This is a genomic window from Flagellimonas baculiformis (assembly GCF_033441575.1).
GTDB lineage: Bacteria > Bacteroidota > Bacteroidia > Flavobacteriales > Flavobacteriaceae > Flagellimonas > Flagellimonas baculiformis.
Window position 1 is genome coordinate 115,343 of record NZ_JAUZVW010000008.1, and the last position, 57,671, is coordinate 173,013.

General features: G+C 45.2%; 47 protein-coding genes (2 of these 47 running past the window's edge). 30 read left to right on the forward strand and 17 right to left on the reverse strand.

Going from position 1 to position 57,671, the window contains the following annotated elements; genetic code table 11:
• A protein-coding gene (locus SD450_RS12580) for a hypothetical protein (protein ID WP_318344801.1) crosses the window boundary here: on the forward strand, positions 1 to 652 show its 3' portion. The gene continues 272 nt to the left of window position 1, outside the view; 652 of the gene's 924 nt are visible here — the last part of the coding sequence; its start codon lies beyond the left edge, outside the window; its stop codon occupies positions 650 to 652.
• Between the two features lie 25 nt (positions 653 to 677).
• Here the strand turns inward: SD450_RS12580 and SD450_RS12585 are convergent, their stop codons facing one another.
• A complete protein-coding gene (locus tag SD450_RS12585; protein WP_318344802.1) occupies positions 678 to 1,322 on the reverse strand; it encodes an alpha/beta hydrolase in 645 nt (214 codons plus the stop codon).
• A 60-nt stretch (positions 1,323 to 1,382) separates the two neighbouring features.
• On the opposite strand from SD450_RS12585, the gene SD450_RS12590 reads away from it, so the two are divergent.
• The 15 genes from SD450_RS12590 (at position 1,383) to SD450_RS12660 (ending at position 18,259) form a co-directional block, all read left to right on the forward strand.
• The gene (locus tag SD450_RS12590; RefSeq protein ID WP_318344803.1) at positions 1,383 to 1,805 is read left to right on the forward strand and encodes a PaaI family thioesterase; all 423 of its coding nucleotides are present in this window, start codon (positions 1,383 to 1,385) and stop codon (positions 1,803 to 1,805) included.
• Positions 1,786 to 2,844 carry a chorismate-binding protein gene (locus SD450_RS12595; protein WP_318344804.1) on the forward strand — a complete coding sequence of 353 codons (1,059 nt, stop codon included), beginning with the start codon at positions 1,786 to 1,788 and terminating at the stop codon, positions 2,842 to 2,844. The genes SD450_RS12590 and SD450_RS12595 overlap by 20 nt, the downstream gene beginning before the upstream one ends.
• A 54-nt stretch (positions 2,845 to 2,898) precedes the next feature.
• Positions 2,899 to 4,635 (forward strand): 2-succinyl-5-enolpyruvyl-6-hydroxy-3-cyclohexene-1-carboxylic-acid synthase, encoded by a 1,737-nt coding sequence (gene menD / locus SD450_RS12600; RefSeq protein WP_318344805.1) that lies wholly within the window; start codon positions 2,899 to 2,901, stop codon positions 4,633 to 4,635.
• Between the two features lie 36 nt (positions 4,636 to 4,671).
• The gene (locus SD450_RS12605; protein ID WP_318344806.1) at positions 4,672 to 5,013 is read left to right on the forward strand and encodes a DUF2853 family protein; all 342 of its coding nucleotides are present in this window, start codon (positions 4,672 to 4,674) and stop codon (positions 5,011 to 5,013) included.
• Between the two features lie 195 nt (positions 5,014 to 5,208).
• Positions 5,209 to 5,664, forward strand: coding sequence for a hypothetical protein (locus tag SD450_RS12610; protein WP_318344807.1), 456 nt, complete (start codon positions 5,209 to 5,211; stop codon positions 5,662 to 5,664).
• A 51-nt stretch (positions 5,665 to 5,715) separates the two neighbouring features.
• A complete protein-coding gene (locus SD450_RS12615) occupies positions 5,716 to 6,546 on the forward strand; it encodes a CvfB family protein (RefSeq protein WP_318344808.1) in 831 nt (276 codons plus the stop codon).
• A gap of 158 nt (positions 6,547 to 6,704) precedes the next feature.
• Positions 6,705 to 7,304: an SPOR domain-containing protein gene (locus SD450_RS12620; RefSeq protein ID WP_318344809.1), complete on the forward strand. Its 600-nt coding sequence runs from the start codon at positions 6,705 to 6,707 to the stop codon at positions 7,302 to 7,304.
• A gap of 2 nt (positions 7,305 to 7,306) precedes the next feature.
• Positions 7,307 to 8,215: a 1,4-dihydroxy-2-naphthoate octaprenyltransferase gene (menA, locus tag SD450_RS12625; RefSeq protein WP_318344810.1), complete on the forward strand. Its 909-nt coding sequence runs from the start codon at positions 7,307 to 7,309 to the stop codon at positions 8,213 to 8,215.
• A gap of 33 nt (positions 8,216 to 8,248) precedes the next feature.
• On the forward strand, positions 8,249 to 9,001 hold the full coding sequence (locus SD450_RS12630) for a LytR/AlgR family response regulator transcription factor (protein ID WP_318344811.1): 753 nt from the start codon (positions 8,249 to 8,251) through the stop codon (positions 8,999 to 9,001).
• Positions 9,002 to 9,547: 546 nt separating this feature from the next.
• Complete coding sequence (locus tag SD450_RS12635; RefSeq protein WP_318344812.1) at positions 9,548 to 11,509, forward strand: sensor histidine kinase; 1,962 nt, start codon at positions 9,548 to 9,550, stop codon at positions 11,507 to 11,509.
• 81 nt (positions 11,510 to 11,590) lie between these two features.
• Positions 11,591 to 12,643 carry an o-succinylbenzoate synthase gene (locus tag SD450_RS12640; protein ID WP_318344813.1) on the forward strand — a complete coding sequence of 351 codons (1,053 nt, stop codon included), beginning with the start codon at positions 11,591 to 11,593 and terminating at the stop codon, positions 12,641 to 12,643.
• On the forward strand, positions 12,634 to 13,572 hold the full coding sequence (locus SD450_RS12645) for a CPBP family intramembrane glutamic endopeptidase (protein WP_318344814.1): 939 nt from the start codon (positions 12,634 to 12,636) through the stop codon (positions 13,570 to 13,572). Before SD450_RS12640 ends, SD450_RS12645 begins: the two co-directional genes overlap by 10 nt.
• Positions 13,550 to 14,632, forward strand: coding sequence for an AMP-binding protein (locus SD450_RS12650; protein WP_318344815.1), 1,083 nt, complete (start codon positions 13,550 to 13,552; stop codon positions 14,630 to 14,632). Before SD450_RS12645 ends, SD450_RS12650 begins: the two co-directional genes overlap by 23 nt.
• A 111-nt stretch (positions 14,633 to 14,743) precedes the next feature.
• The gene (locus SD450_RS12655) at positions 14,744 to 16,849 is read left to right on the forward strand and encodes a YfbK domain-containing protein (protein WP_318344816.1); all 2,106 of its coding nucleotides are present in this window, start codon (positions 14,744 to 14,746) and stop codon (positions 16,847 to 16,849) included.
• Positions 16,850 to 16,912: 63 nt separating this feature from the next.
• Positions 16,913 to 18,259, forward strand: a complete 1,347-nt coding sequence (locus SD450_RS12660; RefSeq protein WP_318344817.1) for a M24 family metallopeptidase — start codon at positions 16,913 to 16,915, stop codon at positions 18,257 to 18,259.
• Positions 18,260 to 18,266: 7 nt separating this feature from the next.
• Here SD450_RS12660 and SD450_RS12665 read toward each other — a convergent pair whose 3' ends face one another.
• Positions 18,267 to 19,895 carry an acyl-CoA carboxylase subunit beta gene (locus SD450_RS12665; protein ID WP_318344818.1) on the reverse strand — a complete coding sequence of 543 codons (1,629 nt, stop codon included), beginning with the start codon at positions 19,893 to 19,895 and terminating at the stop codon, positions 18,267 to 18,269.
• Positions 19,896 to 20,167: 272 nt separating this feature from the next.
• On the opposite strand from SD450_RS12665, the gene SD450_RS12670 reads away from it, so the two are divergent.
• From SD450_RS12670 to ettA, 3 genes are all read left to right on the forward strand, one after another.
• The gene (locus tag SD450_RS12670; protein WP_318344819.1) at positions 20,168 to 21,151 is read left to right on the forward strand and encodes a Gfo/Idh/MocA family protein; all 984 of its coding nucleotides are present in this window, start codon (positions 20,168 to 20,170) and stop codon (positions 21,149 to 21,151) included.
• A gap of 75 nt (positions 21,152 to 21,226) precedes the next feature.
• A complete protein-coding gene (locus SD450_RS12675) occupies positions 21,227 to 21,403 on the forward strand; it encodes a CAL67264 family membrane protein (protein ID WP_164731607.1) in 177 nt (58 codons plus the stop codon).
• 34 nt (positions 21,404 to 21,437) lie between these two features.
• Positions 21,438 to 23,129, forward strand: a complete 1,692-nt coding sequence (gene ettA / locus SD450_RS12680) for an energy-dependent translational throttle protein EttA (RefSeq protein WP_318344820.1) — start codon at positions 21,438 to 21,440, stop codon at positions 23,127 to 23,129.
• 9 nt (positions 23,130 to 23,138) lie between these two features.
• Here ettA and SD450_RS12685 read toward each other — a convergent pair whose 3' ends face one another.
• Both SD450_RS12685 and SD450_RS12690 read right to left on the reverse strand, forming a co-directional pair.
• Entirely contained in the window at positions 23,139 to 23,807 is a 669-nt protein-coding gene (locus SD450_RS12685) for a hypothetical protein (protein WP_318344821.1), read from the reverse strand.
• Between the two features lie 69 nt (positions 23,808 to 23,876).
• Positions 23,877 to 24,680, reverse strand: a complete 804-nt coding sequence (locus tag SD450_RS12690; protein WP_318344822.1) for an MBL fold metallo-hydrolase — start codon at positions 24,678 to 24,680, stop codon at positions 23,877 to 23,879.
• Positions 24,681 to 24,846: 166 nt separating this feature from the next.
• Between SD450_RS12690 and SD450_RS12695 the strand changes: the two genes are divergently transcribed.
• Positions 24,847 to 25,734 (forward strand): hypothetical protein, encoded by an 888-nt coding sequence (locus tag SD450_RS12695; RefSeq protein ID WP_318344823.1) that lies wholly within the window; start codon positions 24,847 to 24,849, stop codon positions 25,732 to 25,734.
• 255 nt (positions 25,735 to 25,989) lie between these two features.
• Here the strand turns inward: SD450_RS12695 and fumC are convergent, their stop codons facing one another.
• From fumC to prfB, 5 genes are all read right to left on the reverse strand, one after another.
• Entirely contained in the window at positions 25,990 to 27,387 is a 1,398-nt protein-coding gene (fumC, locus tag SD450_RS12700; RefSeq protein WP_318344824.1) for a class II fumarate hydratase, read from the reverse strand.
• Between the two features lie 368 nt (positions 27,388 to 27,755).
• On the reverse strand, positions 27,756 to 30,239 hold the full coding sequence (locus tag SD450_RS12705) for an outer membrane beta-barrel family protein (RefSeq protein ID WP_318344825.1): 2,484 nt from the start codon (positions 30,237 to 30,239) through the stop codon (positions 27,756 to 27,758).
• A 100-nt stretch (positions 30,240 to 30,339) separates the two neighbouring features.
• The gene (locus SD450_RS12710; RefSeq protein WP_318344826.1) at positions 30,340 to 30,813 is read right to left on the reverse strand and encodes a hypothetical protein; all 474 of its coding nucleotides are present in this window, start codon (positions 30,811 to 30,813) and stop codon (positions 30,340 to 30,342) included.
• Between the two features lie 69 nt (positions 30,814 to 30,882).
• A complete protein-coding gene (arsC, locus tag SD450_RS12715) occupies positions 30,883 to 31,224 on the reverse strand; it encodes an arsenate reductase (glutaredoxin) (protein ID WP_318344827.1) in 342 nt (113 codons plus the stop codon).
• Between the two features lie 2 nt (positions 31,225 to 31,226).
• Positions 31,227 to 32,322, reverse strand: a protein-coding gene (gene prfB / locus SD450_RS12720; RefSeq protein ID WP_318344828.1) for a peptide chain release factor 2 whose coding sequence is annotated in 2 segments (ribosomal slippage) — positions 31,227 to 32,258 and positions 32,260 to 32,322 — 1,095 coding nt in all. Because the reading frame shifts where the segments join, the coding sequence is not laid out codon by codon here.
• A 392-nt stretch (positions 32,323 to 32,714) separates the two neighbouring features.
• On the opposite strand from prfB, the gene SD450_RS12725 reads away from it, so the two are divergent.
• The 3 genes from SD450_RS12725 to SD450_RS12735 are packed head-to-tail and all read left to right on the forward strand — an operon-like array spanning position 32,715 to position 36,499.
• Positions 32,715 to 35,114, forward strand: coding sequence for a zinc-dependent metalloprotease (locus SD450_RS12725; RefSeq protein WP_318344829.1), 2,400 nt, complete (start codon positions 32,715 to 32,717; stop codon positions 35,112 to 35,114).
• A 26-nt stretch (positions 35,115 to 35,140) separates the two neighbouring features.
• A complete protein-coding gene (locus SD450_RS12730) occupies positions 35,141 to 35,467 on the forward strand; it encodes an EF-Tu C-terminal domain-related protein (RefSeq protein WP_318344830.1) in 327 nt (108 codons plus the stop codon).
• 6 nt (positions 35,468 to 35,473) lie between these two features.
• A complete protein-coding gene (locus SD450_RS12735) occupies positions 35,474 to 36,499 on the forward strand; it encodes a threonine aldolase family protein (RefSeq protein ID WP_318344831.1) in 1,026 nt (341 codons plus the stop codon).
• 89 nt (positions 36,500 to 36,588) lie between these two features.
• Here SD450_RS12735 and SD450_RS12740 read toward each other — a convergent pair whose 3' ends face one another.
• On the reverse strand, positions 36,589 to 36,915 hold the full coding sequence (locus SD450_RS12740) for a YbaB/EbfC family nucleoid-associated protein (protein ID WP_072879281.1): 327 nt from the start codon (positions 36,913 to 36,915) through the stop codon (positions 36,589 to 36,591).
• A gap of 59 nt (positions 36,916 to 36,974) precedes the next feature.
• Between SD450_RS12740 and SD450_RS12745 the strand changes: the two genes are divergently transcribed.
• From SD450_RS12745 to SD450_RS12755, 3 genes are all read left to right on the forward strand, one after another.
• Positions 36,975 to 39,113 (forward strand): S9 family peptidase, encoded by a 2,139-nt coding sequence (locus SD450_RS12745; RefSeq protein ID WP_318344832.1) that lies wholly within the window; start codon positions 36,975 to 36,977, stop codon positions 39,111 to 39,113.
• Between the two features lie 71 nt (positions 39,114 to 39,184).
• Entirely contained in the window at positions 39,185 to 40,225 is a 1,041-nt protein-coding gene (locus SD450_RS12750; RefSeq protein ID WP_318344833.1) for a PLP-dependent cysteine synthase family protein, read from the forward strand.
• A gap of 125 nt (positions 40,226 to 40,350) precedes the next feature.
• Positions 40,351 to 41,610: an aminotransferase class I/II-fold pyridoxal phosphate-dependent enzyme gene (locus SD450_RS12755; RefSeq protein ID WP_318344834.1), complete on the forward strand. Its 1,260-nt coding sequence runs from the start codon at positions 40,351 to 40,353 to the stop codon at positions 41,608 to 41,610.
• Between the two features lie 129 nt (positions 41,611 to 41,739).
• On the opposite strand, the gene SD450_RS12760 is transcribed toward SD450_RS12755, so the two are convergent.
• From SD450_RS12760 to SD450_RS12770, 3 genes are all read right to left on the reverse strand, one after another.
• Positions 41,740 to 42,159 carry a DoxX family protein gene (locus tag SD450_RS12760; protein WP_318344835.1) on the reverse strand — a complete coding sequence of 140 codons (420 nt, stop codon included), beginning with the start codon at positions 42,157 to 42,159 and terminating at the stop codon, positions 41,740 to 41,742.
• Between the two features lie 12 nt (positions 42,160 to 42,171).
• Entirely contained in the window at positions 42,172 to 43,290 is a 1,119-nt protein-coding gene (locus SD450_RS12765; RefSeq protein WP_318344836.1) for a GTP cyclohydrolase, read from the reverse strand.
• A 249-nt stretch (positions 43,291 to 43,539) separates the two neighbouring features.
• Complete coding sequence (locus tag SD450_RS12770) at positions 43,540 to 44,523, reverse strand: transporter (RefSeq protein ID WP_318344837.1); 984 nt, start codon at positions 44,521 to 44,523, stop codon at positions 43,540 to 43,542.
• Between the two features lie 85 nt (positions 44,524 to 44,608).
• Between SD450_RS12770 and SD450_RS19545 the strand changes: the two genes are divergently transcribed.
• Genes SD450_RS19545 through SD450_RS12790 form a run of 4 tightly spaced genes read left to right on the forward strand, consistent with a single transcriptional unit; the run spans position 44,609 to position 50,063 of the window.
• Positions 44,609 to 44,869: a DUF4834 family protein gene (locus SD450_RS19545; protein ID WP_404828246.1), complete on the forward strand. Its 261-nt coding sequence runs from the start codon at positions 44,609 to 44,611 to the stop codon at positions 44,867 to 44,869.
• Between the two features lie 24 nt (positions 44,870 to 44,893).
• Positions 44,894 to 47,329: a YfhO family protein gene (locus tag SD450_RS12780; protein WP_318344839.1), complete on the forward strand. Its 2,436-nt coding sequence runs from the start codon at positions 44,894 to 44,896 to the stop codon at positions 47,327 to 47,329.
• The gene (locus SD450_RS12785) at positions 47,329 to 48,597 is read left to right on the forward strand and encodes a glycosyltransferase family 4 protein (RefSeq protein ID WP_318344840.1); all 1,269 of its coding nucleotides are present in this window, start codon (positions 47,329 to 47,331) and stop codon (positions 48,595 to 48,597) included. Before SD450_RS12780 ends, SD450_RS12785 begins: the two co-directional genes overlap by 1 nt.
• Positions 48,597 to 50,063 carry an oligosaccharide flippase family protein gene (locus SD450_RS12790; RefSeq protein WP_318344841.1) on the forward strand — a complete coding sequence of 489 codons (1,467 nt, stop codon included), beginning with the start codon at positions 48,597 to 48,599 and terminating at the stop codon, positions 50,061 to 50,063. Before SD450_RS12785 ends, SD450_RS12790 begins: the two co-directional genes overlap by 1 nt.
• A 43-nt stretch (positions 50,064 to 50,106) precedes the next feature.
• On the opposite strand, the gene SD450_RS12795 is transcribed toward SD450_RS12790, so the two are convergent.
• The 4 genes from SD450_RS12795 to SD450_RS12810 form a co-directional block, all read right to left on the reverse strand.
• Positions 50,107 to 51,285, reverse strand: a complete 1,179-nt coding sequence (locus tag SD450_RS12795) for a hypothetical protein (protein WP_318344842.1) — start codon at positions 51,283 to 51,285, stop codon at positions 50,107 to 50,109.
• 128 nt (positions 51,286 to 51,413) lie between these two features.
• Positions 51,414 to 53,354 (reverse strand): OmpA family protein, encoded by a 1,941-nt coding sequence (locus SD450_RS12800; protein ID WP_318344843.1) that lies wholly within the window; start codon positions 53,352 to 53,354, stop codon positions 51,414 to 51,416.
• A 13-nt stretch (positions 53,355 to 53,367) separates the two neighbouring features.
• Positions 53,368 to 54,321: a PorP/SprF family type IX secretion system membrane protein gene (locus SD450_RS12805; RefSeq protein ID WP_318344844.1), complete on the reverse strand. Its 954-nt coding sequence runs from the start codon at positions 54,319 to 54,321 to the stop codon at positions 53,368 to 53,370.
• A 50-nt stretch (positions 54,322 to 54,371) separates the two neighbouring features.
• Positions 54,372 to 57,671 carry the 3' portion of a gliding motility-associated C-terminal domain-containing protein gene (locus SD450_RS12810; RefSeq protein ID WP_318344845.1) on the reverse strand. Its footprint extends 762 nt past the window's final position, so the window shows 3,300 of its 4,062 coding nt (coding positions 763-4,062); its start codon lies off the right edge, out of view; its stop codon occupies positions 54,372 to 54,374.

Consider the following 57,671-nt stretch of genomic DNA (forward strand, 5'->3'; position numbering starts at 1 on the left):
CAAGAACAACGTTTTGGACGAATCCACTTCCATGGCGAATTTCTATACCATAGACACGGTCCCGAACAGGAAAGTGGTGGAAAAGATCGTTTCCTATGACAAGCAGTTCTTGGAACAACAGGTATATCTCTATGGTGAAGAGGGCAAATTGCAGAAGATGGTCTCCTCCAATATAGATGGAGTGGACGAAACTACTTTTGAATATACGCCATCCAAGGACGAGGTCACTGTGAGCACTTACACCAATGGCATTTTGGAGAAATCGGTCAGGACCTCGGAGCGAAAAGGACCCAAGGGAACCCAAAAATCCGTGCTCACCAAGGAATACATTGATGGTGAACCCAACCGCGCGACCGAAGAGGTCTATAATGATAAAGGAAAACTCGTCACCAGCGAAGATTTTCTATACAGTGCGGAAGAAAAGGAATTTATTTCCCAGAAAAAACAGTTCTATCACTACAAGGAAGGCGTGCTGGACAGGGTGGTCACCAAGACCTTGACGACGGAATCCACCAACAACTACATTTTTCAGTTCGACAGCCATACGCCAAAAAACTGGGTGAAGCAGATTGTGACCCCGAACAATACCTATACCACAAGGGTCATCAAATACTATCCCGAAGAAGCCGAAAAGACCGATGTCAACCGATAGATACTTTGTATCTAAGGCTTGAAATCTATACCAATTTTTTGATGATTTCGGGCTTCACCTCATGTCCGCCTGCAAAGGTGATGATTTCTGCCTTTCCTCTAAATAACATATCAATTTTGACCTTTTCGGCCTTCAATCGGTCTGGGGTCAAAAATTCATCCGTATCCCCATAAATGATCTTGACGCTGGTCATATCGAAATCCAGGAAATTAAAATCTTTCTCCGTCAATTCGTTGGGAATGCCCCCGGCATAAAGTGCTACCGTTTTGCAGACAATTTTTTTATGGGCCAACCAACGCATGGCGATGGAAACTCCTTGCGAAAAGCCAAAGAGGATAAAGTTCATGTCTTTTGGCAGGTTCTCCGCCTGTAGCACCGCATCGATATAGTTGAGCACGTTGCCAATTTCCATCTGGGTGTTCTCCTTGGTGAGCCAACTCGCACCCACGTATTTGTACTCGTTCCCCAGATAATATTTGGAAGGGGCCTGTGGCACAATGATGTAGTTGGTCTCCGGGTCCAGTGTATTGAAATATTTTACAAAGTAACGGCTCAAGTACCCAATGCCATGGAACACCAACCAAACATTCTTGGTATTGGGCGTGATAGTGTTTTGGGTCAGATAGGAATTTTCGGTGGTGTAGGCGACCGTTTTTTCATTATGGGGCATAATCATGGAGTTTGATTCGATATTGCCATCGCTTTGTGTAATTTTACAAAAAATAAGAGGATGAACGAGCACAAAGAGAAAATTCTGGCGGTCTGCAACGAAATCTGTAAGGGAACTTTAATGGAAACATTGGATATAAGCTATATCGATGTGGGCGAGAATTTCCTTTTGGCGCGCATGCCCGTTACACCGAGGGTCTATCAGCCCGATGGGGTTCTGCACGGCGGGGCATCGGTGGCCTTGGCCGAGAGTGTGGGCAGTGCCGCCTCCTATATTTTCTTGGATGGAAAGGAGTTTTTTGTGCGTGGGATAGAGATTGCCGCAAACCATGTGAAATCCGTGAAAGAAGGTTATGTGTATGCACGGGCATCCATCCTCCACAAGGGCCGGACCACCCAACTTTGGGAAATCAAGATCACCAATGAGGAAGGCGATCTCATTTCCAACTGTAAATTGACTACCATTGCATTACCCAGAAAATAAAGAGCTTCAATACCTATTCGACAAAGTCGAAAACCAGCTAAAAAATGACCTTCCCTTTGCCATCTATCGAAAACCGCAACAGGAAGAACTTGTCGGTGTTTTTCAATGGGACAATGAACTCCGCTTGACCAATTTTCAGGACAAGGGATTTGTTTTTGCGCCGTTCGATCTTGGAAAAGGTGTCGTCCTGATTCGACCTGATGAAATTGTAACGCAAAACTATTCCATCCAAAAAAAAATGGAAAGGGTAAAAGTCACTCTTTCCGAAGAAGGAAAGAAGGACCATTTGACGCTAGTTGAAAAGGGTATCCAAGAAATTGGGAAAGGGAATCTGAAAAAAGTGGTCCTGTCAAGAAAAATGGAGGTGGCCTTGACCAAAAGTCCCCTTGCCATTTTTGATGATCTATTGCAACAGTACCCCGACGCATGTTGTTACCTGTTCCACCATCCCGAAGTAGGCACTTGGTGTGGGGCAACACCCGAAACTTTGGTAAAGGTCAAGGGAGATAAGTTGTGGACCATGTCCTTGGCCGCGACCTTGCCCTTCGAAGGCAACGAAGACCCGCAATGGGGCAGTAAGGAGATCGAGGAGCAGAACATGGTGTCCGATTACATTCGGGAAAAACTGTATCCTGCCCTGGAACGGCTGGAAATTGATGAAGCAAAGTCCATCAGGGCGGGCAACCTTTGGCATTTGAGGTCCGAGGTAAGGGGAAGGATGAGGCCTGAAACAGACATTCAAAAAGTGATCACCACATTGCACCCAACTCCTGCTGTGTGCGGCATACCCACCCAAGATGCCATGGATTTCATCATGCGGAACGAAAATTACCAGCGCACCTTTTACACCGGTTTTTTGGGAGAGCTCAATCTTTTCGGTCCAAATGATATTTCGTTGTTCGTGAACCTCAGGTGTATGGAACTGAACGGGGACAAGGCTTCCATTTTTGTGGGCGGCGGCATCACTTCGGCCTCCAATCCGCTCGACGAATGGATTGAGACCCAGAACAAAAGCAAGACCATGCTGGGCATCCTATAATTTGCTGCCCCGGATTTTAGGGGAATCCCATTTTCAAGCGTATTTTTGTACTCCATGATGTACTCCAATATTCCCGCCGCACAAACATTGGTTCTGTATTTTAAGTCCAAGGGAATCAAACATATAGTGATTTCGCCAGGTTCAAGGAACGCACCGTTGACCATCGGTTTTACCAAGCATCCTTTTTTTACCTGTTATAGTGTTGTGGACGAGCGCTGTGCCGCTTTTTTTGCCCTTGGCATGGCCCAGCAATTGCAGGAACCCGTTGCGGTGGTCTGCACATCGGGGAGTGCCCTGCTCAATTACTATCCGGCAGTGGCCGAGGCTTTTTACAGTGACATTCCCTTGGTTGTGGTTTCGGCAGATAGGCCAAGTTACCGAATCGATATTGGGGACGGCCAGACCATCAGGCAGGCGAATGTACTGGAAAAGCACATCGGATATGCTGCCAATCTGAAGCAGGATGTCTCCCATGCACCAGGTACTGTGTCCGCACTGGGCAAAAACCTTTTGGCGGATAGGCAGGAAGAGGTCCAGGCATACAACGAGAACGAATTGGCCAAGGCACTTCGGGTAGCATTTGTGGAGAAATCGCCAGTCCACATCAATATCCCGTTTGAAGAACCGCTATACGGTGTGTTGGACGAGCCCAAGGTGCAGCTATCTTTGCCCGAAGAAGACACCAAAGAAGCATCCGAAGGGGTGGAATATCACAAGTTTGCCTCTATTTGGAACAGCAGTCCCCGAAAAATGGTCTTGGTAGGGGTGGACCAGCCCGATACCATAGATCAAGAGGTGTTGGAGGCTTTGGCAAAGGACGGCCAAACCTTGGTGTTCACCGAAACGACCTCCAATCTGCACCATCCCGAGTTTTTCCCCAGCATTGACAGTATCATCGCCCCGATTGAAAAATCATCGGACAGGGAGGCACTTTTCAAAGCGCTCCAGCCCGATGTACTGCTTACTTTTGGCGGGATGATCGTTTCCAAAAAGATCAAGGCGTTTCTGCGCAAGTTCCAACCCAAAGTCCATTGGCACATCGACCCCAAAACCGCATACGATACGTTCTTTTGCCTCACGGAGCATGTGAGGGAACAACCCAATACCTTCCTAAAACACATTCTTATCCCTTCGGAAACGGAAAGTGCCTATAAAAGGAAATGGAAACAGGCCAAAGCGGCCTACGAAAAGGGAAGGGCCACTTATTTGGAGCAGATTCCCTTCTCGGATTTCATGGTTTTTGATGAAGTGATGAAGCAAATACCCAAAGGGTATCAGGTGCATTTGGCGAACAGTTCCACGGTACGGTATGCCCAATTGTTCCCCATGCACCCATCCTTGAAAGTGTTTTGCAACAGGGGCACCAGTGGCATAGATGGGAGCACATCCACTGCCGTAGGGGCCTCCGTGCACAGTGAGAGTCCTACTTTGCTGATCACCGGGGATTTGAGCTTTCTGTATGACAGCAATGCCCTTTGGAACAACCATATCCGTTCCGATTTTAGGATCATCATCGTGAACAATGGGGGAGGGGGCATTTTTAGGATCCTTCCGGGGAAAGAGGACACCAATGAGTTCAATACTTTTTTTGAGACCCAGCACCGACTCAATGCGGAACATTTGGCAAAGATGTTCGGTTTTGAATACCATCAAGTTTCGGACAAAAAAGAATTGATGGACGGCCTTGAACATTTTTATGTGGAATCTGATAAACCGAAGATTCTGGAAATCAATACGCCACGGGAGCTGAACAATAAAATTTTGCTCGACTATTTCGATTTTATATCTTAGGCCATAACTATAAATCCACAAAGAAACTGACCGATTATGAGCAGACGAGACGAACTCATCGAAAAATATGCAGACGACATCAAGACCAAGTTTGGGGAAACCCCGGACATGGATTTGTTGACCAAGGTGACCGTAGGCCTGGGCCCGGCCATATATAATTTGGATGCATCCAAAGTTTCCGGGTCGAATGACAAGGAACTGGAAACCGTAAAGAACAACTTTTTGATCAAAAAATTGGGTCTTGCCGATAGTCCTGCTCTTATGGAAGCCATCAAAAAGGTGATCGATACTTATGGCCAATCAGAGAAAAACAAGCAACGTGCCGTCATTTATTATATGTTGGCGAAGCATTTTGGAAAGCAATCCGCTTATAATTAGACGGATACACAGATAAATTACGTTTGGCTGCTCTTTTGGGGCAGCTTTTTTTATACCCACAAATTCCATCTACCTTTGTCCTATTATAAAACTGGGAAACCATAACACCCTAAAAGTGCTCCGTAGCACGAGTGTGGGCCTTTTTTTGGGTGATGATGAAGGGACACTGATTTAGTAACCGAAAAATTGTATCAAGTGAACGGCTTGCTAAAGAAAATCACTCTAAAAAAAGAATTCTTGTTTGATGGTTCAATAGAGGAATTAAATGAAAAGTTGCGCATACAGAACAATCAAAAATTTCGTGTAAAATGGATTGACTATAAATCATTTAAATTTTTGGCAAAATTTTCAATTGGCACATTGATTTTCCGATATACACCTTCTATTATTGAGGGAATAAAAGGATATGCCGATTTGGATGAAATGGAAACTGGAAAAGTAAAAGTCACTTTATCGACTAAAGTTCGAATCGAGTTGTATATATTTCTAGTAATAATTATTGTTGGGTTTATTGCGGCATTATTTGTCAATAAAAATATTCCAATAGGACTTTCTTTATTTACCCCAATCGTATTGATTTGGTTTTGGTTTGTTTATAGAGTGCAAGAGAAAATATTATTTAAGAAGGTTGAAACATATTTGTGCCAATAAGTTGTTTTGGTGATTTACTTCATCAATCTTTACACTTTGATTTAATATTGAATGATACGGCTAGGAGATTACAATACTTTAAAAATACTGAGGTCAACGAGTGTGGGCCTTTTTTTGGGCGACGATGAAGGGACCGAGATCCTTTTGCCGAACAAATACGTGCCCGAAGACTTCGAGATCGACATGGAACTGGAGGTGTTCTGCTATTTGGACAATAGCGAGCGACCCGTGGCCACTACGCTGAAACCCTACGTTACCCGAAATGGCTTTGCCTTTTTGAAGGTTGCGGAAGTCGGTTCGTATGGTGCCTTCTTGGATTGGGGGCTGGAAAAACATTTGCTTGTTCCCTTTAGGGAACAGACCCAACGCATGGAAGCCGGAAAGAAGTATGTGGTACATTGCTACATGGATGAAGAGAGCATGCGGCTCACCGGTTCCGGTCGCGTAGAAAAGTTTTTGTCCAACCAAGGGGCAGAATATGAGACCAACGCCGAGGTAGATCTGTTGGTGTACCGAAAAACCCCTTTGGGTTGGGAAGTGATCGTGGACCACAAACACAAAGGACTTATTTTTGATAGTGACATCTTCAAACCGATTTCTGTGGGGGACCGTTTGAGGGGGTTTGTGAAAAATGTGCGAGACGACCACAAGATAGATATTTCCCTACAGCCCATCGGTGCCAAAATGTTGGAACCCACCGCAAAGATCATCCATGACAAGTTGCAGGAAAACAATGGCTTTTTGCCACTCCATGATAAATCTTCGCCCGAAGAAATCCAAAAAACGCTCCACTTGAGCAAAAAGGCGTTCAAAAAAGGAGTAGGCATTCTGTATAGGCAACGCAAGATCAATATTCAGGACGATGGTATCTATCTGCTGTAAAAAAGGATAGGACAATTGACATTTATCTCTTTTTGACATTAATTTCATACCGCTAAGTTTTTTTCTTTCCCTAAAAATTTTACATTTGTAGTTATACCGATTAACTTATTGACAACTACGTTATTAGCATTGCTGATAATTTATAACCCCTTGACAATATGCCTTTTATTGAAGAAAGCGATTTGTTGGATCTACACAAGGACATTGATAAGGCCCAGATCATCAATGAAAGATTGCTGGACCAGATAAAATATAAGAACAAAGACCTGCGAAAACTGAAGTTGCAGCGGAATATCCTTTTGGGCTTTGTGGGGCTGTTTGTCATTGGTACTCTGGCCATTACGTCGTTCACGGCGGGCCTTAGCACCAAGCAGTCCTTTGAGAACCAGAACAACCTTTTGGTATCGATAGACAGTTTGGACGCCATAAAGAACAGGATAGACAATCTGAAGGTGCAGAACGAGGAGCTCAGTCTGGTGAAGGAGTTTTACTTGGCCAAGGAATTCCTCAACAAGGAAAAGATCTATTCCGTTCAGGTAAAATCGTTCGTGGACAACAATGTCACTTTGGCTTCTGAGGCACTTACCAACACCCTTTTTGTGAAGACCAATCCTTTTTATGCCTATTCCCTCGGGACTTTTGAGACCCTTTCCGAAGCACAGTCCTTCAGGGCGCAATTGGTGCAGATGGGTTTCAAGGATGCCTTTGTGGCATCGTACAAGGATGGAAAAAGGATTAAGATAGAAGAACCTTTTTAGTATTGGGAAAAACAAAGACTTGGGTGCGGGCCGCCAGACTGCGGACCCTTCCCCTTTCCCTCTCGGGAATTATCGTGGGCACTGCCATGGCAGCCAGACAAGGTTTTTTTGAACTGGATATTTTTCTGCTCGCCCTGTTGACCACCGTAGGTTTTCAGGTCACCTCCAATTTTGCCAATGATTATGGCGATGGGGTAAAGGGAACCGATAGCGAGGACAGGATAGGCCCACAAAGGGTCCTACAAAGCGGTCTTCTTTCCAGAGCGGCACTCAAAAAGGGGATCATTGTTTCGATAGCCATATCCATGCTTTTGGCCATTGTGCTGATCTATAGAGCATTTGGCGTGGAAAACTTGGCCTATATCACCATTTTTTTCATTTTGGGGGCCCTGAGTATCTGGGCGGCCATCAAATATACCATGGGTTCCAATCCTTATGGCTACAGGGGCTTGGGAGACCTTTACGTCTTCCTGTTTTTTGGCTTGCTAGGTGTTTTGGGCAGTATGTTCCTCTACACAAAAACCTTGGATTGGCCCTCCGTTCTTCCTGCAATAGGTTTGGGGCTGTTGTGCGTGGGGGTGCTCAACCTGAACAATCTCAGGGACGTAGTGTCCGATAAGAAACATGGGAAGATCACTTTAGTGGTGAAAATGGGATTTGATAAGGGAAAGCGATACCATTTTCTGCTAATGGGCACCGCTTTTTTGTGCTTTATATTGTACATTGTAATAGCGGAGATCGGCTGGAGGCAAGGGTATTTCATGTTGGCCTTTATACCCATTTTCATACACCTGCTAAAAGTGATGAAAACACACGATCCGGGACTGCTCGACGGGGAACTTAAGAAATTGGCACTCAGTTCTTTTCTGCTTGCCACACTCTTCTTCCCTGCAATTAATATTTTTTTGTAAATTTGATATACAACCAGATAAACTTTAGGGAACTTGGAACATCCAATTAAAATTTTGATCGTAGAGGATAATGTCATCATTGCCGATGACATGCAGTCCATGCTTGAGGAAATCGGCTATGAGATCGTGGACAATGTCATTGTCTATGAGCAGGCCGTTGAGGTATTGAAGAACAACCATGTGGACCTGGTGTTGATCGATATTATTTTGGCATCGGATAAGACGGGGATAGACCTGGGCAAGCACATCAGGGAATCATACAACATCCCGTTCATATTCGTTACCTCCAACTCGGATAGGGCCACAGTGGAAAACGCGAAGACGGTGAAGCCGGATGGATATTTGGTAAAACCCTTTGAGCAGCAGGACCTTTATACCTCCATTGAAATTGCCTTGTCCAATTTCAACTACAACAAAAAGGACTCGAACAGGGACATTGATGATGTGGGGGAGAGTTTTACCTCCAATTCCGTGCTGAAGGATTCCATCTTCGTTAAAAAGCAGCACCTGTACTATAGGATCCAGTTCAGTGATATCCAGTTCATCAAAGCGGACAATGTATATCTAGAGGTGAACACGGCCGACAAGAAATTCCTGGTACGTTCCCCATTGAAGGATTACCTGGAAAAACTGCCGGGCAACAAGTTCTACAGGGCCCATAAGTCCTACATTGTGAACGTGGACCACATCGATGCCATCAATTCCAAGGACGTGGTGATCAACAATAACCTGATTCCCATTTCCAAGGACTTCAAGGAGTTTATCCTTTCATCAATGAACAGCTAGTTCATTTCCCATTAGAGAACACACAACAAGATACCGTGCCCCTTTTGGGGCATTTTTTTATGCCGTCCATCCAATTCCAACAGATGACCACAACTTTTGGGACCTTCACAACAATGTTTTTGGTCTTGGGGATGTCGTCTGTACTTTAGCAGTGTAATAATTCAGAAAGTAATTTTTTCATTTTCATATAGTGTTCTCGTAAAAGGGTCTTGTGGTAAAAAGCAAGGCCTTTTTTGATTTTATAGGTATTGATTTTGCTCATCGATTCCATGAAATGCACAAAACATCGGTAAAATGCCACTTCGCATACACAAGGTGTCTTTTCACAACAGAAAATGACTATTTCACAACAATACTGGGCAAGTCTTTTGGTTTGGATTTAATTTTGGAGCCAAACTAGCGTTCTCTATATACCCCATACTTGGTTTTTCGGCCATGCTTTCCGCATTTCTGAAATCACTTTGTTTTTAAGGGGAAAAGAGATAAAAAAGGGCACAAAATTATCGGACCGTGGATGCATCCATGGTTTCCGTATCAGTTAAATTAATGGGACGTTACGTAAGATTCTTATTCACCGCTATATATTTTGTCTTTCTTTTCAGTGCTTCGGCCCAGAGTCCCAATGATGGGGAGCGAAGTGTACTGAAGGAATTTGAGAATGTCAGCAGCCCATCACAAAGGTTCGATGTTTTCTTCAATTCGGTCAATAGGTACAATGTGAATTCGGCCTATGATTGGCTGGATACTGTCAAAATATACCTCGCCAATTCCCAAAAGACCAACGATACTGTCGCCACACGGCTCTACAAAGTGATGGAGGCCCAGTTGTACAATGATCTGGGCGAATATGACAAGAGCATTGCACTGGCAAAGGAACTGCATGAGGACAAGGACTCTTTGGACATGGACCTCCACAAGATAGTCCTGGACGTGTTGGACAACAACTACGCCAACCTACAGATGTACGACAAGCAGATAGAGGTCCGCAAGGAAAAACGTGAACTGGGAATCACCGAGAACGTGTCTTTCTACGATATATACAGTAATCTGGGGCTCTACAGAAAGGCAAGGGACCAATACATCATGGAGGTAAAGCCCACCATTGCGGACAACGAAACCTACAAACTGGCCCAATACCATAGCAAAGTGGGCAATTATTTGCGATTGGACGATTCGGCACCCACCGCACTGAGCGAACTGAAAAAGGCTAAGGCGTACTTGGATGTGTACCTGAACGATATCTCCACCCAAAAGAGTGAGCAGGATATTTTTGAGAGCGAACTTCTCAAAGCCGAAATAGAGGGAAACATTGCCAAATGCCATGTGATGATGGGTGAATATGAAACAGCCATCCCCCTTCTTGAGGAAAGCATAGAAGCTCTTGAGACATCTTCAAAGAACGGCCACAAAAGCGAGGTCATCGACAATACTTTGTATTTGGCCAAGGCCAATCTTCAATTGGAGCGCTTCAACGCGGCAAAAAAATACCTCGACATTGATTTTGAGAACATCAACATCTTTCAGACCATTGAACGAAACAGTTTGTTGGCCGCTTTTTATGATAAGGTGGAGAACTTCAAAAATGCCACTATTTACTATAAGCGAAACGAGCGGATAAAGGATTCGCTGGCACAAAAGCAATCGGCACTCATCAAGCAGCAACTGGTCACCATTGTGGCCAATGAGGACCTTCAAAATTCTCAAAGACTCATCGATGAGCAAAAACGGATAAACGAGCAGGTGCGAAGTGATATGAAGGCCAAGGATGAACGCATCAACCTAGTGTTCATATCATTGATATTCACTTTGTTGGGTTTTGCAGGATTGGTCTATGCCTATCTAAAAAGTATCAAGAACCAGCGTCTCATTTCCGAGCAAAAACACATCATCGAAAATGCGTTGGTGGAGAAGGATTCCCTTTTGAAGGAAATCCACCATAGGGTGAAGAACAACCTGCAAATGGTTTCCAGTTTGTTGAGCCTACAGACCAAGAATACCCGAAGCAAGGCTGCCATCGAGGCCTTGGAAGAAGGAAAGAGCCGGGTGAAGGCCATGGCACTGATCCACCAAAAACTGTATCAGAACGACGACCTTTCCGTCATAGAGATGCAGGGGTACATCGAGAGTTTGATCAACAGTGTCCAATCGGTCTATAAAAAAGGAGGGCACAACATCAGCATCACCATTGATGCCGAAGGCACAGAATTGGATATCGATCGTGCCATACCCTTCGGATTGATCTTGAACGAACTCGTCTCCAATTCCTTCAAATACGCTTTCCCGGATAATGATGATAATGGAAAGATCTACATCCATTTGCGCAAAAATGGGGACCAAGGCTATTTTGAATACACGGACAATGGGGTGGGACTTCCCGAAGATGCCGAGGAGCGGGCCCATTCTTCCATGGGAATCCGTTTGATGAACCGTTTGGTGAACCAATTGCAATCCAAACTGAACATTGATCGGGACAGCGAAGGGGTACGCTTCTGGTTCAATTTCAGCTAAAGATTTTCAGCGATTCAACACATTACTGCATCCAGTGATTGTCGCTAAGACCCAAAATATGGTTACATTTGGGACCATTCCATGGAAGCAAGCTACAAGAAGTACACCCTTGATTTTAAAGTGCCAAGCGGTACCTCCCGCGGCATATTGACCCAGAAGGAAACCTGGTTTTTGGTGCTTCGGGACCATGGACGCTTTGGAATAGGGGAGTGCGGCATTCTACGCGGACTGAGCGTTGACGATATGCCAGATTACGAGGAAAAACTGGCATGGACCTGCAAGAACATCCATTTGGGTCTGGAACCATTGCTAAACAGATTGATGGAATACCCTTCGATCCAATTTGGTCTGGAGCAGGTTTTTCTTTCGGTGGCGGCCAATGACCCTTTTGAACTTTTTCCATCAGATTTTACCCAAAAACAAGCACCCATTCCCATAAATGGGCTCATTTGGATGGGTAACGAGGCATACATGCTCCAACAACTGGAACAGAAGCTCAAGGAAGGTTTCCTGTGTATCAAAATGAAGATTGGGGCCATTGAGTTTGAAAAGGAACTTTCCATCTTGAGATCCATCCGAAACAACTTTTCCCCAGATGAGATTGAACTAAGGGTAGATGCCAACGGGGCTTTTTCTGTGGAGGAAGCTATGGAAAAACTTGAGCGATTATCAGCGTTCAGCATCCATTCCATTGAACAGCCCATACGGCAAGGACAGTGGGATGCCATGGCAGAGCTTTGTGAAGACACCCCTTTGCCCATCGCTTTGGATGAAGAATTGATTGGCATTTTTTCTGTAACACAAAAACAGAAATTGCTACAAACCATACAACCACAATATATGATATTGAAGCCGAGTTTGGTGGGCGGTTTCGCAGGGAGCCAGCAATGGATAGAACTGGCGGAAAAGCAACAAATAGGGTGGTGGATCACCAGTGCCTTGGAAAGCAATATAGGCCTGAACGCCATAGCGCAATGGACATTCACCCAAAACAACAATATGCCCCAAGGATTGGGAACGGGGAGTTTGTACACCAACAACATAGAAAGCCCATTGCAGGTGGTTGGCGGAAAACTGGTGTATGGAAACACCAAGGAATGGAATGTGGATTTAATCAAAAAAATATGTACATAGAACAAGTGTATAAAGGAAACGAAGGTCTTTGGAAGTATTTGGTGCTCCCACTGGGCTTTATTGGTTTTATGGTGTACAATTATATTGTCACTGTCAATTCGAACATTGATATTGAGGTGATGATGCAGAAGTTAATTGAGCGGGTAGGCTCGAATATGGTACTGATTATTCTTTTGGCACCTTTGGTGGCCGGTTTTTTTGTGGTCTTGGGATGGACAGTATTTGTCCATCAGCAGTCGATAACGGCATTGACGACTTCGAGAAAGCGAATTGACTGGAAGCGGATTTTTTTCGCATTTGGATTATGGAGCGTGATCACGATTGTGCTTACAGGCATCGATATCTATTCTTCTCCCGAGGATTATGTACTGAATTTCGATTTGATGAAGTTCATTCCCTTGGCCATCATTGCCATCCTTTTGATTCCGTTGCAGACGAGTTTTGAGGAATACTTGTTCCGTGGACATATGATGCAGGGGTTGGGGCTGGCGGTCAGAAACCGGTGGTTGCCCTTGGTGGTCACATCCACTTTATTTGGATTGATGCACATTGCCAATCCGGAAGTGGAAAAATTGGGGTACAGTCTGCTCATCTACTATATTGGAACGGGATTCTTTTTGGGCATTTTGACCCTTATGGACGAGGGTTTGGAGCTGGCCCTGGGCTTTCATGCCGCCAATAACCTCATCACTGCCCTTTTGGTCACTGCCGATTGGACCGCATTTCAGACCAATTCCATTTATAAGGACATTTCGGAGCCTGAATTGGGGTGGGATGCTATCATGCCCGTATTTGTTGTCTTTCCCATATTGCTGTTCATTTTTTCCAAAGTATATAAATGGAAAAACTGGAAGGACAGGCTTTTCGGAAGAGTGTTGAGCAAGGAAGAATTTGTGGCCCTTAGCGATGGAGAATCCAATTTGGCATAACATCCATCCTGATTTTAGGTTCAATGGGTTTTCCTTGGTTCTGGGGGACCTGTCCGAGATGGGCTACAGTTTGACAAAGGAAGGGGCTCCATTCGAGGTCCCATTGGGCGAGTTTTTAGTGGACTGGGCATCGGATGCATCTACTTTGGAAGTCAGTACTTCGGGTTCTACAGGGAAACCCAAAAAAATCACCCTCAACAAGGAGCAGATGGTCAATTCAGCCTTGGCCACAGCGACCTATTTTCAATTGAAACCCAAACAGAAGGCTCTTTTATGCCTTCCATCCACTGGCATTGCCGGAAAGATGATGCTTGTCAGGGCCATGGTCCTAGGATTGCATCTGGATGTTGTGGAACCTTCGTCCACACCTTTGGTCTTCAACGGAAAAGCTTATGATTTTGTGGCGATGGTGCCTATGCAGGCCCAAAAGTCGTTGGACCAATTGCATCGGGTGAGTACTTTGATCGTTGGGGGCGCCCCAGTTGATGCCACGCTGAAGAACCAATTGGGATTGCTCTCCACCAAAGTTTATGAAACATATGGGATGACGGAGACCATCACCCATATCGCTGTCAAAGAAATTGCTCCTGAGCCACAGGATTATTTTGAAACCCTGTCAGACATCAGCGTCACTACGGACGAGAGAGGGTGCTTGGTCATCGATGCTCCCAAGATTTCCGAGGAGAAAGTCATCACCAATGATTTGGTGGAGCTGGTGGGTCAGAATCATTTCAAATGGTTGGGTCGATTCGATGCGATCATCAATTCCGGGGGCGTCAAGCTGGTTCCCGAAGTCATTGAGGACAAGTTGGCCGCCATCTTGAAAACCCGCTTTTTTGTTGCCGGAATACCGGACGAAACCTTGGGTCGGCAATTGGTGCTGGTCGTGGAAGCCGACCCTGAACCTTTTGATGAAAAGACACTAATGAACCAAATCAAAGGATTGAAAAGTCTCTCCAAATACGAGATGCCCAAGAAAGTTTTCGTAGTAAGGACTTTTTCTGAGACATCCACGAAAAAGATAGATCGTTCCAAAACGCTGGCAACGATTATTCGCTAAACTCACCCAAAAGTTGCGTTCACTTCATCACTGCTCGGGATAACTCATTCCGAATTTTCCTTTTTGGTTTTTCATGATAGGTTAGGGGTAAATCTAAAAACCGTGTCAATTATGAAAAATCAAGTTTTACTTTTTCTGCTGGCGTTTTGCCTACAGGTTACCGCACAAGAGCATCTGGTTTCGGGTGTGGTGACGGATGCTACCAACACCCCGATTCCTGGAGTGAATGTGATCGTGAAAGGGACCTCGAAAGGAACCCAGACCAATTTTGATGGTCAGTACAGTATTGTGGCCCAAAAAGGCCAGACATTGGTTTTTTCCTTCATTGGCTTCAAAACATTGGAAGTAAAGATTGGGGAGAGCAAAACAGTCAATGTACAAATGGAGGAGGATGCCCAAAAGTTGGATGAAATTGTAGTGGTTGGCTACGGCATAAAAAGGGAGAAAAAGGCTTTAGGATATGCCGTCACATCTGTGCAGTCACCTGCTCAAATAGAACGTCAAAAGCAAAGATCATATCACCAATCCATAGCACAGGTATTGCAAGGGACGGTGCCCGGGAAAAATATAGTTTCAAATAGTGCCACTCCCAACATTAAAATCAGGGGTGCTGCAGCCATCAAAAAAACGGAAGTGCCCTTATATATTGTTGACGGCGTCCCCATTCAGAAAATGAACAACGAAGTAATACAAAAGTTAGATCCATCAACCATTGATAAAATAAACATTTATAAAGGCGCAAAAGCACGACAACTTTTTGGTTCATCTGCAAAAGATGGCTGTATTGTGATTACCACCAAAAAAGGAAACTATCAAATCGTAAATGATGAAAATTATGCGCAAATAACCGAGAACAATTTTGAGCATGTATCATTGAACCCCTTGTCTACCTTTTCGATAGATGTGGACAAAGCTTCCTATAGCAATATCAGGAGAATGATCAACAATGGTCAGGATATCCCTGTTGATGCTGTAAAAATTGAAGAAATGGTCAACTATTTTACGTATCAATACCCTCAACCAACGGAACATCCATTTTCAATCAATACAGAAGTCGTACGTACGCCTTGGAACAAAGACACCAAATTGGTCAGGATAGGGCTTCAGGGGAAGACCTATTTAGATGAAGAACTTCCTCCTTCAAACCTTACTTTTTTAATTGATGTTTCAGGTTCCATGGGCAGTGCCAATAAGTTACCATTGCTGAAATCAGCCTTCAAGCTGTTGGTCAATCAGTTGAGGGAAAAAGACAAGGTGTCCATTGTCGTGTATGCCGGAGCTGCCGGTGAGGTTTTGAAACCTACACGAGGAGATAAAAAAGAAGAAATCATAAATGCCATTGATAACTTGGAATCGGGAGGTTCAACGGCTGGCGGGGCAGGAATAGAATTAGCTTATAGTCTAGCTGAAAGGAACTTCATCAAAAATGGGAACAACAGGGTAATCTTGGCAACTGATGGAGATTTCAACGTGGGCCCCTCAAGTGACAAGGATATGGAAAAACTGATTGAAGAAAAGCGTAAAACAGGTGTTTTCTTATCTGTACTTGGTTTTGGAATGGGGAATTACAAAGATTCCAAAATGGAGAAGCTGGCAGATAAAGGAAATGGGAACCACGCTTATATAGACACTATGCAAGAGGCACAAAAAGTTTTTGGACAAGAGTTTGGAGGCACTTTATATACCATTGCCAAAGATGTAAAAATACAAGTCGAGTTTAATCCTGCGATTGTCAAAGGGTATCGTTTGATCGGGTATGAGAATAGAATGCTAGAAGACGAAGACTTTATTGATGATACCAAGGATGCAGGAGAATTGGGAAGCGGTCATACCGTAACTGCTCTCTATGAAATTATACCCATTGGAGTGGATAGTCCCTACATGAAGCCAGTTCACGATTTAAAATATTCCAAGAACGGAAGTTCTGGAGTGTCCAATGAATTGTTGACCGTAAAGTTTAGATATAAGAAGCCCGACGGGGACAAGAGCATTGAGATTTCACACAGTGTTGACAATGAGCTAAATGAGATTTCGTCTGATTCTAGTTTTGCAGCAGCAGTCGCCTTATTTGGGCTACATCTTAGAAAATCGCAATATACCAATGGCAGTAACTTGGAGGATGTTATTTCCCTTGCGGAGAAAGGGCTGAAGTTTGACAAGGATGGTTATAGGGCTGAGTTTGTCCGGCTGGTCAAATTATATCCAAATAGTCTCTAAAAAGTGCCTTAGGGCACTTTTTTTATTTCTGCCAAAAGCTGTATTTTCAGCTAAAAATCAACCATGCGAAAAACCATTCAACTCATTCTGTTTGTATTGCCCACTATCATGTTCTCCCAACAAATTCTCCCCGAAGTGGAGCGGGCCAAGGTAGTGGACGAAATCTTGGAGGAACGTTTCAATCATTTGCTTCCAGATCTGATGGACAAGACCGGTATTGATATGTGGATTGTCATTTCCAGGGAATACAATGAAGACCCTGTCATACGCACCATGCTGCCCGCCACATGGTTGAACGCCAGACGGAGGACCATCCTTCTTTTTTACCGTAACACGGCAAAGAATACCATTGATAAGTTGGCGGTGGCCCGCTATGATGTCGGCAAGAGCATCCGTTCAGCTTGGGACAAGGATAAGGAACCTGACCAATGGAAAAGGTTGATGGAACTCATTTCGGAACGGAATCCGAATAAGATTGGGCTCAATTTTTCAAAGGACCACAATATTGCGGACGGATTGGACAAGACCGATTATGACGAATTCATGGCCAATCTGCCCAAAAAATACCATTCCAAGGTTGTATCTGCCGAACAATTGGCAGTGCGTTGGATCGAGACCCGTACCCCGAGGGAAATGGTCATTTATAACCAATTGGTGGACATTACCCATGACATCATTGCCGAAGCCTTCTCTGAAAAGGTCATCACACCCGGGATTACGACCACGACTGAGGTGGAATGGTGGATGCGTCAAAAAGTGACCAATCTGGGCCTGGAAACCTGGTTCCATCCCACAGTGGACATCCAAAGGACAAGTGAGGAATTGGTCAGCCATCTCTATTCATTTTCAGGGAGACCGGACAATATGGTGATACAACCGGGAGACTTGCTCCATTGTGATTTTGGAATTACTTACCTACGGCTCAACACCGATTGTCAAGAGTTGGCCTATGTGTTGAAGCCAGAGGAAAAAACACCTCCTTCATTTTTGGTGGAGGCCTTGAACGACGGCAATCGTGTGCAGGACTTTTTGACCCAGAACATGGTCGAGGGGAAAGTCGGGAACGCTATTTTGGCCAAAGCACTGCAAGAAGCAAAGGATGCGGGGCTACGTCCCTCCATTTATACCCATCCATTGGGCACGTATGGGCATTCTGCGGGCACCACTATCGGTATGTGGGATGCACAAGGAGGCGTCATGAAGGATGATGGCGAGAACTATCCGCTCAACCCGAACACCGTCTATGCCATTGAACTCAATACCACGGTCCATATCCCGGAATGGAAGCGCGACATCCGCATCATGCTGGAAGAAGCAGGTTTCTTCGGTGAGGAGGGATTCCGATACGTAAATGGACGACAGACCGAGTTGCTATTGATTCCTAGGCCCAAGCCACAATTGGGAAATTAGGGTTAGGTCACACCTGCAACACGCCTAGGTTGAACTGTTTCTCAATAGGGGCATGGTTGGCCGCCTCGATTCCCATGGAGATCCATTTTCGGGTGTCCATAGGGTCTATAATGGCATCTGTCCACAATCGGGCAGCGGCATGATAGGGTGAAATTTGGTCATCATACCGTTTCTTGATCTTGTCAAAAAGCGCTTTTTCCTTTTCTGGATCTAAAGGCTCCCCATTTTTTTCCAAACTGGCCTTCTCTATCTGCATCAGTACTTTTGCTGCTGAATTTCCACTCATTACGGCAAGTTCCGCACTGGGCCAAGCCACGATCAATCTCGGATCATATGCTTTTCCGCACATGGCATAGTTCCCGGCACCATAACTGTTGCCAATCACAATCGTGAATTTGGGCACGACGGAATTACTCACGGCATTCACCATTTTTGCACCATCTTTGATGATGCCTCCATGTTCACTTTTACTGCCCACCATAAAACCGGTGACATCCTGAAGAAACACGAGCGGGATTTTCTTTTGGTTGCAATTGGCAATGAAACGGGTGGCCTTGTCCGCAGAATCGGAATAGATGACCCCGCCAAACTGCATTTCGCCCTGTTTTGTCTTTACTACCTTGCGTTGGTTGGCCACAATGCCCACGGCCCAACCATCGATACGGGCATAACCGGTCAAAATGGTCTTGCCATAGCCTTCCTTATATTGTTCAAATTCGGAATCGTCCACCAAACGTTTGATGATTTCCAGCATATCGTATTGGTCACTACGCGAAGAAGGGAGGATGCCATAAATGTCTTCTGGGTTTTCCGTAGGTTTTTTGGCTTCCATACGATTGAAACCGGCCTTTTCAAAATCCCCGATCTTGCTGACGATGTTCTTGATCTTATCCAAGGCATCCTTATCGTCCTTGGCCTTATAATCGGTGACCCCGCTGATCTCGGAATGTGTTGTGGCACCGCCCAGCGTTTCGTTGTCAATACTTTCCCCGATGGCCGCCTTCACCAAATAACTTCCTGCCAAGAAAATACTTCCCGTTTTATCCACGATCAAGGCTTCGTCGCTCATAATGGGTAAGTAGGCCCCACCGGCCACACAACTTCCCATGACCGCAGAAATTTGGGTAATGCCCATGCTGCTCATCACCGCATTGTTCCTAAAAATGCGCCCAAAATGTTCCTTATCTGGAAATATTTCATCCTGCATGGGCAGGTAAACCCCAGCACTGTCCACCAAATAGATGATGGGCAACCTGTTCTCAATGGAAATTTCCTGTGCCCTGAGGTTTTTCTTTCCCGTGATGGGGAACCATGCCCCGGCTTTCACAGTGGCATCATTAGCGACAATTATGCATTGTTTTCCCTGCACATAACCAATTTTCACGACTACACCACCTGATGGGCAACCACCGTGTTCCTCGTACATTCCTTCCCCTGCAAAAGCACCGATTTCAATGGAAGGTGCATCCTTGTCCAACAAATAATCGATACGCTCCCTGGCCGTCATCTTGCCTTTGGCATGATGGTTCTCGATGCGCTTTTTGCCTCCCCCCAATTTCACTTGTGCCAATCTTCGCCTAAGGTCCGATAGCATTAGTTTATTATGGTCTTCGTTTTTGTTGAAATTGATGTCCATGGTTCCACAAATTCGTTTAGTCGGCTAAAGATAAGGAGTTATAGGAATTAACCTTTATTGCTTTTTGGGATATATTGTTGGAGCGAGTTGTCAGTTCGAGTTTTTTCACTTGTGAAAAAGTATCGAGAACTAGGGTATATATAGGAAAATGAACATTCTCGATACCTGCCTTTGCCGGCAGGCAGGCAATTTTTCTCGCAATCGCTCCAAAAATCACTCGAATTGACTTGCACGTCTGAAAGCATGTTGGGAATCATTACTTTTGATGTTATATGGACAACAAGATCAAATGGGGCATTGTGGGCCCGGGAAAGATAGCCACAAAATTCATTGAAGACTTAAAACTGGTGCAGGATGCGGAAATCACTGCCGTAGCGTCCAGGTCTTTGGAAAGGGCACAAAGTTTTGCATCAACCTTCAATATCGCCCACGTATTTGGCAATTATGATGAACTTTTCGACTCGGATGTAGTGGATGTACTGTACATCGCCACTCCTCACAATTTCCATAAGGAATTGGCCATAAAGGCCATGGAAAAGGGTAAACATGTGCTCTGCGAAAAACCTTTGGGCGTCAACAGAAAGGAGGTGGTTGAGATTGTGGAAGCTGCAAAAAAGAACAAGGTGTTCATGATGGAGGCCCTTTGGTCCAGGTTCAATCCTACCATACAAAAAGTAAAGGAACTCGTGGAAGATGGCACCCTGGGGGAGATCACATACCTTCATGCCGATTTTGCGTTTTATGCCCTGGATAGGGGTATGGATTCCCGCTTGCTCAACCCAAACCTAGCTTCTGGATCGTTGTTGGATATTGGTATCTATCCGATCTTCTTGGCGTACTTTGTCTTGGGAATGCCGGAAAGAGTGGAGGCAGTATCCACTTTCCATGAAAACGGTACCGAATTGCAGACCTCAATGATTTTTTATTATCCTAGTGCACAAGCCCTCTTGTATAGTGGTTTTAGCGGAAGGTCCAAAATGGAGGCCGAGATTTCCGGAACCCAAGGAGAGGTGTATCTTCGCCCCAGATGGCATGAAGCCAATGGATTCTCTTTGGTGAAAAACGGAGTGATGGAAGAGTTCGATCTTCCGCTCCAGGGCACGGGATATTTCTATGAAATAAATGAGGTGAACCAATGCATCAGGGCGGGCAAGACAGAAAGTGGACTATGGTCACATCAAAATAGTCTGGATATAGCGGAATTGCTTGATAGGGTTCGTAGGAAATGTGGGATAAGGTTTCCTTTCGAGCTATAAAAACCTTTGATCTAGCATTTGCATTATTCCATTTTTTCCGATATTTGGGCTTCTTCAGAACAATTAACAATGGGAATGAACAAGAACACGGTGCTCGCTTGGGCCACATGGATCATGATTTTTGTAGGACTGGGAATGATTGCACTGGGTGCCTTCAAATATGATGAAGTAGCTGGATATGGTTTCGGAGCGGTAGGTATCGGTTTTTTTGCTATTGCTTGGGTATTCAATGCCCTCAAGGGTCGTGTGTGACCTTTCTTTTCACTAATAATTAAAAACACAACCAATGTCAGACGATAAAAAGGTCATTTTTTCAATGTCCGGGGTCACCAAGACCTATAAAACGGCCAATACTCCCGTACTCAAAAATATCTACCTGAGCTTTTTCTATGGAGCCAAAATTGGGATCTTGGGTCTCAATGGTTCCGGTAAATCCACTTTGCTCAAGATCATTGCCGGGGTGGACAAAAACTATCAGGGTGATGTGGTCTTCTCCCCGGGATATACTGTTGGCTATTTGGAACAAGAGCCACAACTGGACGAAGAAAAGACCGTTCTCGAAGTGGTCCGCGAAGGAGTGGCCGATACTGTGGCCATTTTGGACGAATACAATAAGATCAACGATATGTTCGGTCTGCCCGAGGTCTATGAGGACCCGGACAAAATGCAAAAGTTGATGGACAAGCAGGCCGCGCTCCAAGATCAGATCGATGCTTCCAACGCTTGGGAACTCGACACCAAGTTGGAAATAGCGATGGATGCGCTCCGTACTCCCGAATCCGACAAGAAAATTGGGGTTCTGTCCGGTGGGGAAAGAAGAAGGGTGGCCCTGTGCCGTTTATTGCTGCAGGAACCCGATGTGCTACTGTTGGATGAGCCTACCAACCACTTGGATGCAGAATCCGTGCATTGGTTGGAGCACCATTTGGCACAATATAAAGGAACGGTGATCGCCGTTACCCACGACCGTTACTTTTTGGACAATGTGGCCGGTTGGATCTTGGAGTTGGACAGGGGAGAAGGCATTCCATGGAAAGGAAACTATTCGGGCTGGTTGGATCAAAAGGCCAAGCGTTTGGCCCAGGAGAGCAAGCAGGCCTCCAAACGTCAAAAGACCTTGGAACGAGAACTGGAATGGGTGCGACAAGGAGCCAAGGGAAGACAGGCCAAGCAAAAGGCCCGTTTGAGCAACTATGACAAATTGCTCAGCCAAGACCAAAAACAGGTAGAGGAGAAGTTGGAGATCTATATCCCCAATGGACCACGATTGGGCACCAATGTGATCGAAGCCAAGGGAGTAAGCAAAGCTTATGGTGATAAATTGCTCTATGAAGACCTGAACTTTAAGCTGCCCCAAGCGGGTATTGTGGGAATCATTGGCCCGAACGGTGCCGGTAAGACCACCATTTTTAGGATGATCATGGGCGAGGAAACACCTGATAAAGGAGAGTTCGTTGTAGGTGACACGGCCAAGTTGGCCTATGTGGACCAGAGCCACTCCAACATCGACCCTGAAAAATCCATCTGGGAAAATTTCAGCGATGGACAGGAATTGGTGATGATGGGAGGGAAGCAAGTAAATTCCAGGGCCTATCTCAGCCGTTTCAATTTTTCTGGAAGCGAACAGAACAAGAAGGTGAACATGCTTTCAGGAGGGGAGCGAAACCGACTCCATTTGGCGATGACCCTAAAAGAAGAAGGAAACGTGTTGCTTTTGGATGAGCCAACCAATGACCTGGACGTGAACACCCTTCGGGCTTTGGAAGAAGGTCTGGAGAATTTTGCAGGCTGTGCGGTCATCATCTCCCACGATAGGTGGTTCTTGGATAGGATATGTACGCATATCCTTGCCTTTGAAGGGGATTCGCAGGTATATTTCTTTGAAGGATCCTTCTCTGACTACGAGGAAAACAAAAAGAAACGCTTGGGCGCGGATATTATGCCCAAGCGTATCAAATATAAAAAACTGACGAGGTAGGGAAGTAATTTATTCTCCACCCATATTTTTCAATCCGGTCTCCAAGAGTTTTTTTGCCTTTTCCAGATAAGCTTTTTGATGGGCTGAAAGACTATTGGGGTCATTGTTCCCATCAACAGGGACTGTTCCTATGGTCTTGGACAGTTCCACCAGATTTTGGATGGCCTGTTCAGCGGATTGTAACTTATCGCTGGCATGCTTCTCAAAAACTTTGATCATTTCGAGTTCCATGGAATTGGCACTGCCCGTTTCCTGCACTACACTAGGGGTAGACTCATTTACGACCATTGTACTAGTTGTCGATGTGCCCAAAGTACATTGGTCGATGAAGGTGATGAGCTCGTTGATCTCGGCCATACCCTTCTTGGTGAAGAAACGACCAGCTTCCCAGTCGGCAGGCTCAATGGCCTTGTCCAAGGTTTCCATCGCATCGATGGTTTTGTCCTCGGTCTTGGCACAATCACATTCATCCATATAGGATTTGGCGTTTTCCAATGCCTCCCAGGCCCTTTCGGCATAGTACATCTGATGCTCGAAATTGGTGGCCGTCATTGCTTTTTTGCAATGGTTGAGGGCATAGGTTACCTTGGAATAAAAATTGTCACATTGGTTGGGGTAAGTAGCCTGTATGGCCAAAAAGAAGGCCAATGCTACTAGAACACGGGATTTGGGAGCCATGGTCAAGTATTAGATTTGGTTAATAAGTTTGTAATGTAAACGGTAAAATGTTGTGATTATTTCGTGGTGTCAAAAATCATCGTTGGGATACCAATCCAATTGCACCACTTTGATATCAGGATTTCCTTGGTTGACGATTTGTTTGAACTTTGCCACATCACTGACATCGGGCCTGCCCCTAAAATGATAGGGATATACCTCTTTGGGCTTGAACTCGAGTACTGCATCCGCAGCACTTTCCACGGTCATAGTGTAGGGTAGGTTCATGCACACAAAGGCCTTGTCAATGTTTTCAAGGGCACGCATTTCAGGAATGTCCTCCGTATCCCCGGAAAAATAGAGGCGCTCATCACCAAAGGTAATCACATAACCGTTGCCTCTGCCTTTGACATGGAAATCCTTGGCTTCCTCCCTTAGGTTGTACATAGGGATGGCCTCTATGCCAATGCCTGAAAGCTCCCTTGTCTCTCCATTGCCCATTATTTCCAGCTTCAAACCTGAATCCTCAGGAATTTGGTCGGCCACGGCTTGAGGCAGCACGATCGTGGCATTCTCTGTGTCCAGTTCTTGGAGGGTCTCCAAGCTGAAGTGGTCGCCATGGATATCGGTGATCAAAATCAGGTCAGGGGATTTTTGGCCTTCAAAAACCGATTTGCCACCAACCGGGTCTATATATAAGGTAACATCTCCCAATTCCAAAACCGCAGTGGCATGTTCGATTGGAATTATTTCAGCGGCAGGGGGATTATCCTCAACCACCGCAACTTCATCTTCGGAAGCTACCGAAGCTTCTTCCTGCTTTTTCTCCTTTTCCTTGCACGAAACAGAGAATATCAACAGAGCGCTGGCAATAAAAAGTATATTTTTTTTCATAGTGGCATCTTTTTTAAATCCTTTTAAAATTAAGGTATAAGTATTTCAATGAATATTTTTTGATGTTTTTTTTTCTTTAATAATCCAAATTTTGATCTAAAGCGTATATAATCCAAATGCGATTGATTAAAAACCTTAAACGAGAAATCAATTAACACAAAAAGTTATGACTGAAACAAAGAATAACAACGGATTGAAGGTAATAGCAGGATTGTTGGGTGTGGTTCTTTTGGGCACCATCATCTATACCGTGAGTCTTTACCAGGATAAGAAGAAAACTACAGACGCTCTTACCCAAGAGAAGGAATTGGTTGTTGCCGACTTGAACAACTTGAAGTCTGAGTATGACAAGGCCATTTTGGAGAGCAATGCCACCAATGAGGAATTGGTCGCTGCGCGTGACAACATTGCAAAGTACATCGACTCTGTACAAGGAATGAAAGCTGATATCGCTTCTTTGTCTCGTTACAGAAGACAAGTGGATGTCCTAAAAGCTGAAAGGGAAAAATTATTGAAGCAAGTGGATTCCTTGACACAATCCAACAGCTTGTTGGCCATGCAACGTGACAGCACGTTTACCGAATTGGAGAAGCAAACAGTGTTCAACGATTCCCTAGTGGTACAGAACACCCAATTGGCCGATGCCGTGGAAAGAGGTTCTGCACTTAGCCTTTCCAGCTTTACTGTGGATGCAGTTAGGGAAAGAAACAGTGGAAAATTGGTATCCACTTCCAGAGCTAGGGCTACTGACAAATTCAAAGTATGCTTTACTGTGGCCGATAACGTAATCGCCGAGGCCGGTGACAGAGAATTCTATATTGAAGTTCTTGATCCACAAGGAAACGTTTTGGGAGATAGTTACACCAAATCCACCGAGGAAGGTGCCAACATCACCTATAGCAAAGGAACCAATTTCTACTATGAGAACAGCACCTTGGATGTTTGTGACTACATCAACAAACCTGGTGATGAGTTCCCTAAAGGAAATTACATGGTAAATGTATATGACAACAAATTGAAGTTGTTGGGTACTTCCAAGTTCGAGTTGAAATAATTACACACTATCCATAAATGCCAAAAAGCCCGTCCAATTTAGGACGGGCTTTTTTTGAATATATTTTTGCACAAATGATCCGTTGGGTATTTTGACTGAAATTTGTCAGTTCGAGTGATTTTTCGGAAGAAAAATTTTATCGAGAACCAAATTTTCAGTCTAAAAACCGATTCTCGATACAAAATTCCTTTTGGAATTTCACTCGAATTGACGGTTTTGACATAAGAAACCTTTCAAAATGCAAGCGTGCACAAACTATTTAAGGCTGCCCACCATATCCTCAGGGCGCACCCATTCGTCATACTCTTCCGGGGTCACGTATCCTAAATTGACGGCTTCTTCACGCAACGTGGTCCCGTTCTTATGGGCCGTATTGGCAATCTCCGCCGCCTTGTAGTAACCAATTTTGGTGTTCAAGGCCGTTACCAGCATCAACGAATTGTTCAATAAAGTTTTGATGACCTCATGGTTGGGCTCTATGCCCACTGCACAGTTCTCATCAAAGCTGACACAGGCGTCCCCAAGCAACTCTGCAGATTGTAGGATGTTGGCCGCCATCATAGGTTTGAACACGTTCAACTCATAATGTCCTTGCGTACCACCCACGGCTATGGCCACATCATTGCCCATCACCTGGGCGCATACCATAGTCAAGGCCTCGCATTGGGTGGGGTTCACTTTTCCGGGCATGATGGAACTCCCCGGTTCATTGGCTGGGATAATGATCTCACCGATTCCCGATCTAGGGCCGGAAGCCATCATCCGTATATCGTTCGCAATTTTATTCAAGGAAACTGCCAATTGTTTCAAGGCGCCGTGGCTCTCCACAATGGCATCGTGGGCGGCAAGCGCCTCGAATTTATTTTCAGCAGTGACAAAAGGCAGTCCGGTAAACTCGGCAATATATTTGGCCACGAGCACATCATATCCTTCGGGGGTGTTCAGACCTGTACCTACGGCCGTTCCGCCAAGGGCAAGTTCCGCCAAATGTGGCAAGGTGTTCTTTAGGGCCTTGATCCCATGTTGCAATTGGGAAACATAGCCCGAAAACTCCTGTCCCAAGGTCAGGGGAGTGGCGTCCATAAGGTGGGTACGCCCTATTTTGACCACATTTTTGAACTCCTTGGACTTTTTCTCCAAAGTATTCTTGAGTTGTTCCACACCGGGAATGGTCACTTCCACAATCTTTTTATAGGCCGCAATGTGCATGCCGGTCGGGAAGGTGTCGTTGGAGGATTGGCTTTTGTTCACATCGTCGTTGGGCTGTATTGTTTTTTCACCCTCACCGATTTTTTTGCCTGCAATCTCATGGGCCCTGTTGGCAATGACCTCGTTCACGTTCATGTTGCTCTGCGTGCCGGAACCCGTTTGCCAGATCACCAAGGGAAATTGGTCGTCATGCTTGCCCGTAAGGATTTCATCACATACCTGTGCAATAAGGTCCCTTTTTTCTTGGCCCAATACGCCCAGGTCATGATTCGCATAGGCTGCCGCCTTTTTCAGATAGGCAAAGCCATACACAATATCCAAGGGCATGGATGCCGATGGGCCGATTTTAAAATTGTTTCGGGAACGCTCGGTCTGTGCTCCCCAATACTTGTCCGCGGGCACTTTGACCTCGCCCATGGTATCCTTTTCAATCCTAAAACTCATTTTTTCAAAATTTATACCCACAAAGGTAGTGGATAGGGCTTTTATTTGGTAGGGGATTGGGGGAAATGCACTTTTTTTTGGCCCGTGATTTGCTTTTTTTGAGGAGAACGAGGTATCTTTGTTTCAACTAAAGGAAGAAAAATGTTTGAATTTGACCAATATTTAGGTTTTTTAGCTTTTTTGACGATTTTGACCATCGGGTTTTGGTTGATGATTTTCTTGTTGACCTTTGTGGTCCCTTACTGGTTGATCGGCAACCTACGGGAAATGTATAAAGAACGAAAAGAGGCCAAACGGGCCCAATTGAATAAATAAAAAAAGAAGCCAATTTGGCTTCTTTTTTTGTCTTGGATGGTTGGTCTTTCTCTTTAAAACTGTCCTTCACCTTCCTCATAATCCCCTTGTCTTTCTTGATTCTGACGGTTGCGTTCCTTGGATTGGTTAAACCTATAGATCAGGGAAAGGTTCACCTGTCGTTGTCTCCATTGGAACTCACTGTCCGAAGTAAAGGTAGGTGTTTGTGTAAAAGATCTACGTTTCCTGGAATTGAAAACATCGCTCACGTTCAATGAAAGAGTGGCCTTGTCCTTGAAGAGATCCTTGCTCATGGCGAGGTTCAAGGAGAACATGGCCTTGTCCTTGGTCTGTGCATTCTGCCGTGGACCCATGTAGAACGAATTGGCTTGCAGATCTATCTTGGCAGGAAGGGTAAATTTGGAACTCAACCTAGCGAACCAACTGGAATTTTCGGTACCATAATCCACTCCGTTGAAAAATCCATCGGTCTTGAACGTAAAAAAGTTGAAGCTACTGTTCAATCGCAACCACTTCACAGGACTATAGATCATTCCTGCTTCCGCACCGATACGCTCATTGGTGGAAAGGTTGATGGGTATGGATCGTATGATCTGGATGCCATCAGAGGTCACTTCGCCCGTTTCCTCCTGGATGCGCTCGAAGGAATTGGTCTCTCTTTGATAATAAACCGATGAAGTGAAGGTAAGCTCTTTCCATCGTTTCAAGTATCCAATATCAAACGCGTTGGCGTAAGCGGGGTCCAAATCGGGGTTCCCTTGAAAAACATTGGTCCTACTGGATCGGGAAGGGAAAGGGTTGATGAACCAGCCCCTGGGCCTGTTGATCCTTCGGTTATAGCCAACGGAAACATTGGCGGTTTCAGAAATTTCATAAATAAGGTTGACGGTAGGGAACAGTCCAAGATAGTTCTTGTCAAAATTCAAGTCCACATCCTCACCCAAAATCTCTTCCAATGCCTCACTGTCAATTTCAGAATCCACGCTACCCTTCATCTGGGTGTTTTCCAAACGGAGACCCAAGAGCATGGAAAACTTACCATATTTGTTGCCGTACTGGGTATAGAGGGCATTCACGTTTTCATGATAGGTGAACACGTTGGTGAGGTCCAAATTGGTCTCAAAATTTCCAGTTCCCTGGTTCAGGGTGTCCAATTGGTAATCGTTGATCTCTTTTTCAAACGTCCCCCGGTAACCTGCCTCAAATTGGGCTTCGCCCATGGGCAGCACATAGTCTATCTGCGCTAAAATGTCGTCTTGGGTCTGGATTTCATTGATGTTTTCCAATGCCAACAAATTTTGGTTGGGGACCACATTGTTTTCCTGGATCTCGGTGAACACGGATTCATCATCATAGGAATATTGGAAATCCGCGGTCAGTTTGTGCCCATCATCATTGAAATTATTGGTATAGTTCAAGGAGACTTGGTAACTGTTGTCGTTTTCGTTTTGGTCCTCGCTCCTGAACGTACGGCTGTCGAGGTTTCCGTCAGCAAAACGTTGGTTGTCGTTTTCGGTCAGGTCATTTTCGTCCGACCATCGATAGAAAAAACTACCGGTAACCGATGATTTCTCCGTGAGGAAATATTCCATACCAATGTTCACGTTGAAGCCCTCATTGTTTCTGGTAATGTCCCTGTCCTCAAAGATCCTGTCAAATTCGCTGGCATCACTGAGGTAAGTATTGTCAAAACGGCCACCTCCAGGGGATTCTCCACGGAAATATCCCAAGGTGTTGAAAATATTGAATTTGTCCGTTCTCAGGTTGAAGTTGGTCGTGGTCCTGGCATTGAAGGGCACTCCCACAGTGGCATTCACAGAACCGTTGATGCCCAAGGTCTTTTCTTTTTTAAGGACGATGTTGAGGATACCCGCCGTTCCTTCCGCATCATATCGGGCAGAGGGACTGGTGATCACTTCCACTTTTTCAATGGCATCCGCGGGCAATTGCTGCAGCACATCGGTGGAACCAAAACCGGCTAGGGCAGAGGGTTTTCCATTGATCAAGATTCGGACGTTGTCGTTCCCCCGAAGACTGATGCCCCCTTCCACATCCACCGAAACCGATGGGATATTATTGAGTGCATCGCTGACATTTCCACCACTGGTCGTGATATCTTTTCCAATGTTATAGATTTTTTTGTCCAAACGCACCTCGACGGTAGTTTTTTCCCCGATCACTTCCACTTCTTGTAACTGTGCCACATCGGGTGACAATCTTATGGAGCCGAGATCTATGGAAGAGTTGTAGGTCTGCCCATCTCGGGCATAGGTCTTATAGGAAATGTATTCCACACGGATATTATAGGTGCCGGGTGCTGTTTCAATTTCAAAAGCACCACTGGGGTCGGTGATCCCACCGGTGACTTGGCTGGGGTCGTCGGCTTTTTGCAGTACAAAAGTGGCGTATTCCAAAGGTTGTCCACTGTCGGAATCCAATATTTTACCTGAAATGGTGATGGATTTTTGGTTTTGCTGGGCTTGCCCTGTGAATGGAATAAGGGCCAACAGCAACAACGGGATAATAATCCTGCGCATAGTTCGATTTTAGGTGGCAAAATTGGGTGGAAAAAAAGAGGTGAAGAAATTATTGTCTCCCAACAACGGATTTGGGCCTGTGAATGACCTTAAAGATTTGTTAATCCTTTTTCTTTTTCTTCTTCTTGGCTTTTTTGGCGTTGAACCTGTTTTCCTGAAGATCTAGGAATGCGTTGTATTTATCCTCGGGCAGTCCGGCCTTTAATTCTTCGTTCTGCCGCTTTTCTATTTTCTCCATTTCCTCCTTCATTTTCAAAGGTTCCAATTGCAAGATCTGCAATTCTATCCGTTGCTGCACGGATTGCACCAATGAAGTCCTGACCACGGCCTGTTCAAACGGGTCCAGACCCAGTGCCTCGGTGATGGAGGGCATCTGTTCGTCCACAATTTCTTCAGCGGTGGGCGGGGTCTCGTCTTTTTTGGATTCGGTGGGCCCTGCCTGTGGGACCATACTACGCTGTCTTCCATATCTGCTTCCATAAGGAGAGCCATAGCCATATTGGGCCGCTACTTCGTTTATGGAAAAGATTCCCAATAAAAAGGCAAGAAAAAGTAGGGTCTGTGTTCGTTTCATATTCTTAAAGATATGATTTTGTTTGGACTTGCAAGATGCTACATGATGAATTCTCGCTGAAATTCAATGCTATAACAATTTTTTTATGTTCTCGGGCGGCCTTCCTATGACTGCTTTGCTTCCCTTCACCACGATGGGCCGTTCAATGAGTTTGGGATGTTCTGCCAGGGCCCGAATGATCTGGTCGTCCGACAGTTCTTTTCCCTTATAGTTTTCCTTCCAAATGGTTTCATTTTTCCGGACCAGGTCGAGGGGGGCAATGCCAAGATGACCGATCAATGATCTGAGTTCTTCGGCGGAGGGAACATCTTCCAGGTATTTGACGATCTCAAAATCCTTTCCCGATTTCTCCAAGATTTCCAACCCTTCCCTTGATTTTGCACATCTGGGATTGTGATATATTTTCAACATTTCTATTCTTCTTTTTGTCCCATCATCATCAGATAGGCCTTTAAAAATGGATTGATTTCACCGTCCATCACGGCATCCACGTTTCCGGTTTCCTCACCGGTCCGAACGTCTTTTACCAATTTGTAGGGATGCATCACATAGTTCCGGATCTGCGAACCCCATTCGATCTTCATCTTGGAGGATTCAATTTCCGCACGTGCCTCCTGCTTTTTCCGCAGTTCTATCTCGTACAACTGGGATTTCAGCATTTTAAGGGCAGTTGCCCTGTTATCGTGCTGGGAACGGGAGTCGGAGCAGGAAATCTGTATGCCCGTAGGCTTGTGGTACAATTGCACCTTGGTCTCCACCTTGTTCACGTTCTGTCCACCCGCGCCACTGGAGCGTGCGGTGGTGATCTCGATATCCGAAGGATTGATCTCTATTTCAATGGTGTCGTCCACCAGAGGATATACATACACAGAGGCGAACGAAGTATGCCTTTTGGCATTGCTGTCAAAAGGGGAGATGCGCACCAACCGGTGCACGCCATTTTCACCCTTGAGCCATCCAAAGGCATATTCCCCATCAATCTCCAAGGTCACGGTCTTTATGCCCGCCACATCACCTTCCTGATAGTTAAGCTCTTTTACGGTATAGCCACTTTTTTCGGCCCACATGAGGTACATCCGCATGAGCATGGATGCCCAATCACAACTTTCCGTACCTCCGGCACCAGCGGTTATCTGAAGCACAGCAGTGAGTTCGTCACCTTCATCGGAGAGCATGTTCTTGAATTCCAGGTTCTCGATGGCCTCCTTTGCTTTTTTGAACTGAAGGGCCACTTCGTCCCCGGAAACTTCGCCGGCCTGTTGGAACTCCACCAGAACCTCGAGGTCCCCGACCAAGGTTTTGGCCTCTTCATAGTCCTCCACCCATTTTTTCTTGAACTTGAGGGACTGCATTTGTTTTTGGGCCTCTTGTGGATTGTCCCAAAAACTTGGAGCGAGGGTCTTTTCTTCCTCGTTCTCTATTTCAATAAGTTTGGCATCGATGTCAAAGATACCTCCTTAACGCACCAAGGCGCTCAATAAGATCTTTCTGCTGATCTGTAGTTACCATGTAATCTATTTTCGGCAAAAATAGGTTTCTTTTGGCACATAGCCTTAAAAATAACCAAAGAGTCAAGTCCCAGCATCAAGTGTCGAACACCTAATCCTAAAACTCCAGTTCATATAACCCAATGACCAACTTCGGATATCAAGCACAAGTTCAAGTATCAAGTTCCAGGTTTCAAGTCCCAGGTTTCAAGTCCCAATTGCTGAATAAATTAGTATGAAGTGTATGCAGTTAGAGGGAATAACCTAATAATAAATAACCCGATAACCGACTTCGGACTTCCAACATCAAGTTCAAGTGTCAAGTTCCAGGTTCCAATAACTTAATAACTCAATAACAGAGTAACTCAATGTAAAATCATTTACATATTTTTAAGGACAATTTTCAACCACATTATGAAGAACACCACCAAACTCATTGCGCTATGCTTTTTTATGGGACATGCCCTCAGCGCCCAAACCTTTGAAAAGACCAAGGATTTCCAAAAGTTCACCGGTTATTTTGATTTCTATTACGATGATGGTTCGGACAAGATCTATTTGCAAGTGGATGATCTGAACAAAGAGTTTTTGTATGTCTATTCCTTGAGCAGTGGCATCGGAAGTAACGATATCGGTCTGGACAGGGGCCAGTTGGGCAACGAACAGGTCGTTTTCTTTAAAAAGGCTGGGAACAAATTGCTTTTGGTGCAGCCCAACCTCACTTTCAGGGCCATTACCGATAACGAACTGGAAAGAAAATCGGTGGAACAGGCCTTCGCCAAATCCGTTTTGCACGGATTCAAGATCGAGGAGGAGTCCAAAGGCAGTTATCTCATCGATTTTACCGACTTTTTGATGCGTGATGCGCATGGTGTTACTGATCGATTGAAAAGGAGCAAGCAAGGTTCATATAGCCTGGACGCGAGTAAAAGTGCCTTGGCTTTTGACCGCACCAAGGCATTTCCCAAGAATGTGGAGTTTGATGTCACTTTGACCTTCAAGGGCAATCCCGAAGGGGCGTGGATCCGATCGGTGACCCCGGACCCCAGTTTGGTGACCGTGGCCCAGCACCATTCATTGATCGAGCTACCGGATGATAAATACAAAAAAAGGGCCTTTGATCCACGCAGCGGATCGTACCCTTTTTCATATTACGATTATGCCACACCCGTCCAGGAACCTATCTTGAAACAATTTGTACGGAGACATCGGTTACAGAAGAAAAATCCATCCGCAGCGGTCAGTGAAGCAGTGGAGCCCATCATCTATTACTTGGACAACGGCACGCCGGAACCCATCCGTTCCGCACTGTTGGAAGGCGGAAAATGGTGGAACCAGGCCTTTGAGGCCATCGGGTACAAGGATGCTTTCCAAGTAAAGATTTTACCGGACGATGCTGACCCCATGGATGTCCGTTATAATGTGATCCAATGGGTGCACCGTTCCACGAGGGGATGGAGCTACGGAGCCAGTGTCATCGACCCACGAACAGGGGAAATCATCAAAGGGCATGTGAGTTTGGGAAGTTTGCGGATCCGTCAGGACTTCATGATTGCCCAAGCGCTCATGAACAAGCCTTTTGCGGAGCGGGACGATAATTATCAGCCCATGTTGGACTTAGCCTTGGCCCGCATCCGTCAATTGTCCGCCCACGAAATCGGGCACACCCTTGGTTTTGCCCACAACTTTGCTGCAAGCCCGAACAACAGGGCTTCTGTCATGGACTATCCGCACCCACAATTTGAATTGGACGGAAACACCATCAGTTTTGCCAATGCCTATGACACGGGCATTGGGGAATGGGACAAAGTGATCGTGGCCTATTCGTATACCGATTTCCCTTCGGGAGCCAACGAACGGGATGCCCTGAACGGTATCTTGAAAAAGGCCCAGGACGATGGTCTGCGTTATATTTCGGACCAAGATGCCCGCGCAACAGGCGGAGCCCATTTGCTGGCTCATTTATGGGACAACGGGAAGAGTCCCAGTCAAGAACTGGAAAGCATGTTGAAGATCAGGGAAAAGGCCATCGCCCAATTTTCCATTGACAATATTAGAAGTGGAGAGGCATATTCCACCTTGGAAGATGTTTTTGTACCCATATATTTTTTCCATAGGTACCAGACAGAGGCCGTATCGAAGGTGATAGGAGGTCTGGATTACAATTATGCGGTAAAAGGGGATGGACAGACCCCTGTTAAACCCGTGAACGAAGCCGTTCAAGAAAAAGCATTGGAATCCATAATGAAAACATTGGACGCTAAAACCATTGCCATCCCTAAGGATAAATTGGACCTTTTTCCCCCTCGGGCCATTGGTTTTTCCCGATCCAGGGAATCCTTCAAAGGGAGGACCGGAGTGAGTTTTGATGCACTTTCCGTGGCCGAAACAGCCGCTGATATGACCTTGGGATTATTGTTGCACCCAGAACGCGCTTCCCGATTGATCCAACAGAAAAGTCTGGACAAAAACCAATTGGGCCTTCAGGAAGTGTTGGACGAGACCATCAAAAATACTTTTGACCTTTCCCAAAGGGATGCGTATGAGGAAGAAGTGCAGAACACTATCAATTTTAGAGTGCTGTACCACATGATGAACTTGGCGGCACACGATGGCGTACATCCGCAAGTGAACGCCCTGGCGAACGAGACCCTTAAAAGTTTGAAGACACAGTTGCTGGGCAATGGGAAGAGTGCCATTTCCGCAGAAATGGTGAAGCGCATCGACAATTTTATGGAAGAACCTTCGGAGTTCAAACTGATTCCGGTCCCAGATATTCCGGATGGCTCACCCATTGGAATGGATTGTAATTAAATTTGCTAAAAGTCTATAGTAAACACATGATTCCTCGGATTGATTTTATAGCCAAAGTTAAATTTAGGACAGCCAAAGAAGGAGGCAGAAAGTCACCAGCGGTGGAAGGTTATAGACCTGATTTAAAGTTTGAATTTTCTGAGTCTATGTTTATGGCACATCAAAGCTGGATAGAAAAGGACATTGTCTATCCAGGAGATGAAATTCATACTAGAGTAACTTTAGCATCGCCGCATTTGTTAGCAAATAAACTCGCAATAGGCACTGATTTCACACTTAATGAGGGCATATACATAGTTGGGCATGGTCAGATTGAAGAAATTACTAATCCCGATTTAATAAAAAAAGTATAAACAATTGTGGAGATTAACTTAATCAGCGACACGGTCACCAGACCCACCCAGGGTATGTTGGAGGCCATGATGGCCGCAAAAGTTGGTGACGATGTTTTTAAGAACGACCCCACCGTAAATCAACTGGAAGCCAAAGTGGCCGACTATTTTGGGATGGAAGCCGCGCTATTTTTTCCTAGCGGTACCATGACCAACCAAACGGCCATCAAGATACACACACAACCCGGAGATCAGCTGATCTGCGATAAATATGCGCATATCTATAACTATGAAGGTGGTGGGGTGAGCTTCAACAGCGGTGTGTCCTGTAGATTGGTGGATGGCGATAGGGGCATGATGACCGCCAAGCAGGTAGAAGAATCCATCAATCCCCCTGATTTTTACCACAGCCCACTGACCACGTTGGTCTGTATCGAAAACACGACGAACAAAGGGGGAGGGGCCTGTTGGGATTTTACAGAGCTCCAAAAAATAAGGAAAGTCTGTGATGAGCATCATTTAAAATACCATTTGGATGGCGCCCGATTGTGGAATGCCTTGGTGAAAAAAGGGGAAGATCCAAAAGCATACGGAACCCTTTTTGATACCATAAGTGTCTGTTTGAGCAAGGGCATGGGATGTCCCGTAGGTTCTGTTTTGGTCGGGTCAAAGGAACATATAGACAAGGCGCTGCGCATCCGTAAGGTGTTCGGTGGGGGCATGCGCCAATCCGGATATTTGGCCGCTGCAGGCATTTACGCCATGGACCATCATATTGACCGATTGGCCGATGACCATACAAAAGCGGCAGAAATAGGCGATACGCTTTCCGGATTGGACTTTATCAAAAAAGTGGAGCCCATCGAGACCAATATTATCATTTTTGAGATTGATGAGTCCAAAATGACCTCCAAGCGATTTCTGGACCAATTGACGGAAAACCAAGTTTCCATTATTGGCATGGGGCAGGGAAAATTGCGTATCGTGACCCATTTGGACTATACCGATGAGATGCACCTGCATTTTTTGAATGTCCTGAAAAGCATAGGATAATTATTGCCTCGACCACGTTCGACTTGACAAGTTCAAAAAATGTCCCCTTGAGGCCTGCCTGCCGCAGGCAGGGGACTTTAGGGGTGTAGCTACTTCATAAAAGCATCCATCCCCGGGATGTTGGGCATGCCTTCCTTGGCCACGGCCGCCAATTCAGCCTCGTTTACCTTGGTCGCCTTTTCAATGGCCTTGTTCAGTGTTAGTATAAGGTAGTCCTCCAGTTGCTCCTTGTCCGCAAGCAGGGAATCGTCAATGGAAATCGATTTGATCTGCCGATTGGCCGTGAGGGTCACTTTCAATGCCCCGTCCGATGATTGCTCATCGATCATCACGGTGTTCAATCGCTCCTTGGTAGCCTCTACTTTCTTCTGGGTTTCTTTCAGTTTTCCCATCATTCCCATCAAATCTCCAAACATAGGTACAAATTTAATCATGTGTAAGGGCAAAAGTAGTAAATTGGCGAAAATCAAAACGGATGGCACAGTCTATTTCAAAAATTTGTATTCTGGTTTTATGCCTTACTTTTGCATGCTCTTGCAAAAACAGTAAAGAAGAATCGATGAGCATAGTTCCACCAGTGGCGCCCAAACATCCAACAAAGTTGGAAAAGCATGGAGATGTACGTATAGATGATTACTATTGGATGAACAATAGGGAGGACCAGCAGGTCCTTGACTATTTGAATGCCGAGAACGAGTATTATCAAAAAATGACGGCCCACACGGTCAAGTTCCAGGAAGATCTATTTCAGGAAATGAAGGGACGTATCAAGGAAGACGATTCTTCCGTGCCCTATAAACTGGATGGGTATTGGTACATCACCCGTTATGAGGAAGGCAAGGAATACCCCATCTATACCCGAAAGAAGGAAACTTTGGAAGCTGAGGAGGAGCTTATGTTCGACTGTAACCAAATGGCCGAAGGGTTTGAATATTTCAATCTACGGGGCGTTTCCATTAGTCCAGACAATACACTGGCTGCTTTTGCCACGGATACGGTATCCAGAAGACAGTACAACATTCAGGTAAAAAATCTCCAAACCGGGGAAATCTATCCTGATATCGTTGAAAATACCACGGGGAGTTCTGTTTGGGCCAATGATGGAAAAACCTTGTTCTACACCAAGAAGGACCCGGTCACCCTACGTTCCGATAAGATTTTCAAGCATGTTTTGGGCAAACCTTCCACAGAAGATGAATTGGTTTTCCACGAGAAGGATTCCACCTACAATACCTTTGTCTATAAGACCAAGTCCAGAAAATTCATCGTCATAGGTTCCGCCAGTACACTTACTTCGGAATACCGCTTCTTGGACGCCAATGATCCCAACGGGGAGTTCAAGATATTTTCCCCGCGCGAAAAAGGGGTGGAGTATTCCATTTCGCATTACGATGGCAACTTTTATGTGCTGACCAACAAGGATAAAGCCACTAATTTCAAGTTGATGACGACCAGTGAAGACCGTACGTCATCAGACCATTGGAAAGAATTTATACCGCATCGGGAAGATGTGTTGTTGGAAGATGTGGAAATTTTCAAGGACTACTATGTGCTTTCCGAGCGTGAAAATGGGTTGAACCAGATGAAAATATCCCGCTGGGACGGTTCAGACAGCTATTACTTGCCCTTTGATAGTGAAACCTATGTGGCCGGGCCTTCGGTGAATTTGGATTTTGACACCAAGGAGCTCCGATATTACTATAATGAAATGGGTGCGCCTTACGCCATTATTGACTTCAATATGGAGACCAAGACCAAAAAGGTCTTGAAGGAGCAGGAAGTGCTTGGCGGCAAGTTCGATAAGAACAACTATAAAACGGAACGGCTTTGGGCCACCGCCCGCGATGGGGTGAAAGTGCCCATTTCCTTGGTGTACCATAAGGACACGCCCTTGGATGGGACCAGCCCCTTGTTGCAATATGGTTATGGATCATACGGGGCCACCATCGACCCTTATTTCTCATCGGTCAGGTTGAGTTTGTTGGATCGGGGGTTCATCTATGCCATAGCACATATCCGTGGTGGGGAATATTTGGGAAGACCGTGGTATGAAGATGGAAAATTGCTCCGAAAAAAGAACACTTTCACTGATTTCATCGATGTTTCCAAATTCCTTATTGAGCAAAAATATACCAGTGCCAATCATTTGTATGCCATGGGTGGCTCTGCAGGAGGATTGTTGATGGGAGCCGTCATCAATATGGAGCCGGAATTGTACAAAGGTGTGATTGCGGCGGTACCTTTTGTGGATGTGATCACGACCATGCTGGACGATACCATTCCGCTCACGACAGGGGAGTATGACGAATGGGGCAATCCGAATGACAAGGAGTATTACGATTACATCAAATCCTATTCCCCGTACGATAACGTGGAAAGGAAAGCCTACCCCCATATGTATGTGTCCACCGGCTTGCACGATTCCCAAGTACAGTACTGGGAGCCGGCCAAATGGGTGGCCAAACTGAGGGAATATAAAACGGACGATAACCTACTGTTCCTGGACACCAATATGGAAGCCGGACATGGTGGGGCCTCTGGGCGTTTTGAGGCTTTGAAGGAGACGGCGAAGGAATATGCTTTCATTTTAGATCTGGAAGGAAAAGCCCATTAAAAATAAAATGTTACTTTTGCATGGATCATGTCCCCATTTTTTGTGGATTTGGTCCTTACCTAATACCAGTTATGAAGAAACAGATAAATGCGCATAGCAGTATCCTAGACTTAATTGGAAGTACCCCCTTAGTCAAGCTAAACAGAATAGCGGCCCCCCTTACCGGAAACTTCTACGCCAAGTTGGAATCCTTCAATCCAGGGCATTCCTCAAAGGACAGAATTGCAGTCCATATCATTGAAGAAGCGGAACGTCAAGGTATTTTGAAGCCGGGAAGCACCATCATTGAGACCACATCGGGCAATACAGGCTTCAGTCTGGCCATGGTAAGCATCATAAAGGGCTACAAGTGCATCTTGGCCGTGAGTTCCAAATCCTCACCGGACAAAATCGACATGCTTCGCTCCATGGGCGCTAAGGTATATGTTTGTCCTGCCCACGTGAGTGCGGACGATCCACGTTCGTACTACGAAGTGGCCAAGACCTTGCACAGCGAAACACCAAACTCCATCTACATCAACCAATATTTCAACGAACTGAACATCGAGGCCCATTACAAGAGTACCGGCCCCGAAATTTGGGAGCAGACCAATGGACAGATCACCCACTTGGTGGCCTGTAGTGGAACAGGAGGGACCATTTCAGGAATTGCCCGTTATTTGAAAGAGCAGAATCCGGACGTGAAAGTGTTGGGGGTTGATGCCTATGGTTCTGTATTGAAAAAATACCACGAGACCGGGGAATTTGACCACAATGAGGTGTATCCCTATCGTATAGAAGGTTTGGGAAAAAATCTTATCCCAGCGGCCACAGATTTCAATAGTATTGACCGTTACGTGAAGGTAACCGATGGGGAAAGTGCCCATATGGCCCGTAAATTGGCCCATACCGAAGGCATTTTTGCCGGCTACACCAGTGGAGCTGCCATGCAGGCACTCTATCAACTGGACACCGAAGGGGAATTTACCGCGGACAGCAATGTCGTGGTGGTGTTCCCCGATCATGGATCAAGGTACATGAGCAAGGTGTACAGCAACGAATGGATGGAAAACCAAGGGTTTTTCGATATCCAAAATGCCGAAGTACCAGAGAAAATAGAATACATTAAGTAAAATGTATACATAGAAATTGGAAGAAACGGCAATGCAAAACATTGTCGTTTTTTTGTACAAAAATTTCGTTGTGTGAGCTACATAAAAATATATACTTTTGCACTTGAATCAAATTTTAAAGGTAGATGAGAGATTTATTTGATAGAATCATTGAGAACAAAGGACCCTTGGGAAAATGGGCCTCACAGGCCGAAGGATATTTCGTGTTCCCGAAACTGGAAGGTCCCATATCCAACAGAATGAAATTCCAAGGAAAGGATGTCATAACGTGGAGTATCAATGACTATCTGGGTCTCGCCAATCGACCGGAAATCAAAAAAGTGGACGGTGAAGCCGCCATGGAACATGGTGCAGCCTACCCAATGGGTGCCCGTATGATGAGCGGACACACTGATTATCACGAACAATTGGAACGTGAGCTCGCCGAATTTGTCCACAAGAAAGCCTCTTATTTGTTGAACTTCGGGTATCAAGGGTTCATGTCCGTGATTGACGCCTTGGTATCCAAAGATGATATTATTGTATATGATGTGGATTGTCATGCCTGTATCATTGATGGGGTGCGATTGCATATGGGGAAACGCTTTACCTTCAAGCACAACGATCCCGAGAGCCTTGAGAAGAACCTGGAACGTGCCACTAAAATGGCCAATGAGACTGGTGGTGGCATTTTGGTCATCTCCGAAGGAGTCTTTGGAATGCGGGGCGAACAAGGCATCCTCAAAGAGATCGTGGAACTGAAGAAAAAATTCAAGTTCAGGTTCTTGGTGGACGATGCCCACGGTTTTGGTACATTGGGTAAAACAGGTGCCGGAGCAGGTGAGGAGCAAGGTGTACAGGACGGCATTGATGTCTATTTGGCCACTTTTGCGAAATCCATGGCAGGTATCGGGGCCTTTGTTGCCGCAGACAAAGAAATCATCGAGTATTTGAAATATAATCTCCGTTCGCAGATGTTTGCCAAATCTTTGCCGATGGTCTATGTGAAAGGCGCATTGAAAAGATTGGACATGTTGCGTACCATGCCCGAACTAAAGGCAAAACTTTGGGAAAACGTGGACGCGTTGCAAAATGGTCTTCGGGAGCGTGGTTTTGATCTTGGAACAACTTCAAGCTGTGTAACCCCCGTTTATTTGAACGGTAGTATCCCCGAAGCCATGGCCTTGGTAAAAGACCTTCGTGAAAACCATGGAATTTTCTGTTCCATTGTGGTATATCCGGTAATTCCTAAAGGATTGATCCTATTGCGTTTGATCCCTACGGCCACCCACACCATGGAAGATATTGCCGAAACTCTGGATGCTTTCTCATCGATTAGGGAAAGACTGGAAAACGGTACCTACAAGCGACTTTCTGCTGCCGTTGCGGCCGCGATGGGGGAATAAATTATAAACTTAACAAATCAATATAGGCACAGGTTCGCTTCGCTCGGACACTGTGCCTATATTTTATAATAGTGATTTAGATCGAAAAAGGCTTGGCTCCCTCGTATTGATTTTTTTATATCTACCTCGCTAAAGATAACTGTCCACTTCCAGATATTTTTCCTTTAGGGTGCTTAAGGCAAAAGCTGCAGCAGAAGCGGTATAAACAGAAAAGTCCAATGCACCTTTTATTCCCGTGGAAAAGGTCATGGAAAGTGCAAAAAGTAATAGAAGGAATCCGCTCAATTTGGCGAACAGTTCAGTTTTAAACCCGATGAGGATAAAAAGGGCAAAAATAATCTCAGCTCCGGTAGCGATTGCCCCAAGTATAGGGATAAGAGACTCTGGAACCCATGGGTTGATAACCTGCGTATAGTCCAAAAAATTTTCCCAATTTCCCCATACCGAAACCTCTTTGGCCCACATACCAAATCTATCGGCCACAGCAGATAAAAAACTGATTGAGAGGCCAAGACGTAAAAAGAGCTTAATGGCGGTGATTTTGTTCATGGTGGATTGTTTTTATAGGTCCTTGCGATATGTACGTCTCCGTTTGTGCGTCACAGGGTCAAAATGCTTCCACATCTGCCGTATGGCCACATTGTCCTCCAGTTCCGGTGTGCGGATACAGTTCACGATGCCCTTTTTCTTGAAGGTATGGTAGAATTCATTGAAGATAATGGCCGTTACCCCTTTGTTCTGATAATCGGGATGGATACCGATCAGGTAAAAGATGACATCCTTGCTGTTCTTTCTGGCGTTCAATAAATGAAAGATGCCCGTGGGAAATAGTTTACCGTTCGCCTTTTGCAATGCTCTGGAAAAAGAAGGCATCACAATGGCAAAAGCTACAAGATTATCCTCGGAATCCACCACAAATTTGATATACTCCGGATTGATGAAACTGATATATTTTTTCTTGAAATACTCCTTTTGAACGTCCGTGATCCGTACAAAGGAAGACAGTTTGGAATAGGTTTCATTGAATAGGTCGAACATCTTGTCCACCCAAGGCATGATGTCCGCGCTCTTCTCAAAATTCATTTCCTTCAGGCCGTATCGTTTTTTTACCAACAAGTTGGCCTTGTAGAACAGTTTCGGATCGGCTTTTTCCGCCAAAAACTTGTTTTCCAGATATTCTTTTTCCTTTACAAAGCCATGTTGCTCGTAGTGTGATTGATAGTACGGATGGTTGTACCACGTGATCATGGTCCCGATATGGTCAAAACCTTCAATGAGCACCCCCACTTTGTCCAAATTGGAGAAGCCCACTGGCCCTTCCATATATTCCAATTGGTGTTGTTGGCCAATTTCCTTCACCTTGTCCAGCAATGCCTTGGAAACTTCAAGATCATCCACAAAATCGAACCAACCAAAGCGCATTTTCCTGAGGTTTTGGTCGTTCACCTCCAACCAATTGATGATGGCAGCGATGCGGCCAACCAATTTGTTGTCCTTATAGGCCAGAAAAAAAGAAGCTTCGGCATTTTTGAACACGGGATTGATATCCTTGTCAAAGGAATCCATCTCATCTTTGATGATGGGGGGCACCCAATAAGGGGAACCTTTATAGAGCGAGAACGGGAATTTGACAAACTGCTTTAGGTCTGCTTTGGACTGGACCTGTTTTATGGTGACCATACATCAATTTTTGCAAGGCCAATAATAGGGAATATTGGTTATAGTAAAAAATCTAAACCACTATCTATTTGAAAAGTAATAGAACTGATAACTGTTATCAGGTTACTCAGTTATTTAGATGGCAAACATAAATAATAACCCAATGATCTATAACACAATCAACTCTTATGATAACGGTTTCATTCAAAGAGAAGATTTCATTGTAAATGACAAAAAATCAATCAAATAGAAAAATAAAGTAGTCCAAATTTAGAAATCGATGTCATCTTTTGCCCTCTTTCTGTCCTTTTTGGACTTTCGTTTGTTGGCGTTCTTTTTGATGCTGCCGTTTTGGCCAGGTTGCTGCTCGTCTATCGCCTTCACTTGATCTTTGTGGAAGTCCAGACGGTAGGAAAAGCCCAGAACGGCAAAAATACGGGAGGGTGAGTTTTTGAAACCCGATCCGAGGTGAAAATCGGCCTGAAAGTCAGGGTTGATGAGGCGGGCCACCCCGGCCCTAAGGATGATATCGGAATAGCGGTCCCCCGAAATGCCTTGACCTTCCACAAATATGCTCCACCTGGGATCTCTGAAGGCATGGGTCACAGAAAGGGCGTAGCGCCATTCGGGAAAATCCGTCCCAATCCGGTCATAGGCGATGTTGGAAATCAGCACGACCCTCGGCGACAGTCTACTTTGGGTATTCACACCCCCTCTGTACGAAAGGCTGGGATCTCCCGGATAAAAGGGATTGTCACCAAACAGGAAGTTGGCACCACCGTACAACGAAACTGCAGGAATCAGGTTTTTCCATTGGAACACATTATTGGCCCTCCAGCTATACAGGTTGGGTTTGTTGCGTTCGGGATTTTTATAGGGATCGTAGACAAGATATTTCAACCCCAAACGGTTCCGTGAAAAATTGGTCAGGTTCCCTTCGATGCCAAAATCGGGATAGGTAATGTTCTGGCTCATGAAAGATCCTTCCAAAATGACTTCCAGTTCCTCGAACAACAGACCGTAGCGAAAGGCGTAATCCGTACCAAAAATGTTGGAATCGGAGTTCAGGTCCGCATTGTCCTGCTGCTCATAAAAAAGTCCCACTTCTGCCTGTACCACACCTTTGCCCACGGCATAGGCACTTACGGCCCTTCCCGGCCTGTTGGAATTGATGACATCCGTGTACTGCGCGCTGAGGAGCGTTGGGAGTAAAACAAAAAAGAAAATTGACCTTTTGGCAATGGAAAAATCCATATAACTGATTTTAATACTATTTTAAGATACGTTTCCGGGGTTTAGTGGACCAACAGTGTAATTTTGTTACAATAACGAGAGCTATATGGTTTTACTACAAACGATTTTAATCATCATATTAGTATATTTTGGGTTGAAATTGCTCCTAAAATGGTTGGCTCCCAAATTGCTCAATTATGCCATCAAAAAGACCAGCGAACGGTTTGGGCAGCAGTTTGGAGGTCATCGGGATTTTGGTGGGGATAGAACTCATGAAGGGGATACCACCATTGTCAAAAAGCCATTCCGAAGATCCAACCCTTCAAAAAAAGTTGGAGAATACATAGATTTTGAAGAAATTGACTAATATTTGTCTTTTCAAAACCTATCCATGAATCTCTCCCCAAAAGCCATTATCACCCATATTTGTGTAATCGGTTTGTTCGTCCTTGCCTCATTGCTCTATTTTTATCCAGTGTTGCAGGGCAAGGCCATTTTTCAATCGGATATTGCCCAGTATAAGGGCATGGCCAAGGAAAGGGACGCCTATAAGGAACTGACAGGGGAGGAGTCCTACTGGACCAACAGTGCGTTTGGCGGAATGCCCACCTATCAGTTGGGGGCCAACTACCCGAACGATTATGTAAAAAAATTGGACCGTGCCATCCGTTTTTTGCCCAGGCCTGCGGATTATCTGTTTCTGTATTTTATAGGTTTTTATATTTTGCTGCTCTGCTTGAAGGTCGATTTTCGGTTGGCTGCAATCGGGGCTTTGGCCTTTGGGTTTTCCACCTATCTCATCATCATTCTTGGAGTGGGGCACAATGCCAAGGCACATGCCCTCGGGTATATTCCCATGGTTTTGGGCGGGATTGTACTTGTCTTTCGAAAAAAATACTTATGGGGATTTATATTGACGGCTGTGGCCATGGCACTCGAAATCACGGCCAACCACTACCAGATGACCTATTACTTCATGCTTCTGGTGTTGCTTTTGGGATTGGTACAGCTCATCTATGCCATCAAGGAGAAAGAGTTGAAACATTTTTTTGTCTCTGTGGGAATCTTGATATTGGCCGTTGTACTGGGTGTTGCCACCAACGCTACGGGGATCATGGCCACCAAGGAATATGCAGATTGGAGCACGAGGGGAAAATCGGAACTCACCATCAACCCTGATGGTAGTCCAAAGGAAGCGACCAGCGGGCTGGATAAGGAGTACATCACCCAATACAGTTATGGTGTTGCGGAATCATTGGACCTTTTTGCGCCTCGATTGTTCGGTGGAACAGGTCAAGAGAATTTAGGAAAGGATTCCAAAGTCTATCAATATTTTGTGGACCAAGGATTGCCACCCAGTCAGGCCCTCGAAGTATCCGGGCTTTATCTATACTGGGGGCCACATCCATTCTCCGGTCCTGCAGCGCCGGCCTACATTGGTGCCATTGTGGTGTTTTTGTTCGTTCTTGGGCTGTTTTTGGTCAAGGGAAAGAAAAAATGGTGGTTGTTGGCAGGTGCGCTGATGTCCCTTTTACTTTCTTGGGGCAAAAATTTCCCATTGCTCACGGATTTTATGATCGATTATTTCCCTCTTTATAACAAGTTCAGGGCAGTATCCTCCATTCAAGTGGTTTTGGAACTCTGTTTCCCTGCATTGGGCATTTTGGGGCTCAGGGAACTGTTCAGGGCCAATGTGGGTCAAAAGGAAAAAGTAGCTGCCTTGAAATGGAGTTTTATCATTATACTTGGATTGGTCGTGTTCCTCTTTTTATTGATGGGCATTTTCGATTTTTCCGGAGCGAACGATGATCGATATCGTCAGTATTTCGGGGATGCCGTGTTGGAAATCCTCAAAAGCGACCGAAAGGCAGTATATGTCGCAGATACCCTTAGATCGTTGATTTATGTGGTACTGGCTGCGGCCACACTTTGGTTTTTTATCAAGGAAAAGATCGGAAGGAACTTATTTGTATTGGTATTGGGCGGATTGATTTTGTTCGATTTGGTGGGCGTGGACCTGCGCTATGTGAACGAGGACAATTTTGTGCGCCAACGCCAAATGAGCGAACCTTTTCAGGCCAGTCAGATAGACCAGATGATCCAGCAGGACGATTCTATTTTCAGGGTGTTCGATCCACAGGAAGGTATAAACGGCGCGCGCACCTCATATTTCCACAGTTCCATTGGGGGCTACCATGCGGCCAAGCCAAGGGCTTTGCAAAACCTGTTCGAATACCATCTGTACCAGAACAACCTTCAGGTGCTGAACATGCTGAACGTGAAATACATCATCCAGCAAGATGAAGAAGGCAATAGTGTTCCCGCCATCAACGATGATGCCAATGGGAATGCTTGGTTTGTTGAGCAATTGATTCCTGTATCCTCTGCCAATGAAGAGATTTTGAAGTTGAAGGATTTCAATTCCAAGACGCAGGCCATTGTGAATACCAAAACCTATCCCAAGCTGACCAAACTCAGATACGAAGTGGATTCGTTGGCCCAAATCGAAGTGGTGGATTACCGTCCCGATCATATCAAATACCGTTCTTCCAACCCAAATGATGGTTTTGCGGTCTTTTCGGAAATGCATTATCCATCGGGGTGGAATGCCTTTATTGATGGAGAGGAGCAGCCCCATTATAAGGTGGACTATGCCTTGCGAGGGATGAAGATTCCTGCCGGAACGCACGAAATCGAGTTCAAGTTCCAGCCCGAAGTGGTGGAAAAAGGCAGCCAAATTGCCTTGATTTCCAGTATTTTACTGGGATTGGTCATTGTGGGCGGTATTGGTTATTCATTTGTTTCCAAAAAATCCAAGGATTCCTGATGCGAAAGGTTTTGGTCATAGCATACTATTGGCCTCCAGCCGGGGGACCAGGGGTGCAGCGATGGCTAAAATTTGTGAAATATCTCCCCGAATTTGGGTTTGAACCGATTGTGTATGTTCCCAAAAATCCGAATTACCCTATTGTGGACGAAAAATTGATGGCTGAAGTCCCCAAAGGCGTCAAAGTCATCCAACAACCCATCAAGGAGCCATATGGGCTTGCATCGCTGTTGTCCAAAAAAAAGACCAAGACCATCAGTTCGGGGATCATTAGGGAGAAAGACCCGTCGGTTTTAGAGAAACTCTTGCTGTGGATCCGTGGCAACTTTTTCATCCCCGATGCCCGCAAATTTTGGGTAAAACCCTCCATTTCCTTTTTGGCGAAACTCATTGCGGATGAGGGCATCCAAACCATCATCACCACAGGACCGCCACACAGTCTGCATCTGATTGGAATGGGGTTGAAGAAACGATATGATTTGCAATGGATCGCCGATTTTCGAGATCCTTGGACTTCCATTGGCTATCACAGCAAATTGCGTTTGACCCCATTTGCACGCAAGAAACACGTAAAACTGGAAAAAGAAGTTCTGGTTTTGGCGAATAAAGTGGTGGTGACCAGCCGCACGACCCAAACGGAATTTGAGGCCATTACGCCAAAGCCCATCAAGGTAATCACCAATGGTTTTGATGATGTGTTAGGTCCAGTTGATTTGGATTCGGAGTTCACCATTTCCCACATCGGGTCGTTGCTGACGGGAAGAAACCCTTTAGGTTTATGGCAGGCTCTCAGCGAATTGGTCCAAGAAAATGTGGCATTTCAAAAGCACCTGAAAATACAGTTGGCCGGGGTAGTGGGGGAGGAAGTCCTGCAATCTATCAAGGATTTTGGATTGGATGCCTATGTGATCCAAATGGGCTATCTGTCCCACGAAGAAGTATTGAAAGTACAGCAGCGGTCCCAATTGCTTTTGTTATTGGAAATTGATTCCGAAGAGACCAAGGGCATCATCCCAGGGAAACTTTTCGAATACCTGAATGCCAAACGTCCTATTTTGGCCATTGGGCCTGACGGATGGGAAGCGGGCAACATGGTTTTGGAGGCACAGGCGGGCATGGTATGCCCCCACACAAATGTCGCTTTGCTAAAAAATGTACTTTTGGATAGTTTTACACGCTATCAACAAGGGAATTTGGAGTGCGGTTCCGGGAATATTGAAAAGTACCATCGGAGGGCGTTGACCGAATCCTTGGCAAAATTCATCTAATGGGAATTGTTCTCAAGCAATCAGTTCAGAACGTAGTGTACACGTATGCCGGCTTTTTCATCGCTGCCATCAATACGCTTTTCCTCTACACGAAAATATTGCCCGACGCCTATTATGGCCTTGTCACGTTCATTTTGGCTGCGGGTGCCATTTTGATGCCCTTGATGGCCTTTGGGGTGCACAATACCATGGTGAAATTTTATAGCCGTTGCCCCGAGGAGGAGAAAGATGGCTTTTTGACCCTCATGCTCCTCGCCCCTTTATTGGGCGTTGTTCCCGTGGCATTGTTTGTTTTGTTGGGCTATAATCCTTTGGGGAATTTGATTTCCAAAGTGAACCCTATCGTCAAGGACTACCTTTGGTACATCTTTTTGGTTGGACTTTCCATGGCCTATTTTGAAGTGTTCAACGCTTGGTGCAAAGTGCATATGAAGTCCGTGTTCGGGAATTTCATGAAAGAGGTCTTTGTCAGGGTAGGGGTATCCATATTGTTGGCCCTGTTCTATTTTGAGATAATATCCTTGGATACCTTTTTGAAACTATTGGTGGGTCTGCACCTGTTGCGAACGGTTATCATCAAAATATATGCCTTCACCCTTCGGTATCCCAAGTTGGATTTTCACTTTCCAAAGCATACAAGGGAAATACTGTACTACTCGCTTTTGATCATTCTGGGGGGATCGGCAGCTCTGATTTTGTTGGAAATTGACAAGGTGATGCTGAACCAATTCGTTAGTATCGAGAATGTGGCCTATTACAGTGTGGCCGTCTATATTGCCACAGTGATCATTGTTCCTTCGAGGGCGATGCACCAAATTACCTATCCCTTGACGGCGGAACTTCTGAATTTAGGGGATATGGTCGGGTTGAAGAAACTGTACCAACGAAGTTCGCTCACCCTTTTCATCGCTTCGGGCCTTTTGTTTGTGTTGATCATCCTGAACCTGAACGACCTTTACCTGTTGATTCCTGAAAATTATAGAAGTGGTTTTGTGATCGTGTTTTTGATAGGGTTGGCCAAGGTGTTGGATTCTCTTTTGGGGAACAATAACTCCATTTTATTCAATTCCCAATATTACAAGACGGTTTTGGTATTTGGGGTAGGGTTGGCCATATTGACCATAGTGCTCAACTATTTGTTGATACCCCGCTTGGGACTAGAAGGCGCTGCATTGGCCAGTTTTGTGTCGATTTTCATCTTCAATCTGGTAAAGCTTGTTTTTGTACAAATGAAATTTGGCATTCTTCCCTTTACGAAAGAAACCTTTAAGGTTTTGGCGACATTGGTGATGTTATCAGGTCTGTTTTATATGTTGCAGTTTCCTTTTCATCCCATTTTGAACATTATTCTAAAATCTGGACTGATCGTGCTGATGTATGTGGGGATTTTGTACCGCTTCGGGATTTCTGAAGATGTTTCCGGTCTATTGAAGAAATGGCTCAAAAAAATGCCCCGTAGCAGATAAATCCAACCACGGGGCAAACAACTAACCAACCTAAAAACTATTTTTAATTATTTCCTCTTGAGCTTCTGGAGGAAGATGCCCTAGCGCCGCTGCTTCTTCTGCTCACGGAATTTCCAGAGCTTCTATTCACTGTGTTGCCAGAACTCCTGGAGACTGTTCGCTTTGCGTCATTTCCCCTGCTCACCGCTGACCTGTTACTGGAAGAGCTCCTTGTTTCGGGCTTTCTGTAGGTGGTCGTGGATCGAGATACCGTTTTACGGTCCGGGGTCGATGTGACCTTACGTTGGGTAACACTCCTTGTGTTTGGGGTGCGCTCCACTTGTCTTTGGGTCACGGTCCTGCCGTTGTTCGCATTGCTCCTTGAAGCACTGCTGCTACGCTGCACGGTTTTCTGTGAAGACGATTGTCTTTTCACATTGTTGTCACCATTGTTGGAGCGGATGGCCGGGCTTCCATTTCGTTGACTGTTTTGGGCCACAGACCTGTTGCTCCTTCCAGAATCGGAACGTCTTACAGTGTTGTTGTCACGTACGGCGACCCTGCTATCGTTTCGGTAAATGTTCTCCCTTCTGTAACGGTTATCGTTTCGATATACCTTTCCAACATGTGCATAAGCTCTGCGGACATTGTTCCTGTAAGGGGCGTAATACGTGTATCGGACAGGGGCGTAATATCTCCTGTAAGGTCTTGTGTACACATTACAGAACCCGATTGCAGGTCTTATAAAGTACCTATGGTAAGGCATGTACACATAATGTCTGTTATAGATGTTGATATATCCTGTATAGTGACTGAAGACACCTCCATTGTAATACACGTGCAATCCACCGATTCTACGGACCCTACCGTTGTTGTACCAAATGTCCACATTTCCGATTTGGGAAACACGTCCGTAATAATCGTAGAATATGGGAATGTTCTCTACTTGGATCACTGCGCCATAATCATCATACTGGACGAAAGGGTTATAGTCGTAGCCAGAGTTGAAGGTAATGCCCACATTACCGATTTGGGCACCAACGCCCACATTCACCCTGCTGTCCATATAGAAGTCGAACTCACCATCGGGGTAAACTGAAAAAGTTACCCCATCTTCCACAAAGATGAATGAGTTGCCGTAACCACGGACAAAATTTGTCTCAATCGTGTTTTCTGTCTTTGCTGCTTGAATGTTTGGGACTCCAAGTGCAACCGCTGCTATTATGAGTACTAACTTTTTCATATTACAAGGTTTTAAGTTCTAGATACAATTATTTGTATCCAACCAAGTAATATCAATCAGCGTGCCAAAAAAATAAATAAAAACGCAACTTTCTGATATGTAGAAAGTTGCGTTTTGTTTGGGTTGGTCTAATTCTTTATGATAAACATGGACCTTCTGTTGAGTTGATGGTCCTCTTCTGAACAGTTTGCCCCATTGGAGCACTTGTTCACCAATTGTGATTCGCCATATCCCTTGGCGGACAACCTGTTTCTGTCCACTCCTTTTTTCACGAGCCATTCCAAGGTGGATTTGGCACGCCTGTCGGACAGTTCCCTGTTATAATTGTCATCTCCCCTGGAGTCGGTGTGGGATTCAATATGGATGACCAATTGTGGGTATTCCTTCATGGCCTGTAGGATCTTGGCAAGCTCCACTTCGGCATCAGGTCTGATATTGTGCTTGTCAAAATCAAAATAAATGGGCTGTAGATCCAATCGACATCCCAGGTCATTGACTGGGCAATCGGGTGGGGCAAGAGCCAGATCAACTTGTGTGGACATCATGCCCATAGGTGTGGTCAATGTCTTTTCCTTGGGCTGGTAATCCATTTCATTGTTGGAGGCCCTAACGGCATATTGGGTGCCGCAATCGGCTATGCCCTCAAAACTGTAGGCACCATCTTTCTGAACGGTTTTTTGGGAAACGACCTTATTGTCTTCATCCAAAAGGGTGACCAATGAACCTTCAAGGGGCCTGCCCGTTTTTTCATCAGTGACAATTCCTTTGATGATGACACTACAATTCTCATTGAAGGCATAGATATCATCGGAAACACTACCTTCAATACCTTCCCTGTTGGAGGAAAAATAGCCTGTTTTGCTGGATTCATCTATGATAAAACCGAAATCATCCTGGCTGGAATTGATGGGGGCTTTTAGGTTGGTCACTGTTTTGAACTGGCCATTGCCATTGAGTGAAACCACAAAAACGTCAAGTCCTCCCAAGCCCATGTGGCCATCACTGGAAAAGTAAAGGTTGTCATTTCCGCTCACAAAGGGGAAGCTTTCCCGCTCTTCCGTGTTGATTTTTGGACCAAGATTAACGGGTTGACCGTACTGTCCGTTCGCCATGATGTCCACGTACCAAAGATCTGATCTTCCGAGTGAACCTTCCATATCCGAGGAAAAATATAAACGGTTTTCGGCATTGTTCAGTGCAGGATGGGCCACTGAATATGAATTGCTGTTGAACGGCAATTCTTCCACATCCCCCCAACTGCCATCATCTTTTTTATTGGCTTTGTATATTTTCAGGCTGACCAATCGTTTTTTATCCCTCTTCTTTTTGCCATTGATGTAATTGTTCCGAGTGAAGTACATGGTGTTGCCATCTTTGGTGAAGGCTGCTGAGGACTCGTGGTAGGGGGTATTGATGTCACCCTTAAGGGCGACTGGGTTTTCCAAAGCTCCATTTTCACCTATTTCGGCCTCATAGAGATCTAAATAGGGGAGACCGTTCCAATCGTGGGTCTTTCCTCCTTCGGTATTTTTGGAAGAGGATGCGAATACAATTTTGTTGTTGTGAAAGGTTGGGCCAAAATCTGAACTGGAAAGCCCCTCAGTGATGTTGATGGCCTTATATTTTCCAGCCTTCATATTTGTGAGGTCCTCTAGGGAAACAGCACTGTTCTGAAGGTTTGTGGCCACCTTGCTATTGCTGGACAGGGCAGTGTATCGGTCCATCATTTTTTCTGACTCACTATACTCGCCAATAGTTTTCAACGATTGGGCTGTGCGGTAATAATATTCTGGTTCCACCTCGTTGGGATAGTTTTGCACCAGTTTTTTGTACCATTTTGCCGCTTCGCTATACTCGCTGTTGAAATAATAGGTGTCCCCCAATTTTTTGAACACTTGTGCAGATTCATAGCCATCTTCCACAACGTTGAGATATATCTTTCTGGCATCGATGTAAGCGTAGCTGTCAAACTGCTCATCAGCTTTTTTCACCTTTCCCTCTTGTGCACTTAACACACCAATGGACAAAAGTACGATTAGTGTGATATGTCTTATATTTCTTGTTTTCATCCTAAAACTATATTTAAAAGAACCTTGGGGTTACAATCCTATCTGACCTGTTGAAAATGTCGAAACGGAGAAATACCTCATAGGAACCATCGCTATACTGTTCGATATTGGTAGATTGGTAATCGTAGGCCAGCCCTGCAAAAAAGGAATCTGTGATTTGAAACCCTAACATGGCACTTATGGAAGCGCTCCATCGATAGGATGCTCCCAAAGTGAACTTTTCATTGATCAAGAAATTGGCGGACATGTCCCATTGCAATGGTGAACCACTTACATGTTTAAACAATGTGGCAGGTTTAAACTTCAAGTTTTCGTTCAGGTCAAAAACGTAGCCCGCAATCAAGAAATAGTGCAAACGCTCAATGGCTATATCATTTACATTGGCATTTTCCAACGAGCTTTCGTCATAATGCTTGGAATTCAGAAAATTTGGAACGGATAGCCCTGCGTAGAATTTATCGGTGTAATAGTACATACCCGCCCCGACCTGTGGTTGAAACCTATTGTCCACATTGTTTTGGAAATGGGGGTCATTGGCATCAAAGATGTTGAGTTTACTGTAATCTACATCCAACATGTCCAGACCCGCCTTCAATCCAAAGGCCAGTTTGGCTTCATTGAGAAAGCGGATGGAATAGGCATAGTCCACTACCACATTGGATTCCACGGCTGGGCCTATCCTATCGTAAACAATGGAAAGTCCAAGCCCCATATTGTCATACAGTCCTATGGGAGAATTTACTGTGAATGTACCGGTCTCTGGAGAACCTTCAAGGCTCACCCATTGGGTCCGGCCCAGTAGTCCAAAGCTCAATGCTTCTCTGGAACCTGCATAGGCAGGGTTTACAACTTGGGTGTTGTACATGTATTGTGTGTATTGTGGATCCTGCTGGGCAATACCGGAAAACAGGACGGCAAAGAGGGCAAAGGCAGATAGCCAAAGGTTCCTATGTTTGTTCAAAATCATCTTCTTGTCTAAAAGTTCTTGGTTTTTCATTATTGAAATGCTCCGTTGTATTAGTCCCTATTGATATATAGGTATCCTGAATAGCTATCTTTTCCTGGATTGGTCCCTGTGAAGGTCAATATGTAGAAATAGGTACCACTGGGAAGTTGTTTGTCCTTTTGGAAGGTGGCCCTACCGTCAGAGATACCAAAGAACAGGTTATTGCCTTGACCATAGTTCTCGCTTTCATAGACCAGTACCCCCCAACGGTTGTAGATCTTCAGTTGGTTATCAGGATAATTTTCGATGCCCAGGATTCGGAAATAATCATTGGAGCCATCGCCGTTTGGTGTGATACCATTGAAGATTTCAAATCCTATTGAGGTCCCACCATCGGTGCAAGCATCATTGGGAACAATGGTCTCTGTCATCTCGTTCTCAAGATAGCTGTCATTATCGGACAAATCCATCAACTGGAAATCAAATCCAACAGGCTCTCCGGCCACGATGGCTTGGTTCAAAATACTGCTGTTATCAATATCGGCCTGTACCAAGTAATAATCGGCTTCAAAGGTCCAAGTTTCGCCGGGGGATAGGATGCCATCATTGTTCTGATCACTTCCGATTATCGGACCTGTAATCTGTCCGCCCAGCAATGGATCCATGAGGATTATGTTGTCAAATGCCACTCCACCACTGCTTGTTACCGTAAACGTATAACGTACGGTATCCACACAGCCATCAGCATTGGTGTCCACAAGCACCCCTTGTTTGATAAGACCTAAACTTGCTCCTCCATCGGTGCAAGCATCGTTTGGAATTGTTGTGGTGGTCATTTCATTTTCGAAAAGATCATTGTTGTCCGATAAGTCGAACACAGGGATGTCCCCTGCCACAGTATTGGCCGTCACTGTAGCTTGGTTCAATATAAATCCATTGGCGATGTCATTTTGGGTAATGGCATACAATGCTTCATAGCTCCATGCTTCCCCTACGGAAAGGACACCGTCATTGTTCACGTCTGTCCCGAATACTGGGCCAAGTACTTCACCGCCAAGTAAGGGGTCTTCCAAATTTACCTCATCCAAATCTACCCCACCTGTATTGGTCACTGTGAACATGTAGTGAATGGTATCAATGCATCCATCTCCAGTAACATCAATCAAGACACTTTGCTTGATGAGCCCCAATGTGGCACCACCATTGGTACAGGCATCATTTGGTATGATTGTACTTGTAGGCTCGTTTTCCAACAAACTGTCATCATCGGATAGATCAAAGAGCGAGTTGTCAGAGCCAAGAGGTTCTGCAGTAACGGTTGCTTGATTGTCAACTGCAGCATTGTCTATGTCCGCTTGCTTAATGGCATATAAGGCTTCGTAGGCCCATGTTTCACCAACAGAAAGGATACCATCATTGTTTGCATCCGTCCCCTCCAATGGACCCGGTATTTGGCCTCCGAACAATGGATCTTCCAAAGAAACTCCGTCGAGGTCGATACCCCCAGTATTGGTCACCGTGAAACCATAAAGTATGCTTTCAACACATCCATCTCCATCTATGTCCACTAATGTTCCTTGCTTGATAAGGCCCAAGACAGCTCCATCAATACAGGCATCATCAGGGACAGGTGTTCTAGTAGGATGGTTTTCCAACAGGTTGTCATCATCCGAGAGATCCTGTACCAAGGTGTTCACATTCGTGAAAGCTGTTGCCATGGCCTGGTTCACTACAACAGTGTTGACGATGTCCTGTTGTTTTATAGCATAAAGTGCTTCATAGATCCAAGTTTCCCCTACAAAGAGAATACCATCATTATTTGTATCCGTTCCATTCAATGGGCCCGGTATTTGGCCTCCGAACAAGGGGTCTTCCAAGGTAATCATATAAAGGTCTACATCACCAATATTGGTCAGGGTGAAAGTGTATAATATACTTTCCAAGCAGCCATCTGCATCTGCATCCACAACCAAACCTTCTTTGATCAGTCCCAATCCCGGATTTTGGCAATGGGCTAAACTTACTACGGTTTGTTCGTCCTGAATAGGACTGTCATCATCGGAAAGGTCTGAAACCGTTTCGCCCGGTTGTCCCTGCACATTAGCAATTACATCGGCTTGGTTCAATACCTGACCATTTATAATGTCTGTAGGTGTAACGTCATAAAAAGCAATATATGTCCATATTTCGCCTGGTTCGAGTGAATTGTTGTTGTTGTCATCGCCAAAATTAGGGCCCGCCAACACCCCGCCAAGAAGTGGATCGTTGAGGATCACATTATCCAAGGAATAGATCCAACTGGAATTGACTACCTCCAAAGTATATTGGATCACATCGCAGCCCGGACCACCAGAGGCCGCAAAAGCCTGGCCTGTTTTGATCAGATAAATACCAGGGTGGCATGCGGAAAGATCCACCACTGTTGATTCATTCTCAGTTGGGCTGTCATTATCGGAATCGTCAGTAACTGTCACTCCCGGTTGTCCTTGCACTTCCGCCACTACATTGGCCTGATTGACCACTTGTTCATTAACAATGTCTGTTGGCAGAATATTATATATGGCGGTGTATATCCAAATTTCACCTGGGTCAAGAAAACCATCATTGTTAGTGTCACCCGAATCTGGCCCTGGTAAGTCATTATTGCTTATAAGGGGATCGTTGAGGGCTACATTATACAGAGGTATGGAGAAACTGGTGTTCCCGACTTCAAAGGTATATTGGATCATATCACAACCGGGGTCACCAGAAGCCGAAAATGCTTGGCCTGTTTTGATCAGGTAAATACCAGGTTGACATCCAGCCAGATCAACTATGGTAGGGTCATTCTGCAAAGGGCTATTGTCATCGGAAAGGTCGGAAACTTTATCCCCAGGCTGACCTTGCACATCTGCGGTCACTGAGGCCTGGTTTATTATCTCTCCATTGTTTATATCTTCTGGCATGGTATTATAGGAAGCCGTATAAATCCATACTTCCCCTGGATCGAGGAAAGTGTCATTGTTGGTATCTCCTGAATCTGGACCTGGCACAACGCCACCAACCAATGGATCATTAAGGATCACCTGCTCGAGGGTATGAACAATACTCTCGTTCGCTACCTGAAAAGTGTACAATACCGTATTACAATTGGGTTGTCCCAATCCGTTGATGGCCAAGGCTCCTGTTTTGATAAGGGATATTCCGGGCAAGCAATGGGAAAGGCTGGTCACGGTCAAGTCGTTCTGTGAAGGGCTGTTGTCATCGGATAAGTCAGAAACCTTCACATTGGGTTGTCCTTGGACTTCTGCGGTCACTTCAGCTTGGTTTGTTACCTGTCCGTTCACAATGTCTTCTGGAAGGATGTTATACAATGCAGAGTATATCCAAAT

Bases quoted from the DNA above. Each gene is read 5' to 3' on its own strand.
- SD450_RS12585 (WP_318344802.1), bottom strand. From the start codon at position 1,322: ATGCCCCATAATGAAAAAACGGTCGCCTACACCACCGAAAATTCCTAT.
- SD450_RS12590 (WP_318344803.1), top strand. From the start codon at position 1,383: ATGAACGAGCACAAAGAGAAAATTCTGGCGGTCTGCAACGAAATCTGT.
- menD (WP_318344805.1), top strand. From the start codon at position 2,899: ATGATGTACTCCAATATTCCCGCCGCACAAACATTGGTTCTGTATTTT.
- SD450_RS12605 (WP_318344806.1), top strand. From the start codon at position 4,672: ATGAGCAGACGAGACGAACTCATCGAAAAATATGCAGACGACATCAAG.
- SD450_RS12615 (WP_318344808.1), top strand. From the start codon at position 5,716: ATGATACGGCTAGGAGATTACAATACTTTAAAAATACTGAGGTCAACG.
- SD450_RS12620 (WP_318344809.1), top strand. From the start codon at position 6,705: ATGCCTTTTATTGAAGAAAGCGATTTGTTGGATCTACACAAGGACATT.
- SD450_RS12635 (WP_318344812.1), top strand. From the start codon at position 9,548: ATGGGACGTTACGTAAGATTCTTATTCACCGCTATATATTTTGTCTTT.
- SD450_RS12640 (WP_318344813.1), top strand. From the start codon at position 11,591: ATGGAAGCAAGCTACAAGAAGTACACCCTTGATTTTAAAGTGCCAAGC.
- SD450_RS12645 (WP_318344814.1), top strand. From the start codon at position 12,634: ATGTACATAGAACAAGTGTATAAAGGAAACGAAGGTCTTTGGAAGTAT.
- SD450_RS12650 (WP_318344815.1), top strand. From the start codon at position 13,550: ATGGAGAATCCAATTTGGCATAACATCCATCCTGATTTTAGGTTCAAT.
- SD450_RS12655 (WP_318344816.1), top strand. From the start codon at position 14,744: ATGAAAAATCAAGTTTTACTTTTTCTGCTGGCGTTTTGCCTACAGGTT.
- SD450_RS12660 (WP_318344817.1), top strand. From the start codon at position 16,913: ATGCGAAAAACCATTCAACTCATTCTGTTTGTATTGCCCACTATCATG.
- SD450_RS12665 (WP_318344818.1), bottom strand. From the start codon at position 19,895: ATGGACATCAATTTCAACAAAAACGAAGACCATAATAAACTAATGCTA.
- SD450_RS12670 (WP_318344819.1), top strand. From the start codon at position 20,168: ATGGACAACAAGATCAAATGGGGCATTGTGGGCCCGGGAAAGATAGCC.
- SD450_RS12675 (WP_164731607.1), top strand. From the start codon at position 21,227: ATGAACAAGAACACGGTGCTCGCTTGGGCCACATGGATCATGATTTTT.
- ettA (WP_318344820.1), top strand. From the start codon at position 21,438: ATGTCAGACGATAAAAAGGTCATTTTTTCAATGTCCGGGGTCACCAAG.
- SD450_RS12685 (WP_318344821.1), bottom strand. From the start codon at position 23,807: ATGGCTCCCAAATCCCGTGTTCTAGTAGCATTGGCCTTCTTTTTGGCC.
- SD450_RS12690 (WP_318344822.1), bottom strand. From the start codon at position 24,680: ATGAAAAAAAATATACTTTTTATTGCCAGCGCTCTGTTGATATTCTCT.
- SD450_RS12695 (WP_318344823.1), top strand. From the start codon at position 24,847: ATGACTGAAACAAAGAATAACAACGGATTGAAGGTAATAGCAGGATTG.
- fumC (WP_318344824.1), bottom strand. From the start codon at position 27,387: ATGAGTTTTAGGATTGAAAAGGATACCATGGGCGAGGTCAAAGTGCCC.
- SD450_RS12705 (WP_318344825.1), bottom strand. From the start codon at position 30,239: ATGCGCAGGATTATTATCCCGTTGTTGCTGTTGGCCCTTATTCCATTC.
- SD450_RS12710 (WP_318344826.1), bottom strand. From the start codon at position 30,813: ATGAAACGAACACAGACCCTACTTTTTCTTGCCTTTTTATTGGGAATC.
- arsC (WP_318344827.1), bottom strand. From the start codon at position 31,224: ATGTTGAAAATATATCACAATCCCAGATGTGCAAAATCAAGGGAAGGG.
- SD450_RS12725 (WP_318344829.1), top strand. From the start codon at position 32,715: ATGAAGAACACCACCAAACTCATTGCGCTATGCTTTTTTATGGGACAT.
- SD450_RS12730 (WP_318344830.1), top strand. From the start codon at position 35,141: ATGATTCCTCGGATTGATTTTATAGCCAAAGTTAAATTTAGGACAGCC.
- SD450_RS12740 (WP_072879281.1), bottom strand. From the start codon at position 36,915: ATGTTTGGAGATTTGATGGGAATGATGGGAAAACTGAAAGAAACCCAG.
- SD450_RS12745 (WP_318344832.1), top strand. From the start codon at position 36,975: ATGGCACAGTCTATTTCAAAAATTTGTATTCTGGTTTTATGCCTTACT.
- SD450_RS12750 (WP_318344833.1), top strand. From the start codon at position 39,185: ATGAAGAAACAGATAAATGCGCATAGCAGTATCCTAGACTTAATTGGA.
- SD450_RS12755 (WP_318344834.1), top strand. From the start codon at position 40,351: ATGAGAGATTTATTTGATAGAATCATTGAGAACAAAGGACCCTTGGGA.
- SD450_RS12760 (WP_318344835.1), bottom strand. From the start codon at position 42,159: ATGAACAAAATCACCGCCATTAAGCTCTTTTTACGTCTTGGCCTCTCA.
- SD450_RS12765 (WP_318344836.1), bottom strand. From the start codon at position 43,290: ATGGTCACCATAAAACAGGTCCAGTCCAAAGCAGACCTAAAGCAGTTT.
- SD450_RS12770 (WP_318344837.1), bottom strand. From the start codon at position 44,523: ATGGATTTTTCCATTGCCAAAAGGTCAATTTTCTTTTTTGTTTTACTC.
- SD450_RS19545 (WP_404828246.1), top strand. From the start codon at position 44,609: ATGGTTTTACTACAAACGATTTTAATCATCATATTAGTATATTTTGGG.
- SD450_RS12780 (WP_318344839.1), top strand. From the start codon at position 44,894: ATGAATCTCTCCCCAAAAGCCATTATCACCCATATTTGTGTAATCGGT.
- SD450_RS12785 (WP_318344840.1), top strand. From the start codon at position 47,329: ATGCGAAAGGTTTTGGTCATAGCATACTATTGGCCTCCAGCCGGGGGA.
- SD450_RS12790 (WP_318344841.1), top strand. From the start codon at position 48,597: ATGGGAATTGTTCTCAAGCAATCAGTTCAGAACGTAGTGTACACGTAT.
- SD450_RS12795 (WP_318344842.1), bottom strand. From the start codon at position 51,285: ATGAAAAAGTTAGTACTCATAATAGCAGCGGTTGCACTTGGAGTCCCA.
- SD450_RS12800 (WP_318344843.1), bottom strand. From the start codon at position 53,354: ATGAAAACAAGAAATATAAGACATATCACACTAATCGTACTTTTGTCC.
- SD450_RS12805 (WP_318344844.1), bottom strand. From the start codon at position 54,321: ATGATTTTGAACAAACATAGGAACCTTTGGCTATCTGCCTTTGCCCTC.